45 protein-coding genes and 1 tRNA gene (2 of these 46 running past the window's edge) are annotated in these 57671 nt (G+C 66.0%); 17 read left to right on the top strand and 29 right to left on the bottom strand.

Features of this window, described 5'->3' with window-relative positions:
* A protein-coding gene (gene meaB / locus DB354_RS03265; protein ID WP_107833991.1) for a methylmalonyl Co-A mutase-associated GTPase MeaB crosses the window boundary here: on the top strand, window positions 1–929 show its 3' portion. The gene continues 208 nt to the left of window position 1, outside the view; only the last 929 of its 1137 coding nucleotides appear in the window; its start codon lies beyond the left edge, outside the window; its stop codon occupies window positions 927–929.
* Window positions 930–1463: 534 nt separating this feature from the next.
* On the opposite strand, the gene DB354_RS03260 is transcribed toward meaB, so the two are convergent.
* From DB354_RS03260 to DB354_RS03250, 3 genes are all read right to left on the bottom strand, one after another.
* Window positions 1464–2270 carry a M48 family metallopeptidase gene (locus DB354_RS03260; RefSeq protein ID WP_107833990.1) on the bottom strand — a complete coding sequence of 269 codons (807 nt, stop codon included), beginning with the start codon at window positions 2268–2270 and terminating at the stop codon, window positions 1464–1466.
* A 203-nt stretch (window positions 2271–2473) separates the two neighbouring features.
* The gene (locus DB354_RS03255; protein WP_107833989.1) at window positions 2474–3919 is read right to left on the bottom strand and encodes a hypothetical protein; all 1446 of its coding nucleotides are present in this window, start codon (window positions 3917–3919) and stop codon (window positions 2474–2476) included.
* Window positions 3920–4824: 905 nt separating this feature from the next.
* On the bottom strand, window positions 4825–5259 hold the full coding sequence (locus DB354_RS03250; protein ID WP_107833988.1) for an ankyrin repeat domain-containing protein: 435 nt from the start codon (window positions 5257–5259) through the stop codon (window positions 4825–4827).
* A gap of 271 nt (window positions 5260–5530) precedes the next feature.
* Between DB354_RS03250 and DB354_RS03245 the strand changes: the two genes are divergently transcribed.
* Complete coding sequence (locus tag DB354_RS03245) at window positions 5531–6721, top strand: SGNH/GDSL hydrolase family protein (RefSeq protein ID WP_107834071.1); 1191 nt, start codon at window positions 5531–5533, stop codon at window positions 6719–6721.
* Window positions 6722–7407: 686 nt separating this feature from the next.
* Window positions 7408–8967, top strand: a complete 1560-nt coding sequence (locus tag DB354_RS03240; RefSeq protein WP_158277343.1) for a kelch repeat-containing protein — start codon at window positions 7408–7410, stop codon at window positions 8965–8967.
* Between the two features lie 85 nt (window positions 8968–9052).
* Here the strand turns inward: DB354_RS03240 and DB354_RS03235 are convergent, their stop codons facing one another.
* The gene (locus DB354_RS03235) at window positions 9053–9748 is read right to left on the bottom strand and encodes a GDSL-type esterase/lipase family protein (RefSeq protein ID WP_158277342.1); all 696 of its coding nucleotides are present in this window, start codon (window positions 9746–9748) and stop codon (window positions 9053–9055) included.
* A gap of 570 nt (window positions 9749–10318) precedes the next feature.
* On the opposite strand from DB354_RS03235, the gene DB354_RS03230 reads away from it, so the two are divergent.
* On the top strand, window positions 10319–11002 hold the full coding sequence (locus DB354_RS03230; RefSeq protein WP_107833985.1) for a helix-turn-helix transcriptional regulator: 684 nt from the start codon (window positions 10319–10321) through the stop codon (window positions 11000–11002).
* A 111-nt stretch (window positions 11003–11113) separates the two neighbouring features.
* Here the strand turns inward: DB354_RS03230 and DB354_RS03225 are convergent, their stop codons facing one another.
* From DB354_RS03225 to purH, 5 genes are all read right to left on the bottom strand, one after another.
* Window positions 11114–11341 carry a DUF433 domain-containing protein gene (locus DB354_RS03225; protein ID WP_107833984.1) on the bottom strand — a complete coding sequence of 76 codons (228 nt, stop codon included), beginning with the start codon at window positions 11339–11341 and terminating at the stop codon, window positions 11114–11116.
* A 460-nt stretch (window positions 11342–11801) separates the two neighbouring features.
* On the bottom strand, window positions 11802–12227 hold the full coding sequence (locus DB354_RS03220; RefSeq protein WP_146180091.1) for a hypothetical protein: 426 nt from the start codon (window positions 12225–12227) through the stop codon (window positions 11802–11804).
* A gap of 183 nt (window positions 12228–12410) precedes the next feature.
* Entirely contained in the window at window positions 12411–13196 is a 786-nt protein-coding gene (locus tag DB354_RS03215; protein WP_146180090.1) for a hypothetical protein, read from the bottom strand.
* 1348 nt (window positions 13197–14544) lie between these two features.
* Window positions 14545–15537, bottom strand: a complete 993-nt coding sequence (locus DB354_RS21895; RefSeq protein WP_146180089.1) for a hypothetical protein — start codon at window positions 15535–15537, stop codon at window positions 14545–14547.
* Between the two features lie 1143 nt (window positions 15538–16680).
* Window positions 16681–18234 (bottom strand): bifunctional phosphoribosylaminoimidazolecarboxamide formyltransferase/IMP cyclohydrolase, encoded by a 1554-nt coding sequence (gene purH / locus DB354_RS03210; RefSeq protein ID WP_107834070.1) that lies wholly within the window; start codon window positions 18232–18234, stop codon window positions 16681–16683.
* A 518-nt stretch (window positions 18235–18752) separates the two neighbouring features.
* Here purH and DB354_RS03200 point away from each other — a divergent pair.
* Together DB354_RS03200 and DB354_RS03195 are read left to right on the top strand one after the other, a co-directional pair.
* Window positions 18753–19136 carry an ApaG domain gene (locus DB354_RS03200; protein WP_107833981.1) on the top strand — a complete coding sequence of 128 codons (384 nt, stop codon included), beginning with the start codon at window positions 18753–18755 and terminating at the stop codon, window positions 19134–19136.
* Between the two features lie 127 nt (window positions 19137–19263).
* Window positions 19264–20622: an MBL fold metallo-hydrolase gene (locus tag DB354_RS03195; protein ID WP_107833980.1), complete on the top strand. Its 1359-nt coding sequence runs from the start codon at window positions 19264–19266 to the stop codon at window positions 20620–20622.
* 198 nt (window positions 20623–20820) lie between these two features.
* Here the strand turns inward: DB354_RS03195 and DB354_RS03190 are convergent, their stop codons facing one another.
* Both DB354_RS03190 and DB354_RS03185 read right to left on the bottom strand, forming a co-directional pair.
* Window positions 20821–21642, bottom strand: coding sequence for an inositol monophosphatase (locus DB354_RS03190; protein WP_107833979.1), 822 nt, complete (start codon window positions 21640–21642; stop codon window positions 20821–20823).
* 218 nt (window positions 21643–21860) lie between these two features.
* On the bottom strand, window positions 21861–22433 hold the full coding sequence (locus DB354_RS03185) for an FmdB family transcriptional regulator (RefSeq protein ID WP_107833978.1): 573 nt from the start codon (window positions 22431–22433) through the stop codon (window positions 21861–21863).
* Between the two features lie 479 nt (window positions 22434–22912).
* On the opposite strand from DB354_RS03185, the gene DB354_RS03180 reads away from it, so the two are divergent.
* Window positions 22913–24586, top strand: a complete 1674-nt coding sequence (locus DB354_RS03180) for a peptide chain release factor 3 (protein ID WP_107833977.1) — start codon at window positions 22913–22915, stop codon at window positions 24584–24586.
* 168 nt (window positions 24587–24754) lie between these two features.
* Here DB354_RS03180 and DB354_RS22185 read toward each other — a convergent pair whose 3' ends face one another.
* The 9 genes from DB354_RS22185 to DB354_RS03135 all read right to left on the bottom strand — a co-directional run bounded on the left by DB354_RS22185 (window position 24755) and on the right by DB354_RS03135 (window position 37835).
* A complete protein-coding gene (locus DB354_RS22185) occupies window positions 24755–26785 on the bottom strand; it encodes a hypothetical protein (RefSeq protein ID WP_158277341.1) in 2031 nt (676 codons plus the stop codon).
* 184 nt (window positions 26786–26969) lie between these two features.
* On the bottom strand, window positions 26970–28982 hold the full coding sequence (locus DB354_RS03170; RefSeq protein WP_158277340.1) for a PQQ-binding-like beta-propeller repeat protein: 2013 nt from the start codon (window positions 28980–28982) through the stop codon (window positions 26970–26972).
* Between the two features lie 114 nt (window positions 28983–29096).
* Window positions 29097–30452, bottom strand: coding sequence for a HAMP domain-containing sensor histidine kinase (locus DB354_RS03165; RefSeq protein ID WP_158277339.1), 1356 nt, complete (start codon window positions 30450–30452; stop codon window positions 29097–29099).
* Window positions 30453–30521: 69 nt separating this feature from the next.
* Complete coding sequence (locus tag DB354_RS03160; protein WP_107833974.1) at window positions 30522–31736, bottom strand: hypothetical protein; 1215 nt, start codon at window positions 31734–31736, stop codon at window positions 30522–30524.
* A gap of 142 nt (window positions 31737–31878) precedes the next feature.
* Complete coding sequence (locus tag DB354_RS03155; protein ID WP_146180088.1) at window positions 31879–32223, bottom strand: hypothetical protein; 345 nt, start codon at window positions 32221–32223, stop codon at window positions 31879–31881.
* A gap of 161 nt (window positions 32224–32384) precedes the next feature.
* Window positions 32385–33773 (bottom strand): sigma-54 dependent transcriptional regulator, encoded by a 1389-nt coding sequence (locus tag DB354_RS03150; RefSeq protein WP_107833972.1) that lies wholly within the window; start codon window positions 33771–33773, stop codon window positions 32385–32387.
* 271 nt (window positions 33774–34044) lie between these two features.
* The gene (locus tag DB354_RS03145; RefSeq protein ID WP_146180087.1) at window positions 34045–36258 is read right to left on the bottom strand and encodes a hypothetical protein; all 2214 of its coding nucleotides are present in this window, start codon (window positions 36256–36258) and stop codon (window positions 34045–34047) included.
* Between the two features lie 275 nt (window positions 36259–36533).
* Window positions 36534–36618: transfer RNA gene (locus DB354_RS03140), tRNA-Leu, on the bottom strand.
* Window positions 36619–36773: 155 nt separating this feature from the next.
* Window positions 36774–37835 (bottom strand): quinone-dependent dihydroorotate dehydrogenase, encoded by a 1062-nt coding sequence (locus DB354_RS03135; protein WP_107833970.1) that lies wholly within the window; start codon window positions 37833–37835, stop codon window positions 36774–36776.
* A 181-nt stretch (window positions 37836–38016) separates the two neighbouring features.
* On the opposite strand from DB354_RS03135, the gene DB354_RS22180 reads away from it, so the two are divergent.
* Together DB354_RS22180 and DB354_RS03125 are read left to right on the top strand one after the other, a co-directional pair.
* Window positions 38017–38811 carry a hypothetical protein gene (locus DB354_RS22180; RefSeq protein ID WP_158277338.1) on the top strand — a complete coding sequence of 265 codons (795 nt, stop codon included), beginning with the start codon at window positions 38017–38019 and terminating at the stop codon, window positions 38809–38811.
* Window positions 38812–38931: 120 nt separating this feature from the next.
* Window positions 38932–39522 (top strand): polysaccharide biosynthesis/export family protein, encoded by a 591-nt coding sequence (locus DB354_RS03125; RefSeq protein WP_107833969.1) that lies wholly within the window; start codon window positions 38932–38934, stop codon window positions 39520–39522.
* Window positions 39523–39632: 110 nt separating this feature from the next.
* Here the strand turns inward: DB354_RS03125 and hemB are convergent, their stop codons facing one another.
* Complete coding sequence (gene hemB, locus DB354_RS03120) at window positions 39633–40646, bottom strand: porphobilinogen synthase (RefSeq protein WP_107833968.1); 1014 nt, start codon at window positions 40644–40646, stop codon at window positions 39633–39635.
* A gap of 174 nt (window positions 40647–40820) precedes the next feature.
* Here hemB and DB354_RS03115 point away from each other — a divergent pair, with 174 nt between their 5' ends.
* Window positions 40821–42323, top strand: coding sequence for a sulfatase (locus tag DB354_RS03115; RefSeq protein WP_107833967.1), 1503 nt, complete (start codon window positions 40821–40823; stop codon window positions 42321–42323).
* A gap of 87 nt (window positions 42324–42410) precedes the next feature.
* On the opposite strand, the gene DB354_RS03110 is transcribed toward DB354_RS03115, so the two are convergent.
* The 3 genes from DB354_RS03110 to DB354_RS03100 form a co-directional block, all read right to left on the bottom strand.
* A complete protein-coding gene (locus DB354_RS03110) occupies window positions 42411–42872 on the bottom strand; it encodes a hypothetical protein (protein ID WP_107833966.1) in 462 nt (153 codons plus the stop codon).
* A complete protein-coding gene (locus tag DB354_RS03105; protein WP_107833965.1) occupies window positions 42859–43155 on the bottom strand; it encodes an ATP-dependent Clp protease adaptor ClpS in 297 nt (98 codons plus the stop codon). Before DB354_RS03105 ends, DB354_RS03110 begins: the two co-directional genes overlap by 14 nt.
* A gap of 160 nt (window positions 43156–43315) precedes the next feature.
* Window positions 43316–45079: a proline--tRNA ligase gene (locus tag DB354_RS03100; protein ID WP_107833964.1), complete on the bottom strand. Its 1764-nt coding sequence runs from the start codon at window positions 45077–45079 to the stop codon at window positions 43316–43318.
* Window positions 45080–45179: 100 nt separating this feature from the next.
* Between DB354_RS03100 and DB354_RS03095 the strand changes: the two genes are divergently transcribed.
* Both DB354_RS03095 and argA read left to right on the top strand, forming a co-directional pair.
* A complete protein-coding gene (locus DB354_RS03095) occupies window positions 45180–45788 on the top strand; it encodes a hypothetical protein (RefSeq protein WP_107833963.1) in 609 nt (202 codons plus the stop codon).
* A 120-nt stretch (window positions 45789–45908) separates the two neighbouring features.
* Window positions 45909–47252: an amino-acid N-acetyltransferase gene (gene argA / locus DB354_RS03090; RefSeq protein ID WP_107833962.1), complete on the top strand. Its 1344-nt coding sequence runs from the start codon at window positions 45909–45911 to the stop codon at window positions 47250–47252.
* 22 nt (window positions 47253–47274) lie between these two features.
* Here the strand turns inward: argA and DB354_RS03085 are convergent, their stop codons facing one another.
* Both DB354_RS03085 and DB354_RS03080 read right to left on the bottom strand, forming a co-directional pair.
* Window positions 47275–47736 carry a RidA family protein gene (locus DB354_RS03085; protein WP_107833961.1) on the bottom strand — a complete coding sequence of 154 codons (462 nt, stop codon included), beginning with the start codon at window positions 47734–47736 and terminating at the stop codon, window positions 47275–47277.
* A gap of 183 nt (window positions 47737–47919) precedes the next feature.
* On the bottom strand, window positions 47920–48168 hold the full coding sequence (locus DB354_RS03080; RefSeq protein WP_146180086.1) for a hypothetical protein: 249 nt from the start codon (window positions 48166–48168) through the stop codon (window positions 47920–47922).
* A gap of 122 nt (window positions 48169–48290) precedes the next feature.
* On the opposite strand from DB354_RS03080, the gene DB354_RS03075 reads away from it, so the two are divergent.
* Window positions 48291–49562 (top strand): amidase, encoded by a 1272-nt coding sequence (locus DB354_RS03075; RefSeq protein WP_107833959.1) that lies wholly within the window; start codon window positions 48291–48293, stop codon window positions 49560–49562.
* Here the strand turns inward: DB354_RS03075 and DB354_RS03070 are convergent.
* From DB354_RS03070 to DB354_RS03060, 3 genes are all read right to left on the bottom strand, one after another.
* Window positions 49458–50399: an amidohydrolase family protein gene (locus DB354_RS03070; protein WP_107833958.1), complete on the bottom strand. Its 942-nt coding sequence runs from the start codon at window positions 50397–50399 to the stop codon at window positions 49458–49460. The two genes, DB354_RS03075 and DB354_RS03070, sit on opposite strands and share 105 nt — an antisense overlap.
* A gap of 91 nt (window positions 50400–50490) precedes the next feature.
* Window positions 50491–50943, bottom strand: coding sequence for a universal stress protein (locus DB354_RS03065; protein WP_107833957.1), 453 nt, complete (start codon window positions 50941–50943; stop codon window positions 50491–50493).
* Between the two features lie 16 nt (window positions 50944–50959).
* A complete protein-coding gene (locus DB354_RS03060; protein WP_233256540.1) occupies window positions 50960–52327 on the bottom strand; it encodes an Nramp family divalent metal transporter in 1368 nt (455 codons plus the stop codon).
* Window positions 52328–52412: 85 nt separating this feature from the next.
* On the opposite strand from DB354_RS03060, the gene DB354_RS03055 reads away from it, so the two are divergent.
* From DB354_RS03055 to DB354_RS03040, 4 genes are all read left to right on the top strand, one after another.
* Window positions 52413–53072 carry a metal-dependent transcriptional regulator gene (locus tag DB354_RS03055; RefSeq protein WP_107833956.1) on the top strand — a complete coding sequence of 220 codons (660 nt, stop codon included), beginning with the start codon at window positions 52413–52415 and terminating at the stop codon, window positions 53070–53072.
* Window positions 53073–53223: 151 nt separating this feature from the next.
* Window positions 53224–54960: an iron ABC transporter permease gene (locus DB354_RS03050; RefSeq protein WP_233256539.1), complete on the top strand. Its 1737-nt coding sequence runs from the start codon at window positions 53224–53226 to the stop codon at window positions 54958–54960.
* A 13-nt stretch (window positions 54961–54973) separates the two neighbouring features.
* Entirely contained in the window at window positions 54974–55831 is an 858-nt protein-coding gene (locus DB354_RS03045; RefSeq protein ID WP_107833955.1) for an EamA family transporter, read from the top strand.
* Between the two features lie 58 nt (window positions 55832–55889).
* Window positions 55890–57671, top strand: the 5' portion of a protein-coding gene (locus DB354_RS03040; protein WP_107833954.1) for a tetratricopeptide repeat protein. 480 nt of this gene lie beyond the right edge of the window; 1782 of the gene's 2262 nt are visible here — the first part of the coding sequence; the start codon lies at window positions 55890–55892; its stop codon lies beyond the right edge, outside the window.

Raw genomic sequence — 57671 nt, 5'->3', positions numbered from 1 at the left:
GTCGCGCCATCACGCTCATCGAGAGCAACGCCGCCCACCACCAGGAGCAGGCGCAACAGCTTCTCTCCCGCCTCCTCCCGCACACCGGCAAGTCCCGCCGCATCGGCATCACCGGCATCCCCGGCGCCGGCAAGAGCACGTTCATCGAGGCCTTCGGCTGCCATCTCACCGAGCTCGGCCACAAGGTCGCCGTCCTCGCCATCGACCCCTCCAGCACCCTCACCGGCGGCTCCATCCTCGGCGACAAGGTGCGCATGGAGAAACTCAGCCAGCAGCCCAACGCCTTCATCCGCCCGTCCCCCTCCGGCGGCTCCCTCGGCGGCGTCGCCCGCAAGACCCGCGAGGCCATGCTCGTCTGCGAAGCCGCCGGCTTCGATGTTGTCATCGTCGAAACCGTCGGCGTCGGCCAGAACGAGGTCACCGTCCGCTCCATGGTCGACTTCTTCCTCGTCCTCATGATCGCCGGCGCCGGCGACGAGGTGCAGGGCATCAAGAAGGGCATCATCGAGCTCGCCGACACGCTCGTCATCAACAAGGCCGACGGCGACAACCTGCACCGCGCCACCGCCGCCCAGGCGGAGATGAAGCGCGTGTTGCACTACCTTCACCGCGCCACCGAGGGCTGGGAAACGCCCGCCCTCCTCGCCTCCGCGCTCACCAAGGCGGGCATCCCCGACGTCTGGAACACCACCACCGCCTACTTCCAGCACGTCGAAGCCATCGGCGCCCTCGCCGACCGCCGCCGCGTGCAGGCCGTGGAGTGGATGCACGCCCTCATCGCCGAGGGCCTCCGCACCGAGTTCTACGCCACCCCCGCCATCCGCGACCGCATGGCCGCCCTGGAAACCGCCGTCGGCGCCGGCAAGACGCCCGTCTTCTCCGCCGCCCTCGAACTCCTAAACCTCTTCCGAAGCTCGCTCCGCCCGTGACCGGCCGGAGTCCGGAAGCCAGAGTCCGGAAGCCAGAAGCCAGAGTCCGGAAGCCAGAAGCCGGAGTCCGGAGGCCCGAAGCCCGAAGCCAGAGGCCGGAAGCCGGAGGCCGGAAGCCAGTCACCGAGGTCTTTCTCTTACTCTTCAGAGAGGGATTGAGCAGTTCTCGCTCCGCGAGAACTGAAGTAGGGAGGTTCTCGTTCTCGTTCGGGCTGAGGGCTCCCCACTCTCACTTTCACCCAGAAGGCGTCTCGATCTCGTCACAGAGCGCACCGAGGCCGAAGGAGGACACGGAGGAAAACCAACCCGATGCGGGCCTTCGACGCTCGGTTCACGATTTCGACGTAATTTCAGCTCAAACCCTCTGTTGGCTCAGTTGCCTCCTGTAAGACGGATCGGGGGTTGGTCTGTTTCGAGCCACCGAACTTCCAGGCAATTTTCACAGGAGCTAAGGGAGTAAACGGAGGCGCTCCGTGTCCCGCTCCCCTTGCGCCTTTTGCGCCTTCTTGCGGCCACCAAGAGATCCGTTGTCCATCACGGCCGGAGCTTCGCCTCGTTATAGATCGGGACCATCTCCGGCATCATCGCCTGCAGGTCCGTGATCCGTTTCTCGTCGGCCGGGTGACTCGACAGCAGCTTCGCCACGATGCTTTGCCCCGCCGACGACTTCTGCTGCGCGACCATCTTCTCCCAGAAGGTGATCGCCGCCCGCGGATCGTACCCTGCCCGCGCCGCGTAAACCACGCCCATGCGATCCGCCTCGCTCTCCTGCGCGCGTGAATGCGGCAACGTGTAGCCCACCGTCACGAGTCCGCCGTACGCCGCCTTGTAGAGTTCGAGCTGCTTCGGATCCCCGATCTTCGTCTGCAGCGCACTCGCGCCGAGTTCACCGAGCCCGCCTGCAATCTGCGCCTCCGTCATCCGCTCCGCCCCGTGCCGCGCCGTCACGTGGCCGATCTCGTGCCCAATCACCGTCGCGAGTTCGTCATCCGTCGCCGCGAGCCGCAGCAATCCCGTGTACACGCCCACCTTGCCTCCCGGCAGCGCGAACGCATTCACCTGGTCCGACTCAAACACCGTGAACTCCCACTGCGCGCCCGGCAGGTCGTTGCCCACGGCGCGCGCAATCCGCTGCCCCACGCGCCGCACCCGCTCGTTCAGCGCGGGATCGGTGGACACCTTTTCATCCTTCGTGACATCCGCGAACGCCTGCGCGCCGAGTTTCACTTCCTCCTCCGGCGTGGCCGTCACGAGCGACTTCCGCCCCGTCACGGGATTCGTGTAGCAACCGGCAATCACCGCCACCGCGAGCGGCACAAAAACGAGGGTAAAACGTTTCATGGGAACCGCCCTCCAGACCTCCCCGATCGCCTTCAGTTCGTGCCCTCGTTGTCGTCCCAAGAGTTCGTCTTCCAGATCAACCCACGAACCGCCGTAAGCCGCGGGTGGTTGTGCCGCCGGATCTTGAAGCAGCCCGACACGCTCACCCGCCCCGGCGAGCGGGCCAGCGCGCCGAACGTGAGCCACGCAACGGAGAACTCCTACTACAGCCTATACACTTCGCAGAGCGCCGCGCCGGCCTCGCCGTTCTGCCCGGTAACGATCACGGTATATGCGCCAGGGGGAAGCACCATCATGGCGACGGAATCCGTGCTGTTACTAGGCAGGGGAAACGCGCCCGCGGCGCTCTGAATCGACCGCATCTCATCGGTGTCGCTCCAGCCCGAGGCTTCCAACACGGGGGTCGATCCGGAGTACACGACAAACTTCGGATGCGGCAACGGGGCATCCACCCCGAATTGCGCCAATCCCGGGCCCACGGCGCGCACGAGGACTTGAATCGGTTGGTCGCCGTTGACGAAAAAACCCGCGATCAGCGGCTCGCCGTCACGAATGGTGGCGCGCGCCGAGGTGTTGACCCAGCCTACCGCCCCTGAGTTGGCGCCATGGAGTCGCGCGACGCCCGCGCGCGCCGCGCCTTGAATCGTCGCAAATCGCCCAGACACGTACACATCGCCAGATTGGCTGAGCCGCACGCGCTCGATCCGCCCGTCTGTCCCGCCCAGCCTCGCCCAACTGGAGTCAGTCGCCCCGTTCGGGAGAAACCGGACCACACCGAACACGGCCGGAAAGCCGGCAAAGATCCCGGCAGCGACCAGGCGACCGGCCGGATCAAACCGGAGATCGTCGACCCCGAGTTGAAAGCGGAAATCGGATGCGAACGCCGTGTCCTCAGTTAAGTCCTCGCGAAGCATCACCACCCGCGAGTCTCCGCCGACGGCGATCCTGCCGGTGCTCGAAATGGCAACCGCCCCAATGTCGCTCATTCCCGTGTAGGTCGCCGCGGAATTGTCGGGCGATCCGTCGGGCTTGAGCAGCATCACACCTGTTCCACCTGCCACTACAATCTGTCCGCTGGGCAAAACCCCGAGTGCGGCCGGAACGCCGCTCAACGCCGGCGGGGTAAACGTCTCGTCCCAGCGGCCGTCGGGCAGGAGTCGCGTCAGATAGGAAACCGAGTGCCCGTCCACGACGTGAAACGGCCCGGCCAGCAGCAGCCGACCGGCTGCGTCCACCGCGCCGGCCGTGACAATGGCCGCAGGAATCGCCGGCCCGAAGTTTGCGCGATGGTAGCTCGGATCGATCGCGCCGTCGGACAACACCCGCGCGGTAAATGCGGGCTGGGAATCGATCGCGAATGTCCCTGCCACCAGCAGACTACCATCGGCGCCAGCAAACACCATGCGCAGATTCGCTACCATGCCTTCAGCCACGATCGGACACACAAATCGGGTGTCTTCGGTGCCGTCGGAATTGAAACGCTTCAGGGTATTTCGAGCGACATATACACCGCCGTTTGGGGCGTCTTCGATTGTCCAGACGCGCCCCTTCCCAGCCGGCACAAACGTCGTATCGATCAATCCTGTCGTCGCGAAGCACTCAGCAATGAGCGCGGTAAGCCCAAGCACAGAGATGGCGAAGTGTTTCATAGAAACAATTTCAAGGCCCACGATATCCGCCCGATGCCCAAGTTCAAACCCTTGCTCTCCGTCCAACGACCTCTATATATCTTCCTCTTACTCTTCCTCTTGCTCTTACTCTCGAGGGATTGAGGGACCACTCCGAAGGTCGTTCTCGTCACGGAGTGCACGGAGGCCGGAGGAGGTCACCGAGGAAAACCATCACAAAACGGGTTCTCTTCCTCCGTGCCCCTCCTCCGACCTCTGTGCGCTCCGTGTCCCGCCTGGAGAGATTGAGGGACCGCCAGTTGCTTCCCCACTTTCACTCTCACTCTCACTTTCACTCCGGAGGGCGTTCTCGTCACGGAGTGCACCGAGTCCGGAAGAGGTCACGGAGGAAAACCAGCACGATGCCGGTTCTCCCTTCTTGCCCCTCCTCCGACCTCTGTGCGCTCCGCGTCCCGCCCGGAGGGATTGAGCGACCGCCAGTTGCTTCACCACTTTCCCGCTCACTCTCACTTTCACTCCGAAGGTCGTTCTCGTCACAGAGTCCACGGAGGCCGGAAGAGGTCACCGAGGAAAACCATCACAAAGCCGGTTCTCTTCCTCCGTGCCCCTCCTCCGACCTCTGTGCACTCCGTGTCCCGCCCGGAGGGATTGAGGGACCGCCAGTTGCTTCCCCACTTTCACTCTCACTTTCACTCCGGAGGTCGTTCTCGTCACGGAGTGCACCTAGTCCCGAGGAGGTCACCGAGGAAAACCAGCTCGATGCCGGTTCTCCCTCTGTGCCCCTCCTCCGACCTCTGTGCGCTCCGTGTCCCGCCCGGAGGGATTGAGGAAACGCCCGACCGAGCAGGACACCGAGGCCACCGAGTTCAGAGGAGCGCACGGAGCGAGCCCCGAACTGAGCCGGCATCGCACCGAGAAGACCGTCTTCACTCCTCAACGCTGCGCTTCGTGCGCCGCCATCGATCTTCTGCCAGCCGGAGAATGGCCGCCACATACCCGTGGGAGTGGCGGGCGTAGTACTCCGCCGTACATATGCTCACGCCGCCAGTCCGAGTCGGGTCAGCGCCGGCGTCGAGCAGGTGCTCGACAACCTGCGTGTGTCCTCCTTCCGCCGCTACCATGAGCGGCGTCTTGTACACACTTCCCTCCTCGAAAGGGTCAACCCATGCCCCCGCAGTAATGAGTTGCTGCACAACCTGCAGATGCCCCGCACCCGCGGCGAGCGAGAGCGCATTCCGCCCCCACTTATCCCACACATTCACGTCCACGCCCTCGGCAATCAACCGTTCGACCGCAGCGACGTCTCCTGCGTAGGCGGCGTTCCACAGTGCGGAAGCTGGAGTATCATCGCGCTCCTGCATGCTGGCCTCGGTGTTTACCTGTCGTGGTAAACCCGTCAATCAGGCACTGTTCCACGCTGCGGATCACAGGCGCATTTGGGGCCAAGGCGGCGGCGCGAGGTCGTAGTGCGGGCTGGCGGTCCGGTTGCACCCGCCAGTGTGCGAAATCGCCTTCGCAAGTGCGCATCCTCCCAACCTGAGTGCGCGTTTTCGCGTCCGCGAAAACGCGCCCGAATATTCAACGGCTTTGACCCGCGACCGGGCCGCGGCCCAACCTGCCGCCCCTCCGACCATGAAACGGTTCGCCGTCGCTCGCCTGCCCCTCTCACTCCTTTTCGCCACCGCGCTCGCGGCGGTGACGTCCGCGGCCCAGCCCGCACCGGCGGCGACGCCCCCCGCGGTCGACGCCGCGGTCCGCGCCGATCCCGCGCTCGCGGCCAGCGCCGATGACGCCGCCGACGTCGAGTGGCACGACGTCACGACGTGGGGCGCCGAGGGGCGCGCCTGGGTCGATCAGCCGCGGCAACTCTGGTTCGACCGCCTGCCCGCGGCCGCCGAGCAGACGGTCACCAAGAACGTCTGGAATCTCAGCCGCGACACCGCCGGGATGATGGTCCGCTTCAAGACCGATGCGACGAGCATCCACGTCCATTACCTGCTCACGAAGGATCGCCTCGCGAAGCCGCACATGCCGGCGACCGGCGTCAGCGGGCTCGACCTCTACGCGCGCGACGAGCAGGGCCAGTGGCGCTGGGTGCAGGCCGCCCGTCCCGCCAAACAGGAGGTGAAGACGGCGTTGGTGAAGGGACTCGCGCCTGGCTTCCGCGAATACGCCGCCTACCTGCCGCTCTACAATGGCGTGAAATCATTGGCCATCGGCGTGCCCAAGGGCGCCCGGTTCGAGGGTCTCGCCCCGCGCACCGCCAAGCCGATCGTGTTCTACGGCACGTCCATCACCCACGGCGCCTGCGCGTCGCGTCCCGGCATGGTGCACACCGCGATCCTCGGCCGCCGGTTTGACCGGCCCGTGCTGAACCTCGGCTTCTCGGGCAACGGTAAGATGGACGCCGCCGTCGGCGCGTTTCTCACGCAGATCGATGCGGCGGTGTACGTGATCGACTGCCTGCCTAACATGCAGCCGGCCGACGTCACCGCGAAGACCGTACCGCTCGTGCAGCAGCTCCGCGCCGCGCGACCCGACACGCCCATCGTGCTCGTCGAGGACCGGCGCGAGACCAATGCCTGGATTCGGCCGGAGACGAGCCAGTTTCACGCGAAGAACCACGCCGCCCTCAAGGCCGAGTACGAACGCCTCAAGCAGGCCGGCGTGAAGCATCTGTATTACATTCCTGGCGACGCTCTCTACGGCACCGACTCCGAAGGCGCGACCGACGGCGACCACGCCAGCGACCTCGGCTTCTGGCGCCAGGCCAACGTGATGGAGCCCATCATCCGCGAAGCCCTCGCCGAGACGGCGAAGTAGCCGCCGTTAGCAACCGCGAAGTACGCCAACGCGCGCGAAACCGCGCGGTGGTCGGCACCGAGCGTGGGAGTCGCGACCGGGAGCGAGCGCCGCAGACTCTCGCGCCCGGTTCGCAGCCTTCGCGGTGAGCGTCAGCAACGGCTCAATCAGACGTGTTGCCGGCCTGCGCCGGCCCTTTGTCGGCCAGTCGCGCCAGGTACGGAGCGATTAGGTGATAGGTGCCCTGGGAGGCAACGAATGCCGCCGACCCCATACATACCCAGGAGCTTCCACCAAAGTATCCTCCTCCTCCGCGGGTCGGCGGCGCTTCGGCCGTCACGGTTCTTCGGTATGTAATCTTATAGGGTCCAGAAACGGGCGACGAGATGCGCTCAACATCGAACTCCTGTCGTACAGCGCCGAAGTAGCCCAAATGCATGATCGGGCCATCGCTGGATTCCCCAACTTGAGGAAGCCATGACGTAGCAATGCGCGGAATGGGCGCTTCACGCCCCAGAGGATCGACAACCTCGCAGGTTATATTCAAATCTATTTAAGAAATTCAAAGTTAGGGCGATGTGATGTTCTCTGAATACCGGCCCAACTACCACCTTGGGCACGGTCACCGCACGCCGGATCGGGTTATCCCGAGATCCACAAATGGACGACGTCGGCCCGACACCCAACCTTTCCGTCATCGAAACCATATGAACTCAACTAATAAATTCCTCCTGCTTACGGCAATCTGCGTAAGCAGTCTCATTGCCCCGCCGACGCGTGCTCAGACTGAATTCGTCGCCAGGGGCGACATGTTGGCTACGCGATCGGGCGAAGCAATCACACGTCTCGATGATGGACGTGTGTTCGTAGTCGGAACACTAGGGGTGAACGCCGCCGAATTGTACAATCCGAGCAGCGGTCAATTCAGTTGGGCGGCGTCGCTCGCAACTGCACGTTTTGCGCCCGCCGTTGCGAAGCTTAACGATGGTCGGGTCCTCGTCGCCGGCGGGGGATCGACAGTCGGAACCACTGCACTAAACTCAACTGAGATCTACGACCCTACTACAAACACTTTTTCAAATGGTTTTAGTCTTCCAGAAGGATGCTTTGCAGGAAAATCCGTAACCCTTCTCGACGGAAGAGTTCTGCTTGCGGGAAACTGGGGAGCGAACTGGTCGGTACGTGGCACAGCGATTGTCCTCAACCCGACCACAGGAGCAGCCTCATTGATTTCGCTCAGGGTCGGCCGCGCGGGCGGAGCCCTCGTCCGACTGAATGACGGGCGCGTTCTTCTCGCCGGAGGACTTACATACAGCGGGACTAGCTCAATGACTGCCTCGATGGAGGTATTTGATCCTTCGACAAACACATTCACCTCGATTGCGTCGATGAGCCAACCTCGGGACCCTGCGGGTATCCTCCTCCCAAACGGGAAAGTGCTGCTTGTCGGCGGTCCCACTCCACCTTCCGGCGCCGGAACCAACGTGTGTGAGCTCTTCGACCCCGCCACCAACAGGATCATAGCGACCTACCACATGAACACGGCCCGGCAATACCCGGCCGTTAGCCTAACCGACGACGGCAAGGTGATGATTTCATCTCCGGACACGCCAAAGGTTGAGATATTTGACCCGGCATACGGCACCTTCGCACTCCCCACTTCCATGCCGTCGGTCACTCGGAATCCTCATTTTCTTTGCTCGCTGCAGGACGGTTCAGTTCTGCTGCTTGGAGGCGGCGCACGTAGATCCGAACAATTTGTCAGGACGAATCTTCTTCCGACGGCAAATGCAGGCAGTGATCGTGTTGTATACGCCGGCACATCAGCCGAGGCTGTCATCACACTTGATGGGACCGGTTCGACAGACCCAGAGAATGCGCAATTGTCCTATTCATGGGTGGGTGCCTTTGGTTCTGCGACCGGCGCATCGCCCACGGTCACACTCCCACTCGGGGTCAACGTGATCACGTTGACCGTTACTGACAACGTCGGCCAACACTCGAGCGCGACTGCATTTATCTCTGTCGTTCAAGGAATCGACGCCGCGGCATATTCCCAACTCACCTCTCAAATACAAACTCTTGTCAGTGAGAAGACTGTACTGGAGGGTAAAGTTAATCAACTGGAGCAATCTATAACGTCTCTGAAAGCAGCACTTGGATCAGTGTCGGCAGGTTTCGATGACATCAAGACCCATGCCCTGGCTATCATCGGGATCTGCGATCAGAAGGTACAGGAAGCCAACGCGGCGAAAACTGCGAACTAGCTAAATGCATGCGCTAAATACTTGATATATTTAGCGGCTACGCTCTGCTGAGCGGGTCCCCGGTGCCGCCGCTGCCCGCTCAGTTTCACACTCCACGCACCTTCGCCCACTCCTCGCGCAGCACCGGGCCGAGCACCTTCATCCAATCGACATAGCCCGCGCGGCTGGGGTGCAGCAGGTCGTCCACATAGTCCTCGCGCACCGGCTGGCCCTTCGCGCGAAGTTGGTACGGAGTGCGGTCAACATACCGGGCCCAGTCGTGCTGCTGCACCCAGCGCGCGAGGCGTGCGTTCATCTCCAGAATCTGCGGGATCTGCGCGACGCGTTTGAGGCTGATGCCGAGCGAGTTGATGACCACCCGCGCCTGCGGCAGCTTCGTGTGCACCACCTCCAGGAGGCGGAGGTACTCGGCAAACGTTTCATCGACGCTCAAGCCCGCGTTGAGGTCGTTGCCGCCAATATCGATGACCAGGAGCTTCGGCTCATGCCGCCGCGCGATCGTATCGAAGTAGAAGATCAGGTCGTTGATCCGGCTGCCCCCGAAGGCGCGATTCACCACCGGCAAATCAGGAAAATCATCCGCCAGACTCTTCCAGCGCGTGGTCGCGGAACTGCCGATGAAGACGATGCCGTGCCTGGCCGGCGCCTGCGCGGCAAAGGCCTCGATGGCCTTGGCATAACGCTCGGGCTTGGCCTGCCGCGGCGCCGCCTCCTCCGCCGCCCGCACCGACGCAAAAGCGAGCGCACCAGCGAGCAACCCGAGGAGCAGTTTCAGTTTCATGCAGCGCAATTTCATCGAGGAAGCCGATCTGGCTTGGGGGGCGAAACAGCGTCATCCGCCCCCACGCCAAGCCAAGCGAATTGTCCTTCGTGTATCCGCTCCCCGAAGCAGCGCGGGAAGATGCCAGCGGGGCCAAATGCGTCCGGTCGTTGATCACGGGAAGGCGGCACCGAGCTCCGAGCCGCGGACCGAGAGGCCGATGGCAGAGTCCGGCGCGCCGAGCGCGGGCCCAGCGGCTCACCGCCTGTTCTTCGTCGCCGGACCTGAGGCGGATCGCCTGCGCGGCCGCGCCTCCTGATCGAGCACGGCGGGCATGATGGCCCTTTCCGACATCGTCTGCCGCCGCCCGATGACGCGGCGACGGGCCCCCCGAAGCGGCGACGGCCCACTGTCACTGAGCGCTGCAAGCCGACAATCCAGCGCTCGGCTCCGGCCAAACGGAGGGAAGCGCGTCATTTTCCAGCTTCATCGCGTCTTAGATAACTAGCCAGTTTTGGCTACTTATCCGACGTAACTAGCCAAATTTGGCTAGTTATCTCGCTTCGCAGCCGCTACCCTGGCGGCAGCACCATGAGCACTTCGCTTGCTTCGGCTCTCGCCGGACGGGTTCGCCAGGAGCGGCTCCGGCTGGGTTGGACCCAGGCCGAGGTCATCGCCCGTTCCGGCATTCCCACCCGCACGTACCTGCGTTTCGAACAAGAGGGCGTCATCACCCTGCACGCCCTCGAGCGCGTCCTGACGGCCCTTGGGCTCAGCTTCGCGCTGACGCCGGCCGACGGTTCCGCGGTGCCCGCGGCCGACCCGCGGCTCGCGCGCCAACGCCAGCGCGGGTTGCGTCGCGCCGCGCCCACCCCGCCGCCATCCCCGGCCCCGACGCCCCCCGCGGGCTCCGCGTCCTCAGCCCCGCGCGCGCGCCGTCCATCGCCCGCCAAACGCCCCAGCCCCGCCCAGGTCGCCGCGATGGCCGACCAGCACCGGCAGCGGATCATGTACCTCGTCCGCGCCATCGTCTTCAATCACCTCAACAACTACACCGCCCACCAAGTCGTGGTGAACACGATGAACAGCGCCCACCTCGCCGAAGCCGAGCGCCCCGCCTTCGTCGGCGCCGTGACCGCTCAGCTCAATGGCCTCAACGCGCAAACCATCCAGGCCTTTTCGATCAGCCCCGCCGACTTCGAACGCTGGTCCCGCGACTGGGACCCCACCCTCGGCATCCTTGACGCCTACGCCGACTCCGCCCGCAGCAGCTGAGCCGCGGACGCCCATCGCCGATTCGCCATTCGCTGCACCGGGCAAGGCCCGAGGCGGTGCGGTGGAGCGGCGAAAGGAAGAAGCCCGTCGATAGGCTCAGAGCAGGCGACTTCAGCGGATTTCCACGAGCACGGGGTGATCGAGCTGGGCGGCGGCGTATTCCAGGCTCGCCTTGATGTCGTCCGCCTCAAGGTCGGGATAATCCGCGAGGATTTCCGCTTCGGAAATGCCGGCCGCGACGAGGTCGAGCACATCCTTGACCCGGATGCGCGACCCCCGGATGCAGGGCCGGCCGCCGCACTGGTTCGGGTTGAAGGTGATGCGCTCCATATAGGTCATGCCGGCACGCTAGACATGGGGCCGTCTTCCGCAAGGCCGGTATCCGGCGGCGACAGCTTCGCACCGGGATGCGTCGCGGCGTGGACCTCCTTCAGCCTCCGGTCGGGCAAAAGTTGACATGGAAATTGATCAAACGGGGTGATCCCTCACCTTTTACCTTTTGCCGTTACCTTTGGCCGCCGGAGTTCATCGCGTGGTCGTCGGCCAAGGCGGGTCGGGTTGCGACCGCACGCGGCCAAGTTGGCCACCTTCGATTCCCGGGTTGATTGGAAGGCGCGTGGCAAAGCCGCCCTCGGCGGAACTGCCGATGCCTTATCCGGAGGTAAAAGGTAAGGATGACCCTATCGAATCGGCTCCCATCCTTATCGCGCAGGCAGACACGTCCATCCGCCCCAGCGCCTTCGTATTCCCGTGAAGGCCACGCCCTCCGGCGTCAAAGGGCCAGGCTACCCGCAGTGCATCACGTCATCGCGACATCCGTCGTCGTCGCCGCAGACAAGGCGGCCAACAAGGCCCGAAACGCCTTTACCGCTCGGTTGTGCGTAAACGTCGAGTAGAGCGAAAGGTTGTATTCCGCCTCGGATATAAGAAACAGATGCATTCTGTTACGCATAGCCCACAACCATTCCAGCTCAGAGCGCAAAGTAGCATCTATGACCCCCATCGCCTCAAGGGCTTCGAGCCGCTTCTTATAACAGGCTCCCGCCTCCCGTCCCTTGATAAACTCTTTCGTAAGGCTCTCGACGATCGTCCCAAGCAAAAACATATGTGCTTTAGTTAGCATTTGCTCCGCCGTGCCTTTCACGTCGGTCCTAACCAAGTTCCAGTGAAGCACGTCTGCCAAGATCAGAGTGTATGCAATATTATCCTTAAGGGTCGAATCCACGATGAATGGCATGCGTTCCCTTTGGGCCGCCGCAGTCCTGATGAATCCCCGGGGAAATCGAATTCGCGATTCAGGGCATAGTCCTCGACCACAATAGTCCTGAATCTCCTGTATCAAACGACTGGCCTCCGAAACCGCACTGGCCAACTGCTTCGAGTTAGTTATCGACATACCATATTCCAACTACGTAAGGGTATTCTTCTGGTGCTGACCAATATAGCCGATAATTACGCGGCTTGATGACGCATGCCAAGCGAAAGCAATCCGAATTGTCTCTTCGGGTCGCTTAGAACTCCCGCACTTTAGATGCTCGAGAAGCATCATCGTTTCACCATTCCAAGTGCAGCGATACCATTCGAGGTTCGCCTTTACGGTGGAATCCTTTTGGTGGCCGGAGTAATGCCACCCTGCGATTGTTCCTGCAATACTTTGATCAAAGTCCACGCAACCCTGAGCGCCAGACTTGGCTCGATGGTAGACGGTCGCCAACCACTCGATCGCTTGAAACACTTCCCGTGCCGGCTGGAATAAGCTGCGATCACCGTCTGATTTACTATTCGGGCAATACACCAACTGTTCGGCGAAGTGCTCAATTGCCATGTCCACTGCATCGGCAACGCTCTCGAGCTGGGATATCTCAGCGGTTTCGATTTCCTGTCTTGTCCGCGCGGCCTTGAGTGCCGCCAACTGCAAAGTCAATCCATGAACGGCAGCCGCTTTGTCTGCCAACTCGCGCTCGGTTGCTGTAAGTCGCGCCCTGAGGTCTCCGTTTTCCTCTTCGTATAGCTGGACAAGCTCCGACTTGTCCTTTGCACCTTGAGCTTCCTGAATGGCCTTCCGCCTGCCCATCTCTACCAAACGTTCCCAAGTGAGAAAATCTTGGTGCAGGCTACTTGCGGCGACAGCCGACACCTGCGCCAACAGTCTTTTTGCTATCTCAGCTTCCCCGCACTGCTGAATCGCAAACACGCGCCTAGGGGTCCACAGTGGATGCCGATATTTCTGATCGTGTGGCGTGTAGCCTGGCCAATATAGCCGAAGCGCACCGTCAAATACCTCGAGCCCAGAAGGTAGGTGTCCACACATATCCCTTACTACCTCGGCGGAGACAGGAGCCAAGACATATGCAAGGCCTGCGAGGTGGCTCGCTAGGTGGCCTGGATGGATCAGGAACTTGTTAGTGGAATCGCAGGAAACGACGACGAGCGGGTGTCGGCGCTTCGGCTCAATCAGCATACGCGTGAAATCCGGTACATCCTGCTTGCGTACCGGCAACGGCCGGGAAAATAGCCGGAACGGCGCGAAGCATTTGAAACCATTCACAATCTCCAATACAATCCGTGGACGACTTGGAAAGCGTCCGGTCGGAGCATATGCCCCATCCACTCGGCCGAGACCAAGGGAACAAGAAAATAGAGTATTGCCAGGGTCGCCGCGCAGAAGCGTCAAATCGGTAGTCCATTGAACGGCTGGGTCGACTGCGTCAGCATGTCGGAATCGGAGCCCCCAACCACTTTGCCCGTCGAGTTCGACCTTGGCCGATTCTACCGTCATCATTGGGCCAAGGACGGCCACCTGCCGCGCTTCTGCACCCAACGTCTTCAAATCATGCGCCCCGGACTTCTCCGCTACCCAAGTCCAGCACTTCCGGGCGACAAGTGGGTCAATGTCTTTCTGCTCGGGACCACCATTAATCGTGAAACAAGTGCGGTATACAGTCCTCATCTTGACACGTCGGAGTTCATATTGGGGAGCGATCTATCCGCTGCGGTGCATAGACTATCCCAGCGTTGCGGCGTCTCGTTCGCGGATTCGCGGGGCGTAGGTGCGGAGCATCCCAGCGGCATCGAATCAGAATCAATTTCGCTAATCTGTACACGCAGCTGGCACAAGGCCAAAGAGACGGACACCCGCGTGGACCGGCTCACACCGGAGCAGCGCTACCGGTTTACCGAGGTTTTCCGGCGACTACCCGGCCTTGCAGCCGATCTATGAACTGAAGGAGGAACCCAGGCGAAGGCGTCATCGCTTACCTTTTACCTCTCTGACACGGCAACGGCCGACGTCGCCTCATTTCTCGCCGCCCGAACGCCGGTCGCCGCGGCGATTCACGCGCGCTCCTTCGCGCGATCACCACAAAAGACAGTGATGCGTCGGCATCGGCTCCCTACGAAAGGAAAGCGGAAAGCGACGACCCCGTGGGCCCTGATCGGTTCTTCGCCCAACAGCGCCGGTGCCGACCGTGAGACGCGCGCCTCGTACGTTTCTGCAACAGGGAACCCCGGGAGGGCCCCGCGCGGCATGGCGCACGACGGACTCAAGGCGTGTGCTCAGAAAGCGGGCGCTTCACTGACACCCACGGCTCCTGCGGAGGTGACTGCGGCGTGACGGGCTCGAGCGTGATTTGCGACGGCGCGGGGGGTGGCGGAAGCGTAGGGCTGGTGAATCGATGCCGCTGAGCGGAATGGCCCTCAGATTCGAGGTCAGGATCTGTCCAGACGACGAACGGTCGCCACCGGTCTGCCCCCGGCAATCGGACATAACACTCAGCTCGCCAGGAGTCGGCCCCCAGGGCGAAGACGCCAGGCGATGCTTTCGCATCAAATTCCGCCACCGATTTCACCGGAACTACCATCTCCGCTCCGATTCGGGGCGGGTTTTTTTCGGTATCCCACGCCGGCCAATCAGTGGGCCACGGGACGGGCGGCGTCCCGTGAAGATTGCGGCTCAGGCCGACGGCGAAAGTCGAGGGCTGCCACTTGGCCCAGTCGCGCGTCGAATGCACCAAGTGCACCAGAAACACATAATACTCCACGAGCGCGGCCGGGCTTCGATTCAACGAACGCGGACGCGTAGCGGACTCGACGTCATCAATGTTCAGGCCGTACGCAGGCACCACGTTTCCGCCACTCGCGACTCCATTGTAGATCACAGTGATCGGTTCCTCAGTCGGCGAACCGAGGTTCATCTGCCCCGAACACGCTGGGGCGCGCAAGAGCTTTGTTTGCCGCTGCACGAGACCGGTCACTTCTTCACGCGTCAGCTTCGCTTTCCAGAACACCTCCCTACTGTTGCCGGAAGCATAGTACTCATTCTCCCGCCGAAGAACCGTGCCATCGCCGTAAACCACCACTCGCGGCGTCCGCATCTCGCCAATTTCATCCCAGCCACTCACCTGAAAAATTGCCGCGACTGGGAGCAGGTCGGCGGCGGCCTGTGGCGCTCGCGATCGCCCGCATCCGACAAGCGTCAACGCGAACGTCAAAACCGCGGCCAATCTCCATCGAATTCTGGCGAGAGGTTTCTTCATTCGCATCGAAGGCCACTGTGGTCCCTCGTAATTCCGTGACGAGGCCGGAGTTGGTCTCGTTCAGTCCGCGGCAGGGAGCCCGAAGATCTCCGCGCGGATTTCGCTGAGATCGGCGCAGAGAATCGCTGAGTCCTTACATCGACATTCGTCAAAACCCACGCGCCGCTGCTTGTGTTTTCGCCGGCGGCGAAAACAAAAGATCCGGACGTTTTCGCGGCAGTATCCGGACATTATTCGCGAGTATCCGGACATTATCCCCGAGTATCTGGACATTATTCGGCAAGCTGCTGATTTACGGGATGTTATAATTGCAGCCATCGAACCCTATGCATCGTTGGTTTTCGCGCCTCCGGGAGCCGCAAAGCCAGACGGCGGGGCTACTTCGCCGACGAACTCGGGGCGCGCGGAGGGCGAACTCATGCACTTCGGGGGCGGACCCGGGGAGCTATAGGGGGCGGTTCGGGGGCGGATCCGGGGCGCTTTCGGGGCGGATCCAAGGCGGATCGCGCGGGCGCGGGGCGCGACCCAGGGACGCTTTTGAGGCGATTTGGGGGCGCGGTGCCGCACGCGCGGGGCAGATCTCAGCGCCGTCCCCACCCGCGTTCGAACATCCGACCGTGAGTTGATCCTCAATCGCCCGCGCCCGTCGCCGGCGCTTCTCCGCGCCCCGAAACGGCAAAACGGGGCGGCGACCCGCAGGACGGCTGACAACACCTTTGCCCCGCTCGCGTGGCATTCCTCTCAGACGGCATCCCATTTCGCGCGCACACGGCTGTGAATCACCGCGCCTTTCTTTCCCAGATTTCCGCAACCCGGTCCGCATATCTCCGCGCCCACCCATCGCAAAACCCCGCGCCCCGCCTCGCGTTTCCGCACGCCCCCAGCTCTGCATCACCGCGCCCCAGGGGGCGCTCTCCTGCACCATCCATTCCCCAATGCCCGCGCCCCGTTTCGACGATCGCGCGCCCCACCCCGCCGAATCCACGCGCCCGCGGCGCATCCACCCGCGACCATCCACCGCAAAAAGACCGGCCCCGTTGGGGGGCCGGCCACATCAGCCATCCGATGTCTGACGTCCGGAGATCTGACATCCGACATCTGACGTCTATCGTCAGGTCGCGGCGATATGCCGCGACCCCGGCATTAATGCCGGAAGTGCCGGATGCTCGTGAAGACCATCGCCATGCCGCGGGCGTCGGCGGCGGCGATCACTTCGGCGTCGCGCACCGAACCGCCCGGCTGGATCACTGCGGTCGCACCCGCATCGGCCGCGGCGATGAGGCCGTCGGCAAACGGGAACAGCGCTTCGCTCGCGACCACCGAGCCCTTCAGGTCGAGCCCCGCCTCGCCCGCTTTCCACACCGCGATGCGCGAGCTGTCCACCCGCGCCATCTGCCCCGCACCCACGCCGAGCGTCTGCTCGCCGCGCGCGTACACGATGGCGTTCGACTTGACGTGCTTGCAGACCTTCCAGGCAAACAGCAGCGCCGCCATCTCCTCAGCCGAGGGCTGACGCTTCGTCACCACCTTGAAGCTCGCGACATCGCCGAGCGTCCGGTTGCGGTCCTGCACCAGCACGCCGCCAATCACAGAGCGCACTTCCTGCAACGCATCGGTCGCGCCCTGGGGCCCGCTCTTCGCGATCATGAGCCGCAGGTTCTTCTTTTTGGAAAGAATCGCCAGGGCCTCCTCGCTGAAGCGCGGCGCGATGATCACCTCGGTGAAGATCTCCGCGATCGCCTTGGCCACGGCGGCGTCGAGCGTCTGATTGACGATGATGATGCCGCCAAAGGGCGCCTGGCGGTCGGTCGCGTACGCCTTCTCCCAGGCCTCGATGAGCGTGTCGGCGCTCGCGATGCCGCAGGGATTCGTGTGCTTCAGGATGCCGACGGTCGGGCGCTCGAACTCGCCGATCAGGTACGCCGCCGACGTGATATCCAGAATGTTGTTATACGAGAGCTCCTTGCCCTGGAGTTGCTGGAAGTGCTCGTGGAACGTGCCGTAAAGCGCGGCCTTTTGGTGCGGGTTCTCGCCGTAGCGCAGCGCCTGCGCCTTCTTCCAACTCAGGGTCAGCGTCGCGGGGAAGCCGCTGAGCGCCTCCAGGTCGGGCTCGGCGGTCTGCGCCTCGAGATAGCGCGCGATGGCGGCATCGTAACTGGCGGTGCGCTGAAAGACCTTGAGCGCGAGCTTGCGGCGAAGGGCGCCGAGCTTTGCCGGCTCGGCCATGGCGGCGAGCACGTCATTGTAGTCCGCCGGATCGCACACGACGGTCACGCTCTCGTGATTCTTGGCCGCGCTGCGCAGCATCGAGGGCCCGCCAATGTCGATGTTCTCGATCGCCTCCTCGAATTCGACGTGCGGCTTGGCGACGGTCTGCTCGAACGGATAGAGGTTCACCACGACCAGATCGATCAGCTCGATCCCGTTCTGCTTCGCCTCGGCCAGGTGCTCGGGCTTGTCGCGCCGGCAAAGCAGCCCGCCGTGGATCTTCGGATGCAGCGTCTTCACGCGGCCCTCCATGATCTCGGGCGAGCCGGTGTGCTGGCTGACCTCGGTGACGGGGAGGCCGGCCTGCGCGAGGAGCTTGGCGGTGCCGCCGGTGGAAAGCAGCGTGAACCCGTGCTGCTTGACGAGTGCGGTGGCGAACGGCACCAGCCCCTGTTTGTCGGAGACGGAGAGAAGAGCGAATTTGGCCATGGCGCCGCGCATCCTCCGCGTCCGCAAGTCACCCCAGCAAGCCGTAAACGAGCCGCCTGGCCGGAAGCCGGAGGCCGGAGGCCTGAAGCCTGAGGTCGCAAGCCGGTGTCGGAGGTCGGAAGCCTGAGACCGGAAGCCAGAGGACCGCCACAGGCGGCCTCATCGCACGTCTGGCATCTGATGCCCGGAGCAGGCTCACGCTTCCCCAGACGCTACGGCGCGACCTAGCAACCGTTCTTTGGCCTCCCGTCCGACTTCCGGCCTCCGAGTGCTTCCGGCCTATGCCTTCCGGCTTCTGGCCTCTGGCCTCCGGCTTCTGACTTCCGGCTTCTGGCCTCTGGCCTCTGGCCTCCGGCTTCTGACTTCCGGCTTCCGGCTTCTGGCTTCCGGCTTCTGGCTTCTGGCTTCCGGCTTTTGGCCTCTGGCCTCTGGCCTCTGGCAGCGCAGCGCCGCCGGCGGCGGCGCTGCGCGTCCGCGCTTGCTGATGCGCCAAACCCGGCTCTCCTTTCCCCTTCCCCGTGTCCTGCTCTCGCGAACTTCCCGGTCTCACTGCCCGCCTCGACAAGCTCTGCTACCACCATGGTGGCGCGAGCCTCCCGCCGGACAAACCGCACGCGTTCGTTTACTTCATCACGATCGAAAACCGCTCCGACCGGGTGGTCACCCTGCTCGGACGCAAGTGGGTGATCGTCCACGCCGACGGCACGCGGCTCGTGGTCGAGGGCGACCGGATCGTGGGCGAGACGCCGCGCCTGGCGCCCGGCGAACAGTTCTCCTACAACAGCTACCATGTGACGGGCGTCGACGCGACGGCCCACGGCAGCTTCCACGGCGTCGACGAAACCGGAGAGCGCGTGCACGTCATGCTCGCGCCGTTTGCGCTCGAGATTCCGCATAGCTGAGCCGGCGCCGCGACCGCGCTGACGTCAGTCTGGCGCTCCGCCCGCCGCCCGTGGCCGCGTTCGCCCCGCGTCACGCCGGAACTTCGTTCTGGTTATGGCCGCGATTCTGGTTTCAGTTGCGAGGCTCATGAAGCTCACAGACCTGAACCGCGACGGCGGCATCGGTGCCAACTCGTTGTTCATCCAGCTTGGCGAACTCAATTTGCTGATCGATTGCGGCCTGCATCCGAAGAAGGTCGGCCGCGCCGCGACCCCGGACCTGCGCGCGCTGCGCGGCGTCACGCTCGACCTGATCATCATCACGCACTGTCACCTGGATCATATCGGCAGCCTGCCGGTCGTGATGCGCGAGCACCCCAACACGCCGGTCCTGATGAGCAGTTCGAGCCGGTTGCTGCTCGAGCGCATGCTCCACAACTCGGCCAACGTGATGATGCGCCAGCGCGAGGCGGAGAACATTCCCGACTACCCGCTTTTCACGCACGAGGAGATCGACCGCTGCGCCAAGCGGTTCACTCCCCTGCCCTTCGGTCAGGCAAAACACTTCCGCGGCGCCAAGGACGAGATCGAGATCATCTTCCACGGGGCGGGCCACGTCGCGGGCGCGGTCGGCGTCGAACTGCGCCACAAGCGGCGCGCGATCTTCTTCACCGGCGACGTGCTCTTCGAGAACCAGCGCACCATCCCCGCCGCGAAGTTTCCCGCCGGTCACTTCGACACGCTCGTCATGGAGACGACGCGCGGCACGACCGAGCGACCGCTCGGCAAGGAGCGCGTGCACGAGGTCGCCCGGCTCGTCGCGTCCATCAACGACACGATCCAGCGCGGCGGCTCATTCCTGATGCCGGTGTTCGCGCTGGGGCGCATGCAAGAGATCATGTCGATCCTCCACGACGCGCGGAAGTTTGGCCGGCTCGTCGACTGCCCGATTTACGCCTCGGGCCTCGGCGTCGACCTCTCCGACTACTTCGACGACATCGCGAAGAAGACGAAGCACGTGATCTTCAACCGGAACATGATGAAGGACCTCCGGGTGAAGCCGCTGCCGCGGAAGCTCAATGCCGGCGAGGATCCGAAGCAGAACGCCGTGTACGTCGTGAGCTCCGGCATGATGGTGGCGAACACGCCCAGCTACACGCTCGCCTCGGGCCTGGTCGGCCACGCGCGCAACACCGTCGGCTTCGTCGGCTACTGCGACCCTGACACCCCCGGCGGCGAGCTGCTGGCGTCCAAACCGGGTGACGATTTCCTTTTCGAGGCCGCCCACGTGAAGGCGAAGGTCAAGGCCCGCGTCGATCGGTTCGAGCTCAGCGGCCACGCCGACCGTGAGGAGCTGCTCGAGTTCGCGGTGCAGACGAAGGCGCGCTCGATCGTGTTGACCCACGGCGATCCGCCCGCGCGCGCCTGGTTCGCCGAGCAGCTCGCGCAGCAGGCAACCGGCTCCAAGGTTCTCGATCCCGTCCCGCTGCAGACCTACCAGGTTTAGGCTTTGGCGGACGGCATCCGCCAATAAGACGGGGCTGGCGCCCCGAGTGGGTGGAAGACGGGAGGGAGCGGATGAAGGCGAAGGGGTTGGCGGATGCCCTGGCCGTAAGCGGGGCCGCGATGCGCGTGGCATGCCGACCGGCCGGCGCGGTGCGCGCCGGATCCGACGGCGAGGGCACTACGCGAGAGCCCGGCTCTTCTACTTCAGGAGCTTCGCGTTGTCGCCTTCGGTCACGAGCTCGGCGAGGCGGGCGCACATCTTGGGGCCGCCGGCCACGTAGATGATGCGGCGCATCTTCAGATCGAACTGCTTCAGCGGGAGCTGCTCCCCGTTCAAGAAACGGACTTCGCCGCCCGCGGCGCGCACGAGCGGGATCGCCGCCGCGAGGTCCCAAATCTTCACGTTGTAGTCGAGGCAGCCGTCGAGCATGCCCGCGGCGACGTACGCCAGGTGCAACGTGGCGCTGCCGAGCCCGCGGATCTTGAAGTTGGAGATGATGCCGGCGGCGAGCGGGGTGAGCCGTTTGTCGAACGGGCTGTGGAAGCCGACGAGCGTCTCCTTCGTCACGGGACCGGAAGCGACGTGGATCTCGCGGTCGCCATCGAGCGCGCCGAACCCGGGTCCGCCATGCATGAGAGTGCGACGGCTGAGATCGTACACGACACCGTACACCGGCTCGCCGTTTTCGCAGAGCGCCAGCGCAATGGCGCAGTGCGCGATGCCGAGCGCGAAGTTGTTGGTGCCGTCCACCGGATCCAACACCCAGGAGAACCGCGCCGTCACCGGCAGCGGTGCGTCGCAGTTGGACAGCTCCTCGCTGAAGTACTGGTCACTGGGAAACTGCGCGCCCAGTTCGCGGAAGATGCCTTCGGAAATCGCGATATCGACCGGCGTCACACGGGTGCCGTCGCTCTTCCAGTGACTCTCGGCGCGGCCGAACTCGCGGTGCAGGAGATCGACCTGCGCGAGCACAGCCCGCTTGGCAGCAGCAACGCGGGAAAGAAGTTCAGGGGAGGACATGAAAAACAGGAGTGAAAGTGAGAGTGAAAGTGAAAGTGGCCGAGTCAGCCAATGGTCGACGGTGCGAAGGCGGGAATCCTCGCGCCCGCAGCGGGCCCAACGCGAGTCACGAAATCAGGCGGACGGTCGACGGCGGCGGCAGTCGAGTGCCTCGATCTGAGCGTCTCAGCAGTCCTCCAACTCCGCCGTCACCGTCACTTTCACCCTCACTCTCACTTTCACTCGTAGTCGTACAGCTTCGGGTCGCGGCGGGGGGGGAGGCGGCGGGCCTTGAAGCGGTGCTTCGGTTCCTTGGGGTCGGGCTTGGCGGCGTCGCCGGCAGGGCCTTCGCCGTACGGATCGTCCATGCCCGCGCCCGGCTCGTCGGCGCCACCGAGTTGCTCCTCGAGCGAGTCGGGGTCGGTCCCCTCCTCCAGTTTGCGCACGACCTCCTCCATCTCGCCGTCGATCTTCTCGCCGGTGAGCTCCGACATCCGGCGCATCATCCGCGCCATCGCCTTGGGGTCGTTCTCATCCACGCTGCTGAACTCCTTCTCCATGGCGTCCATGGCAGCCTCCATGCGCGCGTCTTCCGCCGGATCGCCACCGGCGTCCGCTCCCGCCGGGCCCTTCGGCTCGGCGCCGTCGTCCTTGCGTCCGCCGCGCGTCACGGCGAAGGCCGACACCAATTTGCGCATCTGGAACGCGGGGTTGTCGGGGCAGCGCGGGATGATTTGTCCCTGGGCCAGCGTCTTCGCGTAGAACTGATAGATCGTGTTATTGTCCGGGCAGTAATACTCGTAGATCGGCATGGGAGCACCTGTTTAGGAGGGCTGCGCGGTTTCGCAAGCTGCCCGGTTGTGTGGCGCACGTTTGGGAGGCGCGGAGCGCGCCGCGGCCTAACTCTTTCTCTTCCTCTTACTCTTACTCTTTCTCTCGAGGGATTGAGGGATTGAGGGATTGAGGGATTGAGGGATTGAGGGAGGGTCCCGGTCTTACTCTTTCTCTTCCTCTTACTCTTTCTCCCCCAAGGTCGGACGCGGCCCCACGGGCTGCGTTCTCGTTCCCGTTCTCGTTCTCGGCCGGCTTCCGCCGGCCTCCGGTGTGAGAAAGAGGAAGAGGAAGAGTAAGAGTAAGGTGTGTGGGCGGGGCGGTCCCCTCGCGCGGGCCGCGGAATCACCGCTGGACACGACCCCCTCGATTTCGTTTGTTCACCGGTTCCGCGGCGACTGGCCGCGCACGTCCTTTCCTCCTCCTTTCCCGCTGCCGCGTCTCTTTTCCTTTCCGCTCAATGTCACCCGCCGCTGAAATCGCCCGTCGCCGCACGTTCGCCATCATCTCCCACCCTGACGCGGGCAAGACCACCCTCACGGAAAAGTTCCTGCTCTACGGCAATGCCATCCACCTCGCCGGCGCGGTGAAGGACCGGAAGAACCAGCGCGCCACGACGTCGGACTGGATGGAACTGGAGAAGCAGCGCGGCATCTCGATCAGCTCGACGGTGCTGCAGTTCGACTACACCGGGTACGCGGTCAACCTGCTCGACACCCCCGGACACAAGGACTTCTCGGAAGACACCTATCGCGTGCTCACGGCGGTCGACGCTGCGCTGATGGTGATCGACGCGGCCAAGGGCGTGGAGACGCAGACCCGCAAGCTGTTCGAAGTCTGCCGGCGCCGCGGCGTCCCGATCTTCACGTTCATGAACAAGTGCGACCGGCCGACGCGCAACCCGCTCGAGCTGCTCGACGAGTTGGAGACCGTGCTCGGCCTGCAGTCCTCGCCGGTGGTGTGGCCGCTCGGCAACGGGCCGACCTCGTTTCGCGGCGTGTTCGACCGGCGCTCGCGCCAGGTGCATCTCTTCGAGCGCGTGCCCGGCGGCGCGTTCCAGGCGCCGGTGCAGGTGACGTCGCTCGAGGACCCCACGGTACGCGCGAAGTTCGACGACGTGACGTTTGCCGAGGTGCAGGAGCAGCTCGCGATGCTCGACGGCGCGGGCCATCCCTTCGACCTCGAGGCGGTGCGCGCGGGCCGGCAGACGCCGGTCTACTTCGGCAGCGCGGTGAACAATTTCGGCATCCAGCTCCTGCTCGACGGCTTTCTCAAGGACTCGGTCCCGCCGGCCCCGCGCCGCCGCGCGCTGCACGCGCCCGGCACTGCGGTCGAGATCACGTCGGAGACCGTCACGGCCGAGGACAAGGATGGCATCGTCCCGGTGGAGGCGCCGAAGTTCTCGGGCTTCATTTTCAAGATCCAGGCCAACATGGACCCGAAGCATCGCGATCGCATCGCGTTCCTGCGGGTGTGCTCGGGCAAGTTCGAGCGCGACATGACCGTGGTGCATTCGCGCACCGGCAAGACGGTGCGGCTGTCGTCCTCGCACAAGCTCTTCGGCCAGGAGCGCGAGACGGTGAACGAGGCGTGGCCGGGTGACGTCATCGGCCTGGTGGGCCACAGCGAATTCGGCATCGGCGACACGCTCACCGAAGACCGCGAGATCGTGTACGACGAGATCCCGCGCTTTGCCCCGGAAGTCTTCTCATTCATCTCCAACCCGAATCCCTCCGACTCGAAGAAGTACCGCGCCGGCCTGGAGCAGCTCCTCCAGGAAGGCGTCGTGCAGGCGTTCACGGCCCGCAATGGTCCTCCCGGCTCGACGCTCCTCGCGGCCGTCGGCCCGCTGCAGTTCGAAGTCGTGCAGTGGCGCTTGCAGAGCGAGTACAACGCCGAGTCGCGACTGACGCCGACGAACTGGACGATCATGCGCTGGCTCGAGCCACATCCCTCGCTCGCCGACACCTCGCGCATCGTCGTCGCCAGTGGCGTGAGCTTCGGCACCGACAAGTTTGACCACCCGGTGATCTTCTTCCCGAACGAGTGGACGATGCGCTACTTCGCCGAGAAGAACCCGGAGCTGAAGATGCACGACCTGCCGCTGGAGCAGACGCGCACGTTGGAGCCGTAAGCAGGACCGACGGTCGCCCGACTCAAGCCGCGCCGCCGACGCACGCCGCGCATTCGCACAACCGCGCGCGACGGCCGAACGCCTCACTCCCGCGTCAGCCACATCACGGGCACAAAAAAGGGCAGGCGGTTTCGCCTGCCCTCGAAAGGAGCAATCTCGGACGAGCCCTTAGCTCGCGGGCGGAGCCTTCGGCTCTTCAGCGGGCGCAGGCGCCGCTTCGGGAGCCGGAGCAACGGGCTCCGAAGCCGGCGCGACCGCCTCAGGCGCAGCCGGGGCTGCGGGGGCCGGAGCCGCCTCGGCGGGCGCCTCGACGGCGGCCTCAGGAGCCGCTTCGGGCTTCGCTTCACCAGCCGGCGCTTCCGGGAAGTTCTCGGGATCGTGCTCGGAGGCTTCGACCTCGCGCTTGCGGGCCTCGACCATCGGCGGCGGCGCGAACAGGCGGCCATCGATGAACTCGGTGACGTAGCCTTCGCGGACCAGCCAGAGCAGGTCGCCCTGCATCCGGGAGATCTTGCCGCGTTCCTCGATCGAAAGCGTCGACTCGGCCTTGGTGGCCTCGGCCGGAGCCTCGGGCTTCGGCGCGGCGTCGGCCGCGGGCTGCTCGGTGGTCGCAGGCGCCTCGGCGGCAGCCGGAGCCGCGGCCGGAGCGGCCGGGATCGCGGTGGTGATGCCGAGGAACTTCACCGCCAGCTCGCTCTGGCGAACCATCGGGTTGGCCTCGATGTAGGTGATGAGCGCGCCGATCGTGTCGGAGAACGTCTGGCCCGGGACGCGGAACTTGCGCTTCACGGCACAGACGTACGAGACGCCCTTGGAGCCCTTCTTGAAGATCGTGAAGTGCTCGCGGCGAAGGCGGCCGCGGAGGGCGTTGGCCGTGTCGAGCGGGAAGCGGCGCTGGCGATCCAGGGAGCCTTCGACGGCGCGGCGGATCTCACCCGGCGGCAGCTGCTCGGCGGTCTTGCCGTGGAAACGGGCGGTCTCGGTTGTGCGCACGACCTTGTCGCGGGCCTGAGAAAGCAGGTACACGCGCGCATCCTCGAGCGTGTCGAAGGACGGGATCACCTGCGGCGGCGTGGCCGGAGCCTCGGCCGGCGCGGCGGCCGCCTCGGCCGCGGCACCTTCGACGGCGGGCGCTTCGGGAGCGGGAGTCGCGGCGGGCGCGGGAGCAGCAGCGGGCTTGCCGGTGAGCTTCCACGTGTACCGCGTGGTCTTCTTCATCTTGGCCAGCCACTGGTTCACGACCTCGGCATCACGCACCGTCTCGATCCGGCTGCGGAACGCCTCGAACGGCATCCGGCCCGCGACCTTGGCGGCGTAGTGCTGCTGCACGATCTGGTTGTACCGATGGTAATTCGGCGGCCCGAGCAACTCGCCCGTCACGCCGCAGCGATTGATGACCTGGAAATTGCCCTTGGGCGCCTCGACCTCCACCTCGGCGGTGTCGAAGAACTTGTCGAGGTGGCGCGAAAGCACGTGGGCCACGGCGGCATCGTCGGACTCGAACGGCATGCCGTCCGGCACGGAAATGTGGAAGACCGGCTTGGGCGCGCGGGCCGTCGGCTCGGGCAGCGAGGCGGACGCCTGCGCCGGCTGGCCCTGCGTTTCCGCGGGAGCCGCCGACTTGTGCGTCAACACCACGACGAAGCGGTCGGGCTTGGCCACGACCGTGCGCGCGATCTCGAAGAGCTCGATGGTGCGGCACGACTTGCGGATGGTCTGCACGAGCGTGTTGAAGCTCGTGTCCTCCGGGTAGAACGTGACCGCGTAATAAGGACTTTCATACGGGCCGCGTTCGATCGGCTCGCGCCGACCGTAGCCACCGCGGGAGTCACCACGGAAGTTGCCACGCGGGCCGCCGCGGAAATCACCGCGGGGTTCACGCCGCGGGCCACCGCGATCGGGCGCGTACTCGCGACGCTCGGGCGCACCCGCTCCCGGGCCGCCGGCCGGCGCCGCAGCGCCGCCACCCTGCTCGCCCGCGGGACGACGGAAACCACGCCGATCACGCCGATCGGGAGCGCCGCCTTCACGCCGGTCATCCCGGCGTGAGCGCTCCTCTCCGGGTTCACGATCGGAGCGCGGCGAAGAGGTCGATTTGTCCTGCGTCCACTGCGTGCCGAAGCTGAAACCCTGTAATTGGCTCAGATCGAGTTTGTTGAAATCCGCGGGCGGATTTTCCTTGGGGGCGTCGTCTTCCATGTAGTCAGAAAGCGGGCATGAGCCCGCGGAGGTGCGAGGTTAGATACGTGGGCCGATGGTAAAAGCGGCGGGGCAGTCTCTCAGCCGGTCTCCCGCTGGCAAGCAGTTTCCCGACGAGGGACCGGGGGCATCCGCCTCGGAAGATCTCCGACGCCGTCGGCGGCCGGACGGCGCGTTCCGCGGCTCAAAACGGCAGGTAGTAAACCTCGACCATCCCCACGCCAACGTCCCCATCGACGCCCGAAAGGATGACGGTGTACGACCCCGGGCTCAGGGCCATCACCAAGGCGGTGTCGGCATCGGTCGACTTGAGGGGGAACCCGCCCGAAAGCGCGGTGGCCGCATTGATGTCGCCGGAGAGACCCGCGGCGTACCAGCCCGAGTTCTCGGCCATCACCGTCCCGTCCAAGGTCGACACTTGGATCCGAGGTCGAGCGATCGTACCGGGCACGTTGAACTGCTTGAGTCCGGGGCCAATGCCGCGGATCAGCAGCCGCAGTTTGCCGGTGCCGGAGATGTGGAGACCGGCGATCAGCACATCGACCCCAGTGCCGACGTACCCGCGAGTGGACAGGTTGTGCAGGCCGGCCGAGGTCGGGTCGATTTCGTACACCTCCGCCAGCGCCACGCCCGTCGAACCGTCGGCGCTGCCGATGACCTCGGTGTAGGTCAGCGCCGGATCGAACCGGGCAAGGACGGCCGCGTCGCGGCTTCCCGCGTCGAGCGGGAACGCGCCGAGCCCGTTTCCGATCTCGGCAATTGCCGCGGCGTCATCGCCGTCGCCCCAATTGTCGTTGCGGTCCCAGATGAACGCGGAATGCGTCCACACTTCCATGCGCGGATCGGCGAGCGGCTGCTGGAGGTTGAAGTACTTCAGGGTCGGCCCCACCCCACGCACCAGCAGGCGCTGGATTGCCCCTCCCTTGAGCACGAAGCCGGCGATCAGCAGTTTGTCGGGCGCGACAAGTCCGCGCGTGGAGAGGTTGGCGAGCCGGCCGCCGTTCATGGTCTCTGGAGCGAGCCCGCGGTGCGCCATGTCGCGCTGAAACGTGGGCCAGGACGCGTATTGGGAAACGCCCGACCCGTTGCCCTGCAGCGCATGCAGTTTCCCGTCGACGGTGCACAGGTAAATGCTGTGGTCGGCGGTCGGCGCGATCACCGGCGCCGTCCCAATTTCGCCCGTGGCCGCGTATGACCACACGACGTCACCGGTGTCGGGCCGGTAGGCGCGCAAGGTGCGATCCGCACCGCCGTACAGGATGAGGCCATCGCCGCGGATGGTCGGCGTCGAGCCGATCGCCGTCGTGCTCGGCGGCCCCACCGCGCGCCACTTGACCGAGCCATCGTCGCGATTCACGGCGCAGAGCGTCGCGTCGGCGTAGTTGCCAACATAGACGGTGCCATCCGGGCCGACCGAAGCCGCCCCGATGGCCGAAACCTCGGCGGTCCACTTCAGCTCATTGGCAGGCGAAACGGCGACAAACTGCTTCGCGATCGAACCGACGTACACGGTGCCGTCGGGCCCGATCGCGGGCGACGCGAAGATCGAGGCGTTGAGCGGGCGGCGCCACTTCTCGGACTTGTCGGGATTGAATGCGTAGAGGTTTCCATCCCAGGAGCTGGCGTAGATGGTGCCGTCGGCGGCGATCACCGGCGAGGACTCCACGCGGTCGCCGAACCATACCACCCACTTGAGCTGGAGGTCGCTGGTCAGGGCGAGCAACCCGCCGGGTGATGAGGCCGAGCCGGCACCCCAGGTCGACAACCCGAAATAGAGCGTCGAACCATCGGCGGAAATCGCGGGCGCGCTGTTGATGTAGGTGAGTTCGCCGGTGAGCTCGTTGGAGTCATAGACCCACTTTGGCTGCCAGTTCGCGCTGCCTGCTTGCTGGGAGTCGTAGGCTAGGACGCGGCCGTCGTAGCACCCGAAGTAAAGGATGCCGTTGGCGCCCAACGTGGGTGGTGAGGACACGGCGGCGGGAAAGTCCGCCCGGCCGAGCGGCACCCCCGCCGGGGAGAACTTCCGCAGGGCGCCGGTCTCGACCGAAGTCCCGTACGTCACCGTCAGGTAGATGTTGCCCGCCTCGTCGAGGGTCGGAGCCGAGTAGATGGCCGGCGCGACGGTGGTGCCACCCATCGCGTACGGTCCCGGCCATTTGGATCCGCCATCCACCGCGAGGCAGACCGACGTGACCAAGGCGAAGAGCCCAGCCCCCGTCCACCCGCGCAACACCGCCGCGAGGCGACGGACTGTCGGCGAGTTAGGCGATTGGCGGCTCAATGACATGCAGTGGTGACTGCAGAACTGCTGCTAGGTTTCCACCCTCGCGTCCAGCACGAGCTGGAAGCAGGTGCCGGTCGCCCCGGTGCGCTCGAGGACGATCCGGCCATCGGCCTGGCGGGCAAGTTGCTGGCTCAGAGCGAGCCCGAGGCCGCTGCCCCCGGGTTTGCCGCTCGGGCATGGTTGAAACAGCCTCGCCTGGACGGCCGCGGGCAAGCCCGGGCCTTCGTCGGCGACGGCAAAGCTCATCGTGCCGCCCGCGGACTCGGCGCTCAGCCGCACCTTGCGTCCACGCGGCGTCGCCTCGATCGCGTTCTGAAGCAGGTTCTGCAGCACGAGCCGGGTCAGGTTCGATCGCCGCGCCGGCAGCGTTGCGGCATCACCGGCAACCGCCGTCTCCAATTGCACACCGCGCGCCTCGGCCAGCGGTCGCGCCTTGGCAAAGACGAGCTCCAGCACCTCGGCCGCGGTCAGCTCGAAGCCGGCGTCCTGCTGTTCGTCGCGCATCACGCCGACCACATCGTTGATCATCGTCCGCAACCGGCGCGTGAGTTCCGAGGCTGCGGCAAGTTCGCCCCCACCGTCGCCGCGCGCGCCCTGTTCCGACTGGCTCGCGACATACTCTTCCAGGCCGGCAACCGGGTTCTTGAGTTCGTGCACGAGGTGCGCGGCGACGGCGCCGAGCGCGGAGGTCTTGGCCGCCAGCGTCAGTTCGCGGTTCGCCCGTAACAGATCCTCGCTGCGCGCCTGGAGCATGCGGTTCGCCTGAGCCAGACGCCGGAAAGCCCACGTCAGCAGCACGGAGATGATGGCCGCGCCGGCGGTCCAGGCCAGGAGTGCCTGCAGCAACACGCGCCGATCGATCGCCGCAAACTCCATCGCGACGGCATGACCATCCGTCCACATCTGCGCGACGCCGGCCAGTGGCGCCTTGTCCGTGGCCCGCAACGGCAACCAGGTTTCCACGAGGGGCTCGGCGGCGCGCCCGGCCGTCGTCGGCGGCGCGAGCCCGATCACCTCGGCGGCAGACTCCCGCGCGTGCAGCCGGGCGACCGGCACGCCTTGCGCCAACTGGGCCCAGTCTTTCGCCGCCGGCGGCGTTTCGGTCCAGGGCAGCGGCAGCGCGCCCGCGAAATTCTGATCGGCGTCCAGCACCCGCACGGCGAACACCCCGCGCAGTTTCGACGTTTTCAGCACCGCGTTGAGCAGTTCACCCGGGGCTTCCGGCAGGCCCAGCTTCGCGAGGCTCTCAGCCTCCGTGGCCAGTTGGAAGGCCGCGATCTCCGTCAGCGTCTCCGCCTCGCGCCGCAGGACCTGCTCACGCAATCCTTGCCGCAGCCAGAGGCTCACGTAGGCCACCACGCCCGCGAACACCAGCAGCGTCACTGCGAGCACGGCAGCGGGAGCAGCCCGACCTGGCGACGTGGGGTGAATTGGCATCTGGGCGACGAGAGGTCATTTTTCCCAGTTCCAGCGGGCCCCAAGCAAGCCTTCGTTCATCTCGTAAACTGCGTACTCATCGTTGGAACGGGTGCGTCCCCACCGATATTCCGCGAAGAGCGTCCAGTGTTTGGTCAACGCGCGTTCCACCCGCACTGTGGCCCCGAGCTCCTCCTTGAAGAGATGCGGCAGGAACTGGGGGAACCCCTCCCCGACCGTCTGCAGCCGGTAGTCCTTGCGGCTGGCGTCTCCGCTCACGCGGGCCAGCCAGTTGCCGGCGGACCACTCCACCTCCTGGCGAACGCGTTGCTGGAAATAGTCGAGGAAGCCGGAGCCGTTGTCGCGGTAGCGCAGTTCGCCGGCCGCGCTCGTGGTTTTCCAATGCCGGCTGTGGCCGAGCGTGAGCTGCAGTTGCCCTTCCCAGGAGCGCTCATGAATCACGATCAGCCGCCCCTGCGGATCCGGCGCGCCGTCGCTGTCGAACAGGGTGCGCTGGTCATAATCGCGCCGGCGCTCCGCCTTCGTGAGCCGCAGCTCCACCCGGTCCGTCGGCACCCACGCCGCCGCCGCCGCGGAATCGCGGAGCGTGGCGTTGTTCACGCCATCGTCGAATGTCTGGCGCGAGCCGGTCGCCGTGCCCTCGACCCAGAACCAGGGCCGCACCCACCAGCGCAACGTCGGCCCGAACTTTGCCCCGGTGAGCTGCAGCTCGGCGACTTGGCGTCGCACGTAGGTGTCGGAGATGTCGAAGACCTCGTCGAGATAGTAGCCCTGGAGGTCGACGAGCAGGCTGAGCCGGTCGGGCTCGCGATACCGCCACTCGAGTCCCGCAAAGGCCTGCGCATCATGGTCGACGGAATCGCCGGAGAAGTAGCGGGTGCGCTCGGCGTTCAGAAACCCGAAGTAGTCAATCTTCCCCTTGGGCACGCGCCAGAGCAGTGCTTCCACGCCGCCTCGCACGAAGGAACTCCGCTCCGGATCCTGCGGGCTGGCTTTCGGGTCGGGGCTGAGCAGCAGGTTGTCGTTAACCCCCGCGGCGAGGAACACCGACGCCGAGGCCGTCCACTTCGGCTGCGCGGCCTCCAGCAGGGCCTGAAACTCGGCGAGATCGCGTTCCAACTCGGCCTGGTTCTGAGCCGCCGGCAGCTTGGTCTCCTCCGCATACGCGCCCGAGCCAACGACACCGAAGCCGATGGCGAGCAGAGTAATGAGACAAGAAAGGCGGTTCACAGCTAGGAGGTTCAGGTTGTCCCCGTCAGACAACGGTCGACAAGTCAGGCGAAAGCACCCGCCTGTAACAACGCGAAAAAAAGGCAGCCGCTCCGGGGAGCGACTGCCTTCTGACTAGTGTTGGTAACGCTGAAAAAAGGGATCAACGGCCGGCGGGCGACGCGAGCTTGAGTTTCCGCATCTCATCGCGGATCTGCCGACCGATGGCGCGCTGGGCTTCGACGAGCTCCTTCTGCTGCGCCTGCATCTTGGCGAGAATCTCTTTGCGCTGCTCAACCGTCGCGGTCTTCAGCTGGTTCATGAACGCCTCGCGGTCCGCCAGAATCGCATCCCGGCGCGCACTGAACTCCTTCATGAGCTTCTGCAGGTCGGCCGGCTTACCGGGCGTCACCATCTCCGACTTGTTGATCACCGGAGCCTCCGGGTTCGCGGCGCGCACCATCCCCGTCGCCGCCAGAAGCGCGATCAGGAGAAGGGTTTTCCGCATCAGGATCATGGTGTTTTGAAGCGTGCTAATCTTTGCACCCAGCATGCCAAGAAGGGCCAAGAGAGCTAAATATCTATTCTCGAATTACTAATAGCTTCACGCAATCAAGCTGCCCCAGGTAAAAACGAGGAAAATTCCCCATTCGTCCGGCGGGATCTGGGTTATTTCCCACTTTCGGCACTCTCCTTGGTCTTCATCCGATACCGCACCACATCTCGCGACACCCCAAGGAGACGCGCCGCCGCGGAGACGTTGCCATCGGCCTGCTGAACGGCCTTCGCCACCAACTCGTCGATCGCCTGCTCCAGCGAGAATCCAGACTCCGGGAAGTTGAAGCCCGGGCGCAGCCAGCCCGCACCCGAGAGATCGCTGGCGTCGCCTCCGAGGTGCCGGAAGGCAAGCCCCTCCTCGCCGCCAAACACCACCGCGCGCTCAATTTCATGCGCCAGCTCGCGCACGTTGCCCGGCCAATTGTGTGCCAGCAGGCGGCGGCGGCCGTTCGTCGGGATTTCGGGCACCGGCATGCCATACCGGCGGCAGACCCGCGCCAGGAGTTCCTCCGCCAGGATGAGGATATCGTTCCCACGTTCGCGGAGCGGCGGCAGGCGCACGCGGAAGAGGTCCAGCCGATGCAGGAGGTCTTCGCGAAAACGTCCGCTCGCCACCAGGGAATTCAGGTCCGAATTCGTCGCGGCAATGATGCGCGCATCGACGCTGATGCTCCGGGTCGAGCCGACGCGTCGGATTGAATGGTCCTCGAGCGCCGTCAACAGCTTCGCCTGCATCGACTGCGCCAACGAGGGCAGCTCGTCTAGAAAGAGCGATCCACCGTCCGCCGCTTCCATCAGGCCGATGCGCGCCGCCTTGGCATCGGTGAAGGCGCCTCGCTCGTGGCCAAAGAGCTCGGATTCGGCCAGCGCCTCCGGCATTGCCGAGCAGTTGATCTCGATCAGCGCCTCCTCGGCGCGCGGGCCGTTGCGGTGGATCCAGCGCGCGATGGCCGTCTTGCCGGTGCCGGTCTCGCCTTCGATCAACACCGGCGGCAGGTGGTGCCCGAGCCGACGGTCGGCCGTGGTGATCTTCAGCAGTTGTTCGCGCACGCCGGCCAGGCTCTCGCCAAATACCAGCTCCGCTTCCTGCCCCCGCCGAAACTCGTCGACGCGTTTTGCCTGCCGCGCGCGTCGCGCTTGGGCAAACCGGACCGGCAGCTCCTGCGGATCGAAGGGCTTGACCAGGTAATCCGACGCTCCCGCGCGGATTGCCTCCACCGCGCCCGCCACCCCACCCTCCGCGGTCATCACGATCACCGTCGTCGTGGCCGGGAAGAGCTTCTCCCGCAACAGGTCTGTGCCCCGGCCATCCGGCAGGTTCACGTCCAGCAGCGCCGCCTCGAACGAAAGCCCCTGCACCGCGCGGCGCGCATCGGCGACCGAACCAAGCGCCGTGACGTCAGCACCCTCCTTCTCCAGGAAGCCCGCCAGCCGTTTGCGCAGCAGCAGCTCGTCCTCGAGGAGAAGCACATTGAGACCAGCAAGGGGTGAGGTGGGCATGCCGTTGAACGATGACTTGGAAACTGGAACCGGCAGAAGAAGGTAACGCCCCGGCCCAGTCAAACGCTGAGGCATGCCGGCGCTCCGCCGCCAAACCGCGTCGATTCAGAGCAACGTCGAGATGCGGTAGTTGCACGGCTCCGGGCCACAACGCCGGAGCCCGTGGGAGGAGGGGTGCAGCTGTAATTACCCAAGTTGCAGCTGGAACCGCGATCGCCTCCGACGCATCGGCTCCGGCGAGCAGACGCGCCTTGGCGCGGCGACACTCCACCTACTGTGGGAACAGAATCGCATCGAGCGCGCGCTCGGCGTCCGGCTGCCGCGAAAACCGGACGCCTTGCTCCTCCCAACGGGAGGCGACCCGCAGCAGCTGTTCGGCCACGCCGAAGGGATCCGCCGCCTCCGCGCCGCGCCGCAACGCGTGGGCCCAGGTCAGGTTCTGCAGATTGGGCAAGGTGCCAAGGCGCGCGATCTTGGCGACGAGTGCGCTCGTCAGTTCCGTCCCGAGCTTGGCCTGGTCGATCGCCGTCTCCGAGCGCACCGGCACACCCCGGGAGGCGTTCCCCACCACTTCGAACGTCTTGCGCGTGGTCTCCGCGGACACCGTCCAGGGCGTACCGATCTCCTCTCCACCCGACCAGAAAGTGAACGTGCAATGCGCGATGAACCGGCGCTGGCGCGTGATCTCCGTGTACGGCTCATCTGCGTACACCGGCTCAGTGACGTTCAACGGCGTGTTCCGCATTTGCCCCTCGATGGCCATGCCCTCGGAGCGGGCGTTGTTCATTTGGATCGTCTTGGCCAGCGCGAGTGCTTCCGCCTCGACGACTTCCCCCACCCGTTGGTTCGGCGTGAGGTTCGGATTGTTCTGCGCATCCGCAGAACGTCGCTTGGCGGCGGCCACCTCCCGCTCCAAGCTGCGAAACCGCGCGTGATACTCATCGCGTTGCGCAATCAGATTATCCCAGTCGGGATTCCTCACCTCACGCGTGCCGCTCTGATAGCGCACCGAGCGGCTTACCCGCAGCGGGGTGTCACTCGTCGTCACCTCGACCACAGTCTCGGCCGTGATCCGGCGGGCCGCGTCACCCGCCGTCTCGGTGCCATGGTCGCTCAGCACCACTCGGGGCCACGTGCCGCTGGCCCCGGCACGCTCCCTTCCCCGCAGCGCCTCGTGCGCGGCACGGGCAATTTCAGCAGCCGAAATACTCGCCGGGATTGGGCTGCGGCTGCGCACCGCAATCGTCACCTCGCTCTGGGCCCGGATGCTTTCCGCCTGCGCCCGGCTCCAGGCAGCGTCCTCAGGCGCACCGAGTTTGATCGCACGGCGATCCAGCAACTGGGCGACAGCGGGGTGTCCCGCGCCGGCGTGCGCCTTCGCCCAGCCACGAAAGATCTCTGCCAGGTACGCCTCAGCCGCCGACCGATCCTTGAACCGGTCGAGCACCGCAAAAATCAGGTGAGCGTCCATCCGATAGCCCAAGGCGTCGTCCACCCGGTCAAGTTGCAGCCGATGCAGCAAGGTCCGGAATGGCTCAAACTCGAGCGTCGTCGCCGACAACTGCACGCGATCCGCCTCCGTTGCGGAGATCCGCGCGTTGCGCTGCAGCCCTTCGAGCGCAGCGCGAACCTCCTCGGGCCAGTTGCCCACGACCGCCTTTACCAAGGCCACCCCCTCATGCCGCAGGGCGCGTTCCGAAATGAATCGTGCCGTCGCCTCCACCTGTTCCCGGGCCAGCCCACGTTTCTCTGCAACCGCGAGTGCCTGCCACGCCTCTTCGAAACCAGGTGCTTCGTCGGCGGCCGCGGACCGGGCTGCGGTCACAAGCTGTTCCAGTTCGGCCGCACGCGCCGCGGCCAGTTGTTCGGCAAATTCGGATACGCCGCCCGCCAAACCCGCCACGGGTTCCAGGATTTCCCGCGCCGCGCCAGGTTGGCCATCCGCCGCCAGTTCGCGGGCCTTCGCCATCGCGGTTTCCACCTGCAGGACTTCGATCGCGCGCCGATCGTCGGCCAGCCTCGGCACCAGCGCCGGGTACGCCGCGAGCGGCTGCAACGCCGCATGCGCGCCCTCAAAATTGCCCCCGGCGGCCAGCGCGCGCGCCGCCGCGCGGACCGCGTCCAGCTGTTCGCGCATCGTGGTGGCGACTCCCTCGACCCGCTGCCGCAGCCGGCCGAGTTGTGGCTCGGTCAGCAGCAGTTCGAGACGCGGAGGAACGTCACGGACTTCTGCATACGCCTGTTCCGGAGACCGTCCCTCCAGGCGCCGTTCCAGCGTCTGGACCCAACGCTCCTGCGTGTCCTGATACTGGCGTTGCATCTCCCGTTCCCCGGGTCGCAGCACGAGCGCGGCCCGGTAGGCCCGCAAGGCGGCTGGGAAGTCGGATGAAAGCAGCGCGATCTGCGCGGACTTGGACAACTCGGACACGCGGTACCGGTTGGGCACGTCGCCCAGCCACAAGGCGAGCGGTGCCAGAACTATCATAGCGGCGACGGCGAGGATCCAGGAACGGCGGCGCGATGACGGGTGGCGGGCGGGTAGCAACAGTGACTCAGGCTCAGGCGACGTGGGCGTGGGCATGGGAGAACAGTGAGAGATGAGGCAGAACCGGGGCCGGAATGTGCCCAACCGGGCCGTTTGCGCGAGTCGCCGCCTGTGTCTTATAAGCCGTTGTCACTTCCTGCCCTCCCAACCGGTCGGCCCCCTCGCCTCTTCCAGAAATGCAAAAACCGCATCCGGTTACGAATGCGGTTTTAAAATGGTGCTCAGGAAGGGACTCGAACCCTTACGCCTTACGGCACACGCCCCTCAAACGTGTGTGTCTACCAATTCCACCACCTGAGCAGTTATCAAAAAGAGGAGTGCGGACTAAGAGGAATCGCTTCTGGGAAGTAAAGCACGGAAACGAAAAAAGAAAGTCGTCCGCCGTCCCTGGCGCCAGAACTGCAACTCACTCGGCCGATGGGTGATTACCGCACGTCCCGGAACCGCCCATCCGTTCAGCCGTGGCGATCGCGCAGGGCCCGGGCGAGGTCGGCGGCAAAGAACGGTCCGCGGTAGATCATGCCGGTGTAAATCTGGACCAGCGTGGCGCCGGCATCGATCTTCTCCCCCGCGCTCGCCGCATCGACGATGCCGCCGACGCCGATGATCGGCAGCCGTCCGCGGGTCGCCCGCGAGATGTAGTTGATGATCTCGGTCGAGCGCCGCCGCAGGGGCGCGCCGCTCAGGCCGCCCGCTTCGTTGACCGTCTCGAAGAAACCGGGCCGCGCCAGCGTCGTGTTCGTCGCGATGATGCCGTCGAGGCCATACTCCGCGATGACGCCCAGCACCGCGTCGATCTGCGGCCAGGTGAGATCCGGCGCGATCTTCAGCAGCACCGGCACCCTCGCCTTGCCCGGCTGGCTCGCCCGCTCCCGGTTCGCGCCGGTCACCGCGGCCAGCAACTCGCGCAACCGCGACTCGTCCTGGAGTTGACGCAGGTTCGGCGTGTTCGGGCTCGAGACGTTCAGTGCGACATAGTCCGCGTGATCCGCCAACAGGCTGAAACTCTTTATATAGTCCTGCGGCGCGTCCTCGATCGCCGTGACCTTCGACTTGCCCAGGTTGATGCCGATCGGAATCCGCCGCTGCCCGGGCTTGGGCAGGTGCGCGAACCGGCGCGCGATCGCCTCCGCGCCGTCATTGTTGAACCCCATCCGGTTGATCACCGCCTCGTGCGCCGGATACCGGAACACCCGGGGCCTCGGATTGCCGGGCTGGGCCAGCGCCGTGATCGTGCCCACTTCCACATGGCCGAAACCGAGGGCCGCCAATGCCGGCCACGCCTGCGCGTTCTTGTCGAAACCCGCGCCCAGGCCAACCGCGTTGGGGAACTTCAGGCCAAACACTTCGATCGGTCGTGCCATCGCCGGCGAGAGCTGCGTCATTGACTCCAGGATCCGACAAAGCGGTCGCACCGCCGCCAGCCGGCGCAAGGCGGCCACCGCCTGCTCGTGCGCGTGTTCAGGATCGCGACGGAAGAACACCGGCCGGATGAGCTTTTCGTAGTAAATCCCCATGTCGGGGCAGGTTGAAATCCGGCTTGCACCTTGGCAAGCGCGCCCCTCACTCAAGGTCCGGACGGCGAGCATTTTCCGGTGGAGAAACCCCAAATTTCGTCCGCCAAAAAAACCTGCAGTTTTGTGCTTGTTTTTTCAGACCTCACTCGCACGCTGCGCGAAAAATTCCCAACTGTTCCAAATGCCCAAGCCAAACACTCTCGACTGGTGCATCGTCCGTCTCGGAGACGACCACAACTGGTGGGTCGTCGAAACGAGCGACCCTGTCCGCTGGGATGTCGACGGCCTGAGCATTGTCGACCCGCGGCAAGTGCAACACCTCATTGAGCTGGTGGAGCCGCTGCGCGACTACGGTTTCGACCAGGACGTTTTCGACGCTGCTTTCATTCCCTTCCGCATCGACCGCGACGCCGCCAACGGCCGCGTGCGCCTCAAGCGCGTAAAGGAATCGCTGTTCGAGTCCGACGAGAAACTCTTCGGCCTGCCCGACATCCTCGACGAGGAGAACGGACCCTACGCCGACCTGCTCGATCATCTCACGCGCTGCCGCGTGAAGATGCTCAACGATCTCTTCGCCTTCGAATCCAAGCTCTCCGTCGACGAGGTCGAGGACGAGATTCGCGAGGAGCAGAACACCAATTTCATCCAAGGCAAAGCCGTACACACTTTCGAGGAGCTCACCGCCATCCTCGACTACATGCCCGCCGGCTACGACACCGATGAGGAGGCTCCCGCCAAGGACATCGAAGACGAGGAGGACGACCTGCCCGAGCTCGATGCCGAGGAAGAGGAGAAGCTCAAGAATGATGAGTCGCTCAAGTGGGACGAGGATGAGGAGGGCGACGAAGACGAAGAGGGCAAAGAGAAGAAGGAAGGCGACGAGGACGACGAAGACGGCGACGAGGATGAGGATGAGGACGAAGATGAGGACGACGACGAAGAGGAGAAGCCTCGCTCCCGCGCCAAGAAACGCTGAGACCCTTTCAGCCCCGGAGAAAACTCCGGGGCTTTTTTGTGGCCGCCCGACGCGACCTCCGCGCCGTACCCGCGCGCGACATTGCCTTTTCCCAACGGTTTCGCCAGCAAACGACCTCGCATGCACCTGTTTACCCGCGGACTGCTGAGCTGCTTTCTCGCCCTTGCGGCTTTCCTTTCCGGCTGCACCACCGCGGGCGTCGGCGATCCGTCTCCGGCCATTCCGGTGCCGGTTACGAGCGCCCAACTCCGGCCGGGCGACAGCCTCACGGTCACGCTCCAGGGCGTCCCCGATCCGACCAACAATGCGGTCACGATCGACGACAAGGGCCTGATCACGCTGCCGTTCATCGGCGCCATGCCCGCCGCCGGACTCAGCACCGCCGAACTTTCGCAGAGCGTCCGCACCACCTACGTGCAGCGGAAGATCTACACCAACGTCGACGTGTCAGTCAGCGTCACCGAACGCTTCGTGTACGTCGGCGGCGAGGTGCAGCATCCCGGGCGCGTCGTGTGGACGCCCGACCTCACCGCGGCCACGGCCATTCAGTCCGCCGGCGGCTTCTCCCTCTACGCCAAGGAATCGGCCGTGACCCTGGTCCGCGACCGTGCCGCCTACGTGATCGACATCAAGGCCGCCCAGAAAAATCCCGCGAACGACCCGAAGCTGGTGCCGGGCGACTCGCTTCAGGTACCGCGGTCTCCCTTCTAGTCCCACCCTCGCAACCTGCCTCCCGGCCGCGCGACCTTCGCGGTCGGCGACGCGGGCCCACGATCCGGCACTCCCGGGCGCGTTGCGCCGGGGAGCCGTCGTCCCCGCGGCTACTTGCGCAGCTCCGCCGCCATGTCCTTCGCGAAATACGTCAGGATCATGTCGGCTCCCGCCCGCTTGATCGCGAGCAGCGACTCGTGGCGGCACCGCGCCAAGTCGAGCCAGCCCAGCCGGGCCGCAGCCTGGATCTGTGCGTACTCACCTGAGATCTGATACGCCGCGACCGGCTTCCGCGTCACTTCGCGCACGTCGCGGATGATGTCCAGGTACATGCCCGCCGGCTTGACCATGACGATGTCCGCGCCTTCCGCCTCGTCGAGCAGCACCTCGGAGATCGCTTCGCGGCGGTTTGCCGGATCGAGCTGGTACGTCGCCTTGCTCAGGAGTCGGGTGCCCGCAGCCTGCGAGCTGCCCACCGCATCGCGGAACGGGCCGTAATACGCCGAGGCAAACTTAGCCGAATACGCCATGATGCCGGTGCCGGTGTAGCCGGCCGCATCCAGCGCCTGACGGATCGCGCCCACGCGGCCGTCCATCATGTCGCTCGGCGCCACGAGATCGACGCCCGCCTTCGCCTGCAGCACCGCCATCTTCGCAAGAATGCCCACCGTGCGGTCGTTCTCCACGTCGTCCTGGGCCGGCGTGAGCACGCCATCGTGGCCGTGCGACGTGTATGGATCGAGCGCCACGTCCGTCAGGATCGTGAGCTCCGGCACCGCTTTCTTCACGGCGCGGACCGCCCGCAGCACGAGCGCGTCCTCGTCGAGCGCCAGCGTGCCCTCCTCGTCCTTCAACTTCGGGTCGAGCTTCGGGAACAACGCCACCGCCGGCACGCCCAGCTTCTGCAGCGCCCGGCATTCCTTCACGAGATCGGTGATCGAAAGCCGGAACACGCCGGGCATCGACTTGATCTCGTCCGGCGCTTCGCGCCCTTCGACGACAAAGAGCGGCGCAATGAAATCGGCCGGACGCAGGATGGTCTCCCGAACCATGTCCCGCAGACTGGCCGTTCGGCGGAGCCGACGCGGACGTTGCACGAGGTTCAGTTGGAACGAGTCAGCCATGGTAGTGCGCGCAAGCTAGCACAGCCTCCCCCATCCTCACCAATCCGTTTTTGCGCTCGCCTCCGCGTTCCTTGCGCCGCGCCCGCCACTTCCCACGGTCCGATCACGCCGCCGCCGACTCCTCGCCTCGGCTTCGCATCATCGGGGCGTCTCGCGCGTCAATCCATTGCCCTCATGAGAATTTCACCCCTGCTCCTTCTTGCGACCCTGGCCAGCTTTCTGCCCGTATCTCGCAGCGCGGCCGCCGCCGCGCCCGCACCCGCGCCGGGCGAACGGATGAACGTGCTGTTCCTGATCGCCGACGACATGCGGGCCGAGCTCGGGTCCTACTCCGGCCGCGCGCAGACCCCCAATCTCGACCGCCTCGCGAAACAGGGCGTCGTTTTCCCGCGCGCCTACTGCCAGTACCCGCTGTGCAACCCGTCGCGCACCTCGATGCTCACCGGCCGGCACACGACCACGACGAACGTGTACGGCAATCGCGACTGGTTCCGCGTCACCCACCCCGAGTGGCCCAGCATCCCGAGCTACTTCCGCGACCAGGGCTATCTCACGCTCCGCACCGGCAAGATCTTTCACGGCGGGATGGACGACTTCACCGCGTGGACCCAGGGCGGAGAGCCGCATCGCTACGGCGAACAGAAATCCCTCGCCAACACCCCGCGCGCGACCCTCTCCGATACGGACGAAAAGCAGCGCGTGGCCCAAATGGTCGCCTCCGACGTGAAGCGCGCCCCGGAATCGGATCGTTGGGAAGCGGTCGAAGGCGAGGCCCCCGAAAAGCTCGGCGACACCGTTGTCGCCGATCGCGCGATCGCCTACCTGCGCGAGTATAACCAGAAGGGCGGGCAGCCATTCTTCCTCGCCTGCGGTTTCTCCAAACCGCATAGCCCGCTCGTCGCGCCCAAGCGCTTCTTCGACCTCTACCGCACGGAGGACATCGCGCTTCCGGTCGACTTCGCGCCGCTGCCGACGGTCCCCGCCGGATTTCCGGTCGGCTCGATCCGGCCCATCAACGCCGACCTCTTCGTCCGCCGCGCCGCCACGCCCGACGAAGCCCGCGCCATGATCCGCGCGTATCTCGCCTGCATCTCCTATGTCGACTGGAACGCCGGCCGCGTGCTTGCGGAGCTCGACGCCCTCGGCCTGCGGGAGCGCACCATCGTCGTCTTCTGGAGCGATCACGGCTACCAGCTCGGCGAAAAGGGCAAGTGGTCCAAGGCCGGCTCCCTCTGGGAGAACGGCACCCGGGTCCCGTTCATCATTCACGATCCCCGCGCCAAGGGTAACGGCACGTCGTCCCCGCGCGTCGTGCAGGCCGTCGATATTTTTCCCACGCTGGTCGAACTCACCGGCCTGCCCCGCCCCGCCGGCATCGAGGGTCGCAGCCTTTCCCCGCTCCTGCAGACGCCCGATCAGGACTGGAACCACCCCGCCTTCACCGTCTGGAACGAGCGCAATCGTGGCATCACCGGCGCCGTCGTGCGCACCGAGCGCTGGCGCTACGCCGAGTTCTTCGGCCGCGGCGCCGGCGCCATGCTGACCGACCCGGTCAACGATCCCGCCGAAACGAAGAACCTCGTGACGGACCCGCAGTACGCCGACATCGTCAAGGAGCTCTCCGCCAAGCTGCGCGCGTACGTCGCCGACAAGACCGAGTTGCCCGCGCAACCCTGAGCCGCGGTTCCGTTTCGGCGCCGCGTGCCGCATCGCCACGCGGGTGCGCCGCGGCGTCCGTGTTGCGTCCCTCCCGGCCCGTCCGGCTCAACCGTCGAGAATGCTCTCGTCGAGGTGCTGGATGATCAGCTCCTGGATCGTCGCCAGGAAGAGATAGCACATGAACGCCCGGCGCAGGGTCTCGTCCAGCGCCTGCAGGTCCACTTCGCCCGCCTCGAGCACCTCGTCGGCCAGGTCCTTCAGGTGATGCTCGCGCAAGCGCAGCCGCACGGCCGCGCACGCGCGCACGATCGTCTCCGCGTTCTCCTCGTCGAACGCGACCACGCCTTCCGAAAAAAACTCCTCGTTGAAGAGGCCCAGCAACGCCTGCACCTCGGTGCTTTGCGCTTCGAGCAGATCGCCCACCCAGGCTTCGCGCAGGTCCTCGTCGATGTCGTTCAACGCCAGCGGCGCCGCCAGGTCGTGGCGCAGTCCGTCCGCCAGCTCCCGGATGACGTCCAGCAGCGGTGCCACCACGGGCAGGGCGAGTTTCACCTCAATCCGTTTCATCGCGCTCCAGGACGGCGGTGAGATGCCACTGCTGCAAGGTATAGACGTAGGCCTCCGCCTTCTCGCGCAGGCCGCTCCACACGATCGACCGGCCCTGCTCGTGCACCTCCAGCATCTTCCGCCGGGCCGTCTGCTCGTCGAAGCCGAAGACCTTTTTGAAGACGAGCACCACGTACGACATCAGGTTGACCGGATCGTTGAGCACGACGACGCGCCACACGCCCTCGAGCGCCAGCTCGGCGTGGGTCTCCATCTCGGGAACGGCGTGAGTGCTGCTCGTCATGCGTGTTGGCGGTCCAATAAACGGGCGGGCCCGGCGTGCGCAACTCCGCAGGGTCTGAAACGTCGCGCCGGCGGCACGCCCACCCGCCCAACGGCCGGACTTTCTCCGAACCGTCGGCGGGAAAGCGCCTTCGCCCGCGTCGCGTCGTCCGTCACCGGGGTCACTGGCCGCGGCACGCGGCAATGACCTCGGCCAGGCGCGCCTCCGCTTCGGCGACCGGAACCTTGGTGATTTCCTTCTTCGCGCGCGGCTTCAGCTCGATCACGCCTTCCTTCAGGCCCTTGCCGCCGATGGTCAGGCGCAGCGGGATGCCGATCAGGTCGGCGTCCTTGAATTTCACACCGGGACGCTCCGCGCGATCGTCGATCAGCACATCCGCGCCCGCCCGCTCGGCCGCGGCGCCCAGCCGCTTCGCCAGTTCCATCGCCTCCGGCAACTGCGGGTCCAGCACGCAGATCAGCACCTGGAAGGGCGCCACATTCCACGGCCACACGATGCCGTCAGCATCATGCCCCTGCTCGATGATCGCCTGCATGGTGCGGCTGATGCCGATGCCGTAGCAGCCCATCACCATCAGGTGGGACTCCTTTTTGTCGTCCGTGTACACCGCGTTGTACTTCTCGGAATATTTCGTCCCGAGCTTGAAGATGTGGCCCACCTCGATGCCGCGGCGCACCTGCAGCGGCTGGCCCGACTTCACGTCCGGCTCGCCCGGACGCACGCGGCGGAAATCGCCGAAGCGCGTGATCGCAAGGTCGCGCGTGACGTTCACGTTGCGCTGGTGGAAGCCGTCCTTGTTGGCACCGGTCACCCCGTTGCCAATGAGCCGGATCGCGTGGTCGGCGAAGACGCCCGCGAGCGCCGCCGGGTTCTTGATCGAACCCTTGATCGCCCCGAGGCTGCCGGGCGCGGCGCCCATCACCGGGACAATTTCCTCCGGTGTCGCCGGCCGGAACAGCGTGAAGCCCAGCGCGCCGAGCTTCGCCTCCTCCAGGTCATCGCAGCCGCGCAGGATCACCAGGAACGGCTTGCCGTCGCCGATGTACACCAGCGTCTTGAACTGCTTGTCGCCAGGCACCGAATACGGCGCGGCCTCCAGCGCTGCGATGGTCACCACGCCGGGCGTCGCGAACTCCTCGAGCGCCCCCACCGGCGCCGCATCCGCGAGATCCTTCGGCACGAGCGCGCTCGTCGCCTTCTCGCGGTTCGCCGCGTAGCCGCTCGCCTCGTTGTAGATCACGTCGTCGTCGCCGACTTCCGCCGGGACCATGAACTCATGCGAGAAGCTGCCGCCCATCACGCCGGTGTCGGCCTCCACGGCGATCGCCTGCACGCCGAGCCGACGGAAGAAGCGCTCGTACGCCTCCTTCATCTTCAGGTAGCTCTTGATCGCGTGCTCGTCATCCACGTCGAAGGAGTACGAGTCCATCATCACGAACTCGCGCGCCCGCATCAGGCCATAGCGCGGCCGGATCTCGTTCCGGAACTTCGTGGCGATCTGGTAAAAGTTCTTCGGCAGGTCGCGGTAACTCGTGATTTCCGCCTTCACCAGCGGCGTCACCACCTCCTCGTGCGTCGGGCCCAGCACAAACTCAGGATCACGCGGCGCGCGCTTGCCGTCGCCTGCCGTGTCCGCCCGGAACATGATCTCGCGCGCCGCCGCCCAGCGCGGTCCCTGCTGCCACAGCTCGGCCGGATGCAGGTGCGGCATCCACAGCTCGATCGCCCCGGCGACATCGAGCTCCTCCCGGCAAATCTGGGTCACCTTCTGCATCACCCGCTGCCCCAGCGGCAGATACGTGTACAGGCCGCCGCTCAGCTTTCGGACCAGACCGGCGCGCACCAGCAGCTTGTGGGACGCGATCTCCGCGTCGGCCGGGCTCTCTTTCAACGTCGGGATGAAGTACTGCGACCAGAGTTTCATGAAGTCGGTCAGGCAAGCAGTTGCCCCGGGCCTCCGCAAGGCGCAAGGCGCCTGTCTTCGTTCTTGCGCGTCGCGCGCCACCCTGCTCCATCACCAACCCATGTCCCGTCCGTTGCCGGAGCGTAAGCCGTGGCCTCTCAAGTGGATCGTCCTCGCGATCGTCCTCTTCATCGGCGCGTACACGTTCCTCACGCTGCACTACCGCAAGACGTCGCGCCCCTACGAGCCGCACCAGGACATGCAGACCCGCGCCAACACCGGCCGCCTGCTCGCCGCCGGTTACCAGCGGGTCGAACTCCCGGCCGACCGGCCCGTCACCCGCCTGCCCGCCAACACCTCCAACCCGGCGCCCGGCGGCCTGCCTGCCCCGCTCCGCCAGGCCCTCGTCACCACCCCGCACCTCCCGTCCGACATCGTCCTCGCCCACGGCGACCCGGCCGCTCGTGCGAGCGAGCCGTACGAGATTCATTTCCGCTGCGTCACACCCGACGAGAAGCAGCAGCTCAGCCGCACCGAACTCTTCGTGAAGGGCGACGAGATTGTCGTCGCACCCTCCTTCGGCCACCTCGCCGCCGGCCTGCAGGCGCGCACCCGCGACTCTTTCTATACCGTGACTGTGCCGCCCGGCACCCTGAGGCCCGGCCGCTACCGCGTGACCGTGACCGGCGAGAACTCCTCCCGCGCCTGGTCCCTGCAGGTCCAGCCGTAGTCCCGCGGCCGCGATCGCCGCGAACGGTCTTCCCGCCGAGGGGTCCGTGGCGGCAACGCACGATCGGTCCGCACTATTGACGAGCCCCAGGCATTCGCCGACAACAGCCCCGCCAACTCGATGAGCAACGGCAACGGTTACGTCAGTCCTCCAACTCCCACGTCCGCCACGGCGACCACGATCAAGCCGACGGACCTCCGCGGAATTCTGAAGTACGTCCCGCGTTTCCAAGGCCAGATCTTCATCCTCGCGGTCGACGGCTCGATCGTCGCCGATGAGAACATCGGCAACCTGCTCGTCGACATCGCGGTCCTGCGCTCGCTCGGCATCAAGGTCGTGCTCGTGCACGGCATCGGCCAGCAGATCCAGGAGCTCTCGGTCGCCCGCAAGATTCCGATCACCAACACCGACGGCACCGGCGTCACCGATGCCGCCACGATGGATCTCGCCATCCGCGCGTCCTCCCGGGTCTCGCATGCGCTGATCGAAGGCCTGACGCAGAACGGCCTGAAGTGCGCCGTCACCAACGCGGTGCGCGCCCTGCCCACCGGCATCATCCGCGGCCAGGACCTGCAGTTCACCGCCAAGGTCGACCGCATCGACAAGGACTTCCTCCTCGAACTCATCGCCGGGCAGGTGGTGCCGGTCGTCTCGCCGGTCGCGTTCGCCCCGGACGGCAAGTCGCTCCGCATCAATTCCGACCTCCTCGCCGCCGAACTCGCCGAGGCGCTCCAGGCCACGAAGGTCATCTATCTGATGCCGCAGGCCGGGCTCGATATCGACGGCGACGTTCCGCGCGACATCTCCGTCGAGGCCCTGCGCAAGATCCTCGAGGACGCGCCGGACCGGATCAGCGAGAGCACCCGCAGCAAGGCCATCCACGCCATCAAGGCGATCGAGACCGGCACGCCGCGCGTGCACATGCTCGATGGCCGCATCTTCGACGGTCTGCTCAACGAGATCTTCTCCAACGAAGGCGTCGGCACCCTCGTCTACGGCAACGATTACCAGCAGATCCGCCGCGCACGGAAGGGCGACGTCCGGCTCATCTACAATCTCACGCGCAACGCCGTGCGCCGCGAGGAGCTGATCTACCGCACGCAGCAGGCCATCGAAAAGAACATCGACCAGTTCTTCGTCTTCGAGGTCGACGAGAACATCATCGCCTGCGTCACGCTCTACTTCTACCCGGACAAGCCGCACATGGCGGAGATCGGCTCACTCTATGTGATGCCGTTCTACCACAATCGCGGCATCGGCAAGAAGATGGTCGATTACGCCACGATGATCGCCAAGGACCGCGGCGCCACGATCGTCATCGCGCTCTCCACCCAGAGTTTCGGCTTCTTCAGCAACGTCTGCGGCTTCGAGGAAACGTCCAAGGACGTCCTCCCCGAGGCGCGCCGGAAAATGTACGAGGAAAGCGGCCGCAATCCGAAGGTGCTGTTAAAGCACGTCGATTGACCTGCCGCCGCCCGCAGCGAGATCAGTCCTTCACCTCGACCACGATCTGCACTTCGGTGGTCGAGCCGCGCGGCAGGCCATTCACCGCCACCGCCGCGCGCGCGTGTTTCCCCGCGTCGCCGAAGACCTTCACGAAGAGATCGCTCGCACCATTGATGACCGCGGGACTGTCCATGAAACCGTCGATCGCGTTCACGAAGCCGCTCACGAACACGATGCGCACCACCTTGTCCAGCGACCCGACCGCCGCCTTGACGTTGGCCAGTGCGTTCAGCGCGCAAACTTCGGCGGCCTTCTTTGCCGCCTCGATCGTCTGCTCCTTGCCGACCTGCCCGACGTGCGTCATCTGCCCGCCGATCATGCAGATCGTGCCCGCGCAATAGAGCAGGTTTCCCGTGCGCACCGTCGGCACGTAACTGCCCGCCGCCGCCGGAGGCGTCGGCAACGTGATTCCGAGTTCCGCTAGCTTGGCTTCGTAGTTCATGGGCCAGCAGGATTCCGACCCGTCGCCCGATGTAAAGACCCTGCATTACCCCCGGGGTTCTCGTTCTCGTTCTCGGCCGGCTGCCCGTCGGCCGACAACAACTGCCTGAATCCGACCGATCAGTCGGATCAGTCGGATCCGTCCGATCTGTTCCCAATCCGCACCGCCTTCCCCCTACGCTCCTCAGTTGTCCAGCAACCCGTCGCGGAGCTGACGGCGGCGCTCCAGCTCCGCGCAATACGGGCACTCGGGCTTGTCGTAATGCCGGCCACACTTGCTGCACACCTTCGCCCCCGTCGCGCCCGGCACCCGCTCGGCCTGCATGACCTTGGCCGATTCGAGCACATGCGTCAGTTCCTCGGCATTCAGCCAGCGGATGCCACCCGCGGTGCGCACGGGCCAGCGATGTTCGTCGTCCTGCTGGTGATTCATGGCCACCAGTGCCGGAAATCCCGGCGCGCCCGACAAGCCGAAATCCGCCGCTCCGCCGCCACGCCCCGCGCCACTGCCTGCGACGTTGCGCCGCCAATTCATCTCTGCAAAGCTGCGCCCTGATGACGGTCCGCGATTGGCAGCAACTGACCCCGGAGGCCGCGGCACGCGAGGTGCACACGCGGCTGCGGAATCGCCTTTCCGCCACCCAACTCCGCGCCGCCGTCGCCTGGGTCGCCCCCGAACCCGACCTCGCCGCCGCTTTTGCCGCCGCCACGGCCACCCGCGACAACCCGCTCGCCGGCGTACCGTGCTTCGTCAAGGACCTCTTTGACCTCGCCGGCGTATCCACGCTCGCCGGATCGACGTTTCTTCCGGACGTGCGCCCGAGGCCCACCGCCGACGGCAGCCTCGTGCGCGCTGCCCGCCAGGCCGGTCTCGTGTGCGCCGGCAAGAGTCACCTGCACGAGTTCGCCTACGGGATCACCGGCGAGAATCCGCATTACGGCGACTGCGAACACCCGCGGTTTCCCGGTCGCACCACCGGCGGCTCCAGCAGCGGTTCCGCCGCCCTCGTTGCCGCCGGCGTCGTCCCCGTGGCCTTCGGCACCGACACCGGCGGGTCCGTGCGGGTCCCCGCCGCCTTCTGCGGCCTCTACGGCTTCCGCCTTGCTCCGGGCGATCCCTGGATCCGCGACGCGTTTCCCCTCGCGCCCAGCTTCGACACTGCCGGCTGGTTCACGGCCCGGCGCGTCGACATGCAGCAGATGCTGGCCGCCATGGTCGGGCTGCGGTCCAGCCTCCGCCCGCTGCATGGCTGCTATCTCGAGATGCCGGGCGTCGATGACGACGTGCGCACCGCCTGCCTCGCCACCGCCGAACGGTTTGCGCCTCCGGCCGATCCCGCCACGCGCGACGACCTGCGGCACGGTTTCGCCGGTGCGCTCGACTGCTACAACACGATCGTCGCCGCCGAGGCGTGGGAGGTCCACCGCCCCTGGGCCGAACGGTTCCAGTCGCGCTACGATCCCGCCGTCTGGCAACGACTGCTTCGCGGCCGCCAACTCCCCGCCGACCAGTCCGCCGCCGCCGAACGTTCCCGCGCCAGCCTCCGGCTCCTCTGGGCGAAGTTTTTTCTCACCTACGACTTTCTCGTCCTGCCCGCCACGCCGTGCGGCGCGCTGACCAAGGCCGAGTGCACACCGGAAAACCGGGCCCGGCTCCTGACGCTCACCGCGCCGGCCAGCGTCGGCGGCCTGCCCGTGCTGACGGTTCCGGTGACGCTGCCCTCAGGCCTGAGCACCGGGTTGCAGATTGTGGTCAACCACCCGCAGAGTCCCGCCCTGTTCTCGGTGCTGGCACCAACCGAAGACGCGCTCGGCGTTGCCGCCTAGCGCCTCGGCGCCCGCACCGGCGGCGGTGGCTTCCGCCACGAAGCGCGCCATCTCCGCCGCCACGCTCACGCGCGGATACAGGTTCAGCGGATAGTCGGAGCCAAAGAGCACCTTCGTCCTCGGCACCAGCGCCGCGAAGCGCGCCCAGATCCCCGGATCGTACATCAGCGGCGATGCCGCGGTATCGAAGTACACGTTCGGCAGCGTCGCGATCTCCGGGTCCACCTGCGGCACCAGACCGCCCCAGTGTGCGAGAATGAACGTCGTCCCGGGATGCGTACGCACCACGCGCGAGAAGTCCGTCAGCGGGGTCTCGATCCGGCCCGGGAACGGCCGGCTCGCCGGGTCCGTCACATGCAGGTTCACCGGCCAGCCATACTCGCCGGCCAACGCAAACGCCTCCGCCAGCACCGGTTCGTCCATCGCCACCCCTTGCGAATGCGGGGACAACTCCCCCAGCCCGCACAGCCCGTCCTGCCGGGCCCGCCGCATCTCCTCCCGTACCCCGGCGCCGCCCGACGCGGGATGAATCGTTGCGCACGCCGCCAGCCGGTCGGGATGCTCCCGCACACACGCGGCGAAGAACCGATTCTGCCACGCGCAGGTCTCCGGCTTTTCCCAATACCAGCCCAGCAGGACCGCCCGGTCGACGCGCGCGGCGTCCATCGCCGCCAGCAACTCGTCCACCGTCGGCAGCGACTGCACCAGCCGGCCGTCCCGCCGGCGCCGCGTGCACAGCACCGCCCAGTGGCGCTCCCCCACCCGCGCCGCCCACGCCTCCGGCTCCGCCGCCACTTCCGGCGGGTAAAGATGCACGTGCGCGTCGACGATCGGCATGCGCGGAAGGTTCGGACGCCCGTCCGCGCGAGGCAAGTGGACGCTGGACCGCGGTCACCGCGCCCTCGAGCCGTCGAGCTTCAGGGGCCGCTCAGGACTGCGGCAACGGCGGGGTGCTCGCACCCGCCACCCGCACGACCAGCACCGGGATCGTCGTGTTGTGCCGTACCCGGTCGATGGTGCTGCCCAGGAAGATGTCGCCCACCAGCTTGTGGCCGTGCGCGCCCATCGCGATGAGGTCGCAGCGATGCGCCCCGGCGCTGCGGACGATCTCGGCCGGCGGGTTCCCCAACGCCAATTCGCTGTGCACGGTGAGTCCGCGGTCGCGCAGGCGTTCCGCCACGCCGGCCAGGTACTCGCGGTCGGCGCGCATCTCGTCCGACTCCGCCAGTTTCAGTTGGTCGTAGTTCCGCGCCGCCCAGCCGTCGGCGACGTGCACGAGGAGGATCTCGGAACCCAACAATCCGGCGAGTTCGCCCACGTGGCGGATCAGCGTCTCGTCGGCGCGGCCGTTCTCCAGCGCGACCAGAATCTTCTTGTACATGGGGGGCGGGGTTCGCTCAGCGGCCGGTGATGCCGGTCACGTCGAGCAGGAGCTTGAGGTTGAGCCCGATGATGAGCGTGGCCACGACCCACGCGAGCACTTTGATCCAGGGCGGATTGGCAAACTCGCCCATCTTCTTCCGGTCGCTCGTAAACATCACGAGCGGCACCACGGCGAAGGGCAGTTGCAGGCTCAACACCACCTGGCTGAACACCAGGAGCTTCGCCGTTCCACTCTCGCCATACACGCCCGCCACGATCGCCGCCGGGATGATGGCGATCGCCCGGGTGATTAGCCGCCGCAGCCACGGCCGCAGCCGCACGTTGAGAAAGCCTTCCATCACGATCTGGCCCGCCAGCGTGCCCGTCAGCGTCGAGTTCTGCCCCGACGCGAGTAACGCCACCGCGAAGACGATACCGGCCACCCCCACACCCAGCATTGGCGACAACAACTGAAACGCGTCCTGGATTTCCGCCACGTCGTGCCGGCCCCGCGTGTAGAACGTCGCCGCGGCCACCACCAGGATCGAGCCGTTGATGAACAGCGCGAACATCAGCGCCGCGGTCGAATCGATCGTCGCAAACTTGATCGCCTCCCGCTTGCCCCGCGCATCCTGCGCATACTTGCGCGTCTGCACGATCGACGAGTGGAGGTATAGGTTGTGCGGCATCACCGTCGCCCCGAGAATGCCGATCGCGATATAGAGCATCGCGGGATTCGTCACCAGTTCGGTCGTGGGGAGGAAGCCGCCCAGGATGTCCCGCACCGCCGGTTTCGAGAACAGGATCTCCAGGCCGAAACACACCCCGATCAGGAACACCAGCCCGACGACCAGGGCCTCGAGCCAACGGAAACCGCGGTTCGCCAGCCACAGCACCAGCAGCACATCGAGCGCGGTGATGCACACCCCCCACACGAGTGGGATGCCAAAGAGCAGGTTCAGCGCGATGGCCGTGCCGATCACCTCCGCCAGGTCGCACGCGCAGATCGCCACCTCGCACAGCAGCCACAGGCCGACCGCCACCGGCCGGGAATAGTGATCCCGGCACGCCTGCGCCAGGTCGCGGCCGGTCACGATGCCCAGCTTCGCGCAGAGCGACTGCAGCAGGATCGCCATCAGGTTCGACAGCAGGATGACGCTCAACAGCGAGTACCCGAACGCCGAGCCGCCCGCCAGGTCCGTGGCCCAGTTGCCCGGGTCCATGTAGCCGACCGCCACGAGGTAACCCGGCCCCGAGAACGCCAGCAGCTTTCGCCAGAAACCGGCCCCCGCCGGGATCGAGATCGTGCGATGGGACTCGGCCAGGCTGGGCGCGTCGGGTTCGCGCTTCCAGCCCGTCGTCGACGCGGGCGCCGGCGTGGCCATGCCAGAGGGTGGTTCCATTTTGAGGACTGGTGACTTGTTTTCTTTGATTCGTCAAATTGATCTTTTTTATTGCCCCGCCCCAGGAACCCGGAAACTTCCCGCCATGGCCACGAGCACGGTCGAAGACTACCTCAAGCACATCCTCCTGCTTTCCGAACGCGGCCCCGACCTCGTCTCCATGGGCGCGCTCGCCGCCGCGCTCGAGGTCGTCCCGGGCACGGCCACCACGATGGTCAAGGCGCTGGCCGGCGAGGGCTTCGTCGAGCACCGGCCCCGCGAGGGCGTGCGCCTGACCCCCTCCGGCCGGCGCGTCGCGCTCACCGTGCTCCGCAAGCACCGGCTCGTGGAGACCTTCCTTGTCAACGTCCTGAAGATGGACTGGTCCGCCGTCCACGCGGAGGCCGAGCAGCTGGAGCACGCCATCTCCGACGAGGTGCTCGACCGGCTTGACGCCCTGCTCGCCCACCCCACCACCGACCCGCACGGCGACCCCATCCCGAGCCGCAAGGGCAAGATCAACTCCCAGGTCTACGCCACCCTCGCCACCTGCCTCACCGGACGGAAGCTGCGCGTCGTGCGGGTGACCGACCAGTCGTCCGAATTCCTCCACTTCGCGGAACAGAGCACCCTGCAGCCCGGCACCGTCGTGCGCGTCACCGACCGCAACCTCGCCGCGGGGCTCGTCACCGTCCAGCAGGCTGCCGGCACGCCCCTGGCCGTGAGTCTCGTCGCCGCCGGGAAAATCCTGGTCGAACCCGCCTGAGTTCCCGTTCCGCCGGCGGGCGGTGGCGCGCCTGAAGCGCGTCGGGTTGGCCCATCTGCCCGCGCCTCCGCCCAGGCCGCACTTTCGCGCTCCCGTTTCGGCGGACTTTGCGTTTCAGTTCCGCCCTTTCCGCGCGCCATCACGCCCTCCCTTGTCCTCCCCCGCCACCACGCTCCTTCGCCCGCCGCACCGACCCGCGCCGTCGTTCGCGCACGGCGTCGTGCTGGTGACCGTGGTCTTCTTCGCCGCCTTCTTTGTCTGGCCCGTGTGGCAGGTCGTGCGCGGCGGGTTCGTGAACGCCGACGGTACGTTCACCCTCAGCTATCTCGGCGCGCTCCTGCAGAACGCGACCTACCTCGCCGGCCTGCGCAACGCATTCCTCCTCGCGCTCGCCACCACGCTGGCCGCCGGCCTCATTGCCATCCCGCTCGCGTGGCTCAACGAACGCTTTGTCTACCCGGGCAAGTCCCTGTTCGGCGCGCTCGTCCTGCTGCCCATGGTTTTGCCTCCGTTTGTCGGCGCGATCGGCATTCGCCAGATCTTTGGCCAGGCGGGCGCGTTCAACGCCGTGCTCCACCACCTCGGCCTCCTCCCCGCCGGCGCCACCATCGACTGGTGCGCGCAGTTTCCCCTCCCGGGCATCGTCCTGGTCCAGGCGTTCTCCCTCTACCCGATCGTGTACCTCAACACGGTCGCCGCCCTCGCCAACGTCGATCCCGCGCTTGAGGAGGCGGCGCAGAACCTCGGTGCCACCGGCTGGCGGCGCTTTCGGCGCGTCACGCTGCCGCTCATCCGACCCGGCCTCTTTGCCGGGGGCACGCTCGTGTTCATCTGGGCCTTCACCGAACTCGGCACCCCGCTCGTGTTCGACTACACCCGCATCACCAGCGTCCAGATCTACGAAGGGCTGAAGGACATCGGGGCCAACCCGTTTCCCTACACGCTCGTGACGGTGATGCTGGTCGCCTCCCTCACGCTCTACGTCGTCGGCAAGGGACTCTTCGGTCGCTCCGGCGGCACCGGCACGACCAAGGCCACGATCGGCCGTCAGCCCCGCATCCTCCCCCGCGCGAGCGGTTGGCTCTGCACTGCCGCCTTCGCCTTCGTCGCGTTCGTCGCGCTGCTCCCTCACCTGGGCGTCGTGCTCATCGCCAGCGCGCGCGACTGGTACGGCTCCGTGCTCCCGGGCGAATGGACGCTCGAGAACTTCCGCCTCGCGCTCGGCCACGACCTCACTGTGCCCGCCATCGCGAACAGCCTGCGCTTCGCCGGCATCGCCACGGTCGTCGACCTGATCCTCGGCATCGCCATCGCCTACGTCATCGTCCGCTCGCGGCTCGCCTCCCGCCATCTCCTCGACCTCCTGGCCATGCTGCCGCTCGCGGTGCCGGGCCTCGTGCTGGCGTTCGGCTACGTTGCCATGGCGCAGGACGGCAAGGCCTTCGCCTGGCTCAATCCCACCCGTAATCCGACCATCCTCCTCGTGATCGCGTATGCCGTCCGCCGGTTGCCGTACGTCGTGCGCGCCGCCGCCGCCGGCTTCGAGCAGACGAGCGAGACCCTCGAGGAGGCCGGCCAGAACCTGGGCGCGTCGCCCCTGCGCGCGATCGTGCGCATCACCCTGCCGCTCATCGCGGCCAACCTCATCGCCGGCGGTCTCCTCGCGTTTGCCTTCGCCATGCTCGAGGTCAGCGACTCGCTCATCCTCGCCCAGAAGCAGGCGTACTATCCGATCACCAAGGCCATTCTCGAACTGCTGCAGCGGCTCGGGGACGGTCGCTTCATCGCCAGCGCGCTCGGCGTCTGGGCCATGCTGTTCCTGGGCCTCACCGTCGCCGGCCTCACCATCCTGCTGGGCCGCAAGCTCGGCGGACTGTTCCGGCTCTAGCCCCGATTTTCCCGTGTTTCTCCTTCTCATCGTCTCCTTCGTCTGGGCGTTTTCCTTCGGCCTCATCAAGGGCCGGCTGGCCGGCGTCGATCCGACCGCCGTCGCCACCCTGCGGCTCGCGCTCGCACTCCTCGTCTTTCTGCCGTGGCTGCGCCTGCGCGGTGTATCCACGGCGATGCGATTTCGGCTCGCCGCCATCGGCGCCATCCAGTTCGGCGTGATGTACGTGCTCTACCTGCGCGCGTTCGCCCACCTGCAGGCCTACGAGGTCGCGCTGTTCACCATCACCACGCCCTTCTTCGTCACGCTGCTCGACGGCGCCATCCGACGCCAGTTCGTCGGCCGCCACGCCGCCGCCGCCCTGCTCTCCGTCGCCGGCGCCGGGGTCATCGTCTGGCAGGGTCTGGCCCTCTCCAGCACGGTCGTCGGCGTGCTCCTCGTGCAGGCCTCCAACCTCTGCTTCGCCGCCGGCCAGCTCGGCTGGCGCCACGCCCGCGCGCAACTCGGCTCCGGGGTGTCCGACGCGTCCGTCTTCGCCCTCCTCTACGCGGGCGCCTTCGCCGCGTCGCTGGCCTGGTCCTTCACCACCACGGACTGGCTTGCGCTCCGGCTGACGTGGTCGCAGGGCGCCACGCTGGCGTACCTCGGCGTCCTCGCCTCCGGCGTGTGCTTCTTCTGGTGGAACATCGGCGCCACCCGGGTGAACGCCGGCACGCTCGCCGCCTTCAACAACGCCAAGATTCCCCTCGCGGTCGCCTGCTCGCTCGTGTTCTTCGGCGAAAGCGCCAACGTCCCCCGGCTCCTGCTCGGCGGCGCGCTCATGGCCGGCGGCGTCTGGCTCGCCGAGTCGCGCCCGTCGGCCCGCCGCTGACGGACCGCCTTTTCATTTGCGACGGCCCTCACCGTCCGGCTTGCTCGCCCGTCGCTCGATGCCCGCCCAGCCGTCGCCCATCACGCCCCTGTCCGCTCTGCCGTCCGACGCCCCCGACCGCCGCGGCGTCCTCGTGGCCGCCCTGCTTCTGGTGCTCGCCATCGCGCTGGGCTACGCCAACTCCCTCTCCGGGCCGTTCGTGTACGACGACTACATGTCGATCCCGTACAACCCGACGATCCGCGCGCTTTCCGCCGACGTACTCCGTCCGCCGGGCGACGGCGCCACCGTCAGCGGACGCCCCGTCCTCAACCTGTCCTTCGCCCTCAACTACGCGATCGGCGGGCTCGACGTCCAGGGCTACCACCTGGTCAACGTCGCGATTCACGCCTGCGCCGCGCTGGCCCTGCTCGGGCTTTTCCGCCGCACCTTTTTTCTCGCGGCCCCGCCCGACGCCCTGCGTCGACACGCGTTGCCGGTCGCGGCCGCCCTCGCCGCCATCTGGGCCCTGCATCCGCTGCAAACCGAGTCGGTCACGTACCTGGTGCAGCGCGCCGAGTCGCTCATGGGGATGTTCTACCTGCTGACGCTCTATGCGTTCGTCCGCAGCACGCAGTCCACGGCGCCCTTCGGCTGGCGGCTCGCCGCCTGGGTCGCCTGCGCCCTCGGCATGGCCACCAAGGAGAACATGGTTTCGGCCCCGCTCCTGGTGCTGCTTTACGACCGCGCGTTCGTTGGCGGGAGTTTTGCCGCCGCCTGGCGCGCCCGGCGCGGCTTTTACCTCGCGCTCGCCGCCACCTGGCTCCTGCTCGCCGCGCTCGTGCTCACCACCGGAGGCAACCGCGGCGGCTCGGCCGGCTTCGATGTCGGGATCAACTTCGTGCCGTATGTCCTCACGCAGATACCGGCTTTCGTGCGGTACGCTTGCCTGTGCGTTTGGCCGTATCCGCTGGTCTTCGACTACGGTGCGTTCTTCGTGCAGCCCAACGCGGCGTTCTTTCTGCAGGCGACCGTCGTCGCCGCGTTCCTCGTCGGCACCGGCTGGAGCCTCATCCGGTTTCCGAAGCTCGGGGTCCTCGGTTTTCTCGCCCTCGCGGTGCTGGCCCCAACTTCGCTGATTCCCGGCACGACGCAGATGGTCGTCGAACACCGGCTGTACCTCCCGCTCGCCGCCGCGGTCGCGCTTCTCGCCCCACTGGTTCGCCTCGGCCGTCCCGTCATTCTGGGCCCGCTGGCCGTGCTCATCGTCGTCGCGCTCGGCGGCGCGACCGCGGCGCGCAATCGCGTTTACCAGACGGAAGTCGGGCTTTGGGCCGACACGGTCGCCAAGGCGCCGGCGAACACCGTGGCGCGCAGCAGCTACGGCGCGGCACTCGCCGGCCTCGGCCGTCGTTCCGAGGCCCTGCGCGAGCACCTCGCCGCACTCGCGCTCAATCCCGAATACGTGCCCGCGCTCGCCAACGTGGGACTGGCCCTCTCCGAAATGGGCCGCCCCGCCGACGCGCTGCCCTACCTCACCCGCGCGGTCGAGCTGAGTCCCCGCAAGGCCGCGGCGCACCTCAACCTGGGCATCACGCTGGGACTGCTCAACCGCAGCCCCGAGGCCTTGGCGCATTTTGCGGAGGCGGTGCAGCTGAATCCGCTCCTGCCCGCCGCGCACAACAACTACGGCGACGCGCTCTGTCGGAGCGGCCAGGTCGCGGAGGGCTTGCACCACCTCGACCAGGCGCTCGCGCTGCAGCCCGATTACGTCGAAGCGCACCTGAACCGCGCCGCCGCGCTCGTCCGGCTGCAGCGAATGCCCGAGGCGCGCACCGCGTTCGCCACTGCCATCCGGCTG

This window comes from Opitutus sp. ER46 (assembly GCF_003054705.1).
Lineage (GTDB): Bacteria > Verrucomicrobiota > Verrucomicrobiia > Opitutales > Opitutaceae > ER46.
Note: the sequence above shows the minus strand (reverse complement) of the source record. Positions and strands in the feature narration are given on the sequence as shown.

Excerpts from the sequence above, each read along its gene's own strand:
- purH (WP_107834070.1), bottom strand. The coding sequence starts at position 18,234 with ATGGCCAAATTCGCTCTTCTCTCCGTCTCCGACAAACAGGGGCTGGTG.
- DB354_RS21895 (WP_146180089.1), bottom strand. The coding sequence starts at position 15,537 with ATGAAGAAACCTCTCGCCAGAATTCGATGGAGATTGGCCGCGGTTTTG.
- DB354_RS03185 (WP_107833978.1), bottom strand. The coding sequence starts at position 22,433 with ATGCCGATCTACGAGTATTACTGCCCGGACAATAACACGATCTATCAG.
- DB354_RS03110 (WP_107833966.1), bottom strand. The coding sequence starts at position 42,872 with ATGAAACGGATTGAGGTGAAACTCGCCCTGCCCGTGGTGGCACCGCTG.
- DB354_RS03085 (WP_107833961.1), bottom strand. The coding sequence starts at position 47,736 with ATGAACTACGAAGCCAAGCTAGCGGAACTCGGAATCACGTTGCCGACG.
- DB354_RS03195 (WP_107833980.1), top strand. The coding sequence starts at position 19,264 with ATGAAGCTCACAGACCTGAACCGCGACGGCGGCATCGGTGCCAACTCG.
- DB354_RS03225 (WP_107833984.1), bottom strand. The coding sequence starts at position 11,341 with ATGACCTATATGGAGCGCATCACCTTCAACCCGAACCAGTGCGGCGGC.
- DB354_RS03235 (WP_158277342.1), bottom strand. The coding sequence starts at position 9,748 with ATGAAACTGAAACTGCTCCTCGGGTTGCTCGCTGGTGCGCTCGCTTTT.
- DB354_RS22180 (WP_158277338.1), top strand. The coding sequence starts at position 38,017 with ATGCCCAAGCCAAACACTCTCGACTGGTGCATCGTCCGTCTCGGAGAC.
- DB354_RS03240 (WP_158277343.1), top strand. The coding sequence starts at position 7,408 with ATGAACTCAACTAATAAATTCCTCCTGCTTACGGCAATCTGCGTAAGC.
- DB354_RS03065 (WP_107833957.1), bottom strand. The coding sequence starts at position 50,943 with ATGTACAAGAAGATTCTGGTCGCGCTGGAGAACGGCCGCGCCGACGAG.
- DB354_RS03150 (WP_107833972.1), bottom strand. The coding sequence starts at position 33,773 with ATGCCCACCTCACCCCTTGCTGGTCTCAATGTGCTTCTCCTCGAGGAC.
- DB354_RS03075 (WP_107833959.1), top strand. The coding sequence starts at position 48,291 with ATGACGGTCCGCGATTGGCAGCAACTGACCCCGGAGGCCGCGGCACGC.
- hemB (WP_107833968.1), bottom strand. The coding sequence starts at position 40,646 with ATGGCTGACTCGTTCCAACTGAACCTCGTGCAACGTCCGCGTCGGCTC.
- DB354_RS03180 (WP_107833977.1), top strand. The coding sequence starts at position 22,913 with ATGTCACCCGCCGCTGAAATCGCCCGTCGCCGCACGTTCGCCATCATC.
- DB354_RS03135 (WP_107833970.1), bottom strand. The coding sequence starts at position 37,835 with ATGGGGATTTACTACGAAAAGCTCATCCGGCCGGTGTTCTTCCGTCGC.
- DB354_RS03145 (WP_146180087.1), bottom strand. The coding sequence starts at position 36,258 with ATGATAGTTCTGGCACCGCTCGCCTTGTGGCTGGGCGACGTGCCCAAC.
- DB354_RS03070 (WP_107833958.1), bottom strand. The coding sequence starts at position 50,399 with ATGCCGATCGTCGACGCGCACGTGCATCTTTACCCGCCGGAAGTGGCG.
- argA (WP_107833962.1), top strand. The coding sequence starts at position 45,909 with ATGAGCAACGGCAACGGTTACGTCAGTCCTCCAACTCCCACGTCCGCC.
- DB354_RS03245 (WP_107834071.1), top strand. The coding sequence starts at position 5,531 with ATGAAACGGTTCGCCGTCGCTCGCCTGCCCCTCTCACTCCTTTTCGCC.
- DB354_RS03055 (WP_107833956.1), top strand. The coding sequence starts at position 52,413 with ATGGCCACGAGCACGGTCGAAGACTACCTCAAGCACATCCTCCTGCTT.
- DB354_RS03155 (WP_146180088.1), bottom strand. The coding sequence starts at position 32,223 with ATGCGGAAAACCCTTCTCCTGATCGCGCTTCTGGCGGCGACGGGGATG.
- DB354_RS03260 (WP_107833990.1), bottom strand. The coding sequence starts at position 2,270 with ATGAAACGTTTTACCCTCGTTTTTGTGCCGCTCGCGGTGGCGGTGATT.
- DB354_RS03095 (WP_107833963.1), top strand. The coding sequence starts at position 45,180 with ATGTCCCGTCCGTTGCCGGAGCGTAAGCCGTGGCCTCTCAAGTGGATC.
- DB354_RS03080 (WP_146180086.1), bottom strand. The coding sequence starts at position 48,168 with ATGAATCACCAGCAGGACGACGAACATCGCTGGCCCGTGCGCACCGCG.
- DB354_RS03230 (WP_107833985.1), top strand. The coding sequence starts at position 10,319 with ATGAGCACTTCGCTTGCTTCGGCTCTCGCCGGACGGGTTCGCCAGGAG.
- DB354_RS03125 (WP_107833969.1), top strand. The coding sequence starts at position 38,932 with ATGCACCTGTTTACCCGCGGACTGCTGAGCTGCTTTCTCGCCCTTGCG.
- DB354_RS22185 (WP_158277341.1), bottom strand. The coding sequence starts at position 26,785 with ATGGAAGACGACGCCCCCAAGGAAAATCCGCCCGCGGATTTCAACAAA.
- DB354_RS03250 (WP_107833988.1), bottom strand. The coding sequence starts at position 5,259 with ATGCAGGAGCGCGATGATACTCCAGCTTCCGCACTGTGGAACGCCGCC.
- DB354_RS03255 (WP_107833989.1), bottom strand. The coding sequence starts at position 3,919 with ATGAAACACTTCGCCATCTCTGTGCTTGGGCTTACCGCGCTCATTGCT.
- DB354_RS03105 (WP_107833965.1), bottom strand. The coding sequence starts at position 43,155 with ATGACGAGCAGCACTCACGCCGTTCCCGAGATGGAGACCCACGCCGAG.
- DB354_RS03100 (WP_107833964.1), bottom strand. The coding sequence starts at position 45,079 with ATGAAACTCTGGTCGCAGTACTTCATCCCGACGTTGAAAGAGAGCCCG.
- DB354_RS03115 (WP_107833967.1), top strand. The coding sequence starts at position 40,821 with ATGAGAATTTCACCCCTGCTCCTTCTTGCGACCCTGGCCAGCTTTCTG.
- DB354_RS03060 (WP_233256540.1), bottom strand. The coding sequence starts at position 52,327 with ATGGAACCACCCTCTGGCATGGCCACGCCGGCGCCCGCGTCGACGACG.
- DB354_RS03190 (WP_107833979.1), bottom strand. The coding sequence starts at position 21,642 with ATGTCCTCCCCTGAACTTCTTTCCCGCGTTGCTGCTGCCAAGCGGGCT.